Below are 57,671 nucleotides of genomic sequence, written 5' to 3' on the forward strand. Positions count from 1 at the left end.
ATAAAGAAAAAAACCAAGAAGATACAGCTCTAGAAGTCAACATGATCTCAGCTCAAGAAATCGCAAGACAATTACGTTTGCGTGATATGGGTGGCATTATCGTTATCGATTTTATTGATATGGGTAAAGCAGAGAATAGAAAAAAGCTTTATAATTATCTTAGAGATGAGATGAAAGATGATAAAGCAAAGCACAAAATATTACCGCCGAGTAAGTTTGGATTAGTGCAAATAACCAGACAACGCGTTAGGCCAGAACGTAATATTAAAACGAAAGAAGAAAATCCTAATGTATTAGGCGATGAAATCGAAGCACCGATTAAAGTGGTGGAACGAATTAATCAAGACCTACAACGTATTTTCAAAAAAGACTTTAAAAAGGTAACACTTAACACACACCCTTTTATAGCAGCCTTTTTAACCAAAGGGTTTCCATCACCACGTTCAAAGTGGTTTTTTGAACACAAAAAATGGGTAAAAGTTTTACCTAGAGATGCTTACACATATCTTGAATATCATTTTTATGACAAAAATGGTAACAAAATCAATTAATATCTATTAAAAAAAACCTTTCATACCGATAGTTCTCGGGAGAAAGGTTTTTTTGTTTTTAATATTCTCGGTATATATTCAATTCTTCAATAAAAAAAAGCTCTGATTTCTCAGAGCCTTTGTATTGTATTAAACTTTAAGGATTAATCTCTTCCTCCAAACACTTGAAGTGCCCAATATAGAAGTGAAGCTAATGCACCTATAGCAGCAACCAAATAGGTTCTTGCCGCCCATTTAAGTGCATCTTCAGAACCTTTATATTCTTCTGGAGTTACCATGTTTTTATTTTTTAACCATGCTAGGGCTCTATTACTCGCATCGTACTCTACTGGTAAAGTTATAAAACTGAATAAGGTTGCAAAACCCATAAAAACTAAGCCAGCTACAGCCACCCAATAACCTATACCAACACCAGCAGCAGCGCCTAAAATTAAACCGCCAATAACTAACCATTGCGACATACCAGAGGTTACACTTACAATTGGGACTAATGCAGAACGCATACCTAATGCACTATATGCTTGTGCGTGTTGTACAGCATGGCCACACTCGTGTGCAGCAACTGCAGCTGAAGCCGCGTTGCGTTGATTGTAAACAGATTCACTTAAGTTTACGGTTTTATTTTTTGGGTTATAATGATCTGTCAATTGTCCTGGGGTAGAAATCACTTCTACATCATAGATACCATTGTCAGCTAACATCTTTTCTGCAATTTCCCTTCCCGATAATCCATTTCGTAACTGTACTTTAGAATACTTAGCGAACTTGCGTTTAAGCTGGTTACTCACTAACCAACTCACTAAAGCAATAGCACCAATTAGTATATAATATCCTATCATTCCACTCATACTTTGAAAATTTTAATTTTGTAAATTTAACTAATGATAAGCAAAAAATAAGCCAAATTTGAGTTAAGAAATTTTGTCAGTAGATTTAATGACAGTGTATTGTCTACATGGCTTCAATAGACCAGTTGAACGCTTCCGCAATTTCTTCATAAACGATTTTTCCATTAACAACATTAAGCCCTTTAGCTAGAGTAGCATCTGCTTCACAAGCTTTTTTCCAACCTTGGTTTGCTAAACGCAATACATAAGGTAAGGTAACATTGGTTAAGGCTAAGGTTGATGTATAAGGTACAGCACCAGGCATATTTGCCACACAGTAATGAACCACATCATCAATAATAAAAGTTGGGTCTTCATGTGTTGTTGCTTTTGTGGTTTCCATGCAACCACCTTGATCTACGGCAACATCGACTAAAACTGTTCCTGGACGCATGTCTTTAAGCATATCTCTAGTGATTAATCTAGGAGCCACAGCACCTCTTACTAAGACACCACCAATAATTAAATCGTGATCTTTAATGCGTTTTCTAATATTATATTCGCTTGAAAATTCAGTAACCACATGGCTTGGCATGACGTCGTTAACATAACGTAATTGCTTCATGTTTATATCCATAATAGTTACATGCGCACCTAAACCCGCAGCCATTTTTGCCGCTTGAATTCCAACAATACCAGCTCCTAAAACTAAAACACGACCTGGAGGAACACCAGGAACACCACCTAAAAGAACGCCACGTCCTTTAATAGGTTTTTCTAAATATTTTGCACCTTGCTGAATGGCCATTCTTCCGGCAACTTCAGACATAGGTGTTAATAATGGTAATGCACCATCTTTGTCTTCTACTGTTTCGTAAGCAATACAAACCGATTTACTTTTTAGCATCGCTTTGGTTAAGGGCTCACTAGAAGCAAAGTGAAAATAGGTAAATACAACATGGTGTGACTGTATTAACGGGTATTCTTCTGCAATAGGCTCTTTTACCTTTACAATCATTTCACTAGAAGCGTAGACGTCTTCAATAGTATCAAGAATTATTGCACCAGCATTAATATAGTCTAAATCAGAAAAGCCACTGCCAAATCCAGCGTCTTTCTGCACATAAACAGTATGTTTATTTTTGGTTAATTCAAAAATTCCTGCAGGTGTCATACCCACTCTATTTTCGTTGTTTTTTATTTCTTTTGGGACGCCGATGTTCATTTTTTTTTGGTTTTTAAATTAAAAGCTGTTGAAAAGTACTATTAAAAATGAAACCAAACCAAACTTGATTATGAATTTGAAATGATTTTTATGGAATTGATATTTTTGTGTTAATATTTTGAAAACTTACAAAAAGAGTGTTGATTTTCAGTGGAATATGATATTTGATGAATATTTACTGCTATTGCCGATGTATAATACTTTTAAAATCAGTAAAATAAATTACTCTTTACTTGGCGTTTTAGAAACCTCTACAACACGCCCATTTTTAAAAACCAGTGTAAGTTGTACAATTTGATTATTTGATAATTTCAGCTCTCTACCTATGTAATAATTGTAGATATCGGATTCTAGTGAATAGGCATTTTTTGGATAACCTAATTGTTGAATGATTTCTTTTTTTGTATTGCTAAGAAATAGTTCTCTATCAAAAATGTCATCTACCATTTCGTAACGTTTCATTGGATTTTCTTTCCAGCGTTCTTCGTCAAAACGACTCTCAAAAAAATAGTGCAAGGACGTACTAATTACAAATGCTAAAAAGAAAATTAATCCTATTTGATTAATCTGATTATTACGAAAATCAAAAAAATCTTTTAATGCTTTGCGTTTCTTTGGGGATGTAGGTTCTTTTAAAGACGGCTTGTCTAATAACATATAGGTACTTTCAATGTTTAGAGTAATTTAATCATTATATGCTTTAAAAGATATTTTTGATGTAGATTTTAAATAAAATACCCCTTATGATTGTCTTAAATCAAAAGGGGTATAATCTGTATTTGTTTTAAATATTAGCCTACAATATTTACAATTTTACCTGGTACTACAATGACCTTTTTAGGTGTTCTACCGTCTAATTGTGCAATAGTTTTTTCGTGAGCCATAACGGTTTTTTCAATATCGTCTTTACTCATGTCCATTGGTAATTCTAGGGTAAAACGCATTTTTCCGTTAAAAGAAATAGGATATTTTTTACTGCTTTCTACTAAATGACTAGCGTCAAATATTGGGAAATATGCCGTTGATATAGAATCGGCATTACCTAATTGCTCCCATAATTCTTCAGCAATATGTGGTGCATAAGGCGAAATTAAAATTAATAACGGTTCTAAAATATCTTTACTAGTACATTTCTGAGCAGTTAACTCATTTACAGCAATCATAAAAGTAGAGACTGACGTATTAAATGAGAAATTCTCAATGTCTTCTTGGACTTTTTTAATGGTTTTGTGTAGTGTTTTTAAGTTGTCTGCGGTTGGCTGAGCATTATTAACTTTTAAGCCAGTGTCAGCAACATATAACTTCCATAGTTTTTTAAGAAAGTTGTGAACGCCTGTAATTCCAGCGGTATTCCAAGGTTTGTATTGCTCTAAGGGTCCTAAGAACATTTCATACAATCTTAGGCTGTCTGCACCATAGTCTTTACATATGCTATCTGGACTCACGACGTTGTATTTGGATTTAGACATTTTTTCAACGTCTCTTCCTACTTTGTAAACATCGTTATTTCCTTCAATAATATCTCCGTTTTCACTAATAAAAATAGCATCTTTATAATCAGCTCCAAATTCAGGGTCCGTTTTTAATGCTTCAATATCTAATTCATCAGAAGCATTTATATATTGTACTTTCACGTGTAGAGGCTGAATAGCGCAAGTAAGCATAAAAGCTGAATTTTGAAAAATTGAAACATCAAATCCATTTTTTTCTAACCAATCGAAATATAATTTTTTCAAGGTTAAATGTTCCTTTGAATTTAATTTCAATCCGAATTTAGAGTCAATTAAGCCTTTCGGAATAAATACTGAATGAGGAAAACTATTGGTTAATTTAATTAAATCTGCTTGATTGTAATCAATTCCTGAAGAATGCGGTGGGTTTGGCTTTACTCTGTAAACAAAAGCACTAGTCCCCAAAATCATCCCTTGGTTAATCAACTTTTTAAAAGGTTCTTCAACAGTTACAAAACCGCGATCTTTTAATAATTTTACCCAAAACCGCGAGTAGAGGAGGTGACCTGTAGCATGTTCGCTACCACCAATATATAAATCGACATTTTCCCAATACTTAAGCGCATCTTCAGTTGCAAAAGCATTATCTCTATTGATTGTGTCTTCCATATAACGGAAGAAATACCAAGAACTTCCTGCCCAACCTGGCATGGTATTCAATTCTAAAGGATGAATGGTTGTATTGTTTATTTTATCATTAGAAACGACAGTATTAGTTTCTGTGTCCCAAGCCCAAACGTCTGCACGTCCTAGAGGTGGTTCGCCTTCTTCGGTTGGTAAATACTTTTCAACTTCAGGAAGTCTAATAGGTAAATGTGCCGCATCAATCATTTGCGGTTTGTCATTTACATAATATACTGGAAAAGGTTCGCCCCAATACCGTTGACGCGAAAAAACAGCATCACGTAATCGGTAATTGGTTTTTCCTTCTCCTTGTCCTAGTTTTTCTAACTCAAAAATAACACGTTTAGATGCTTTTTTGTAGTTCATACCATCTAGAAAATCGCTATTAGTAATTTTCACATTGTCTTTAGAGGCAAAGGCTTCTTCAGAAATATCGGCATTTTCAAATATATTTGGAATGGCAATATCAAAATATTTTGCAAAATCATAATCACGTTGGTCTCCACAAGGAACGGCCATTACGGCACCTGTTCCATAGCTTGATAAAACGTAATCGCCAATCCATATAGGAATTGGTTCTTTAGAAAACGGATGTTTTGCATAAGCACCTGTAAATACACCTGAAATAGTTTTTACATCGGCCATACGATCGCGTTCGCTTCGTTTAGCTGTTTTTTCAATATATGCTTCAACGGCTTCTTTTTGTTCTGCTGTTGTAATTTTTGATACTAATTCGTGTTCTGGTGCTAAGGTCATAAAAGACACACCAAAAATGGTATCTGGTCTTGTGGTGAAGACATCGATAATATCATCATAACCATTAACATTGAAAGAAACAGACGCTCCAACAGATTTACCAATCCAGTTACGTTGACTTTCTTTTAAAGAATCGGTCCAATCAATAGTATCTAAACCTTGTAGCAAACGTTCGGCATAGGCAGAAATTCGCATACTCCATTGGGTCATTTTTTTACGTACTACCGAATGACCACCACGTTCTGAAACACCATTTACGATTTCATCGTTCGCTAAAACAGTACCTAATGCTGGGCACCAATTTACTTCGGTTTCAGCTAAATAAGTTAATCTATATTTTAAAAGAATGCTTTGTTGTTCTTCTGAGGAATAGTTATTCCATTCTTCAGCAGTAAAAGGATCTATATTTTCATCACAAGCAGAATTTACTTTAGCATTTCCTTCAACTTCAAATTTTGAAATTAAAGTTTTTATGTCTTCAGCTTTATTTGAATCGTAATTGTACCAAGATTCAAACAATTGAATAAAAATCCACTGTGTCCATTTGTAATATTCGGGATTAGAGGTACGCACTTCACGACTCCAATCGAAAGAAAACCCGATTTGATCCAACTGACGACGATAGGTTTTTATATTCGCTTCTGTGGTTACTGCAGGATGCTGACCCGTTTGAATCGCGTACTGTTCTGCAGGTAAACCAAAACTATCGTAACCTTGTGGATGTAATACATTAAAACCTTTATGACGTTTATAACGCGCGTAGATATCACTAGCAATATAACCTAGTGGATGGCCAACATGTAAACCTGCTCCTGAAGGATAAGGGAACATATCTAAAACATAATATTTTGGTTTGTCACTTATATTTGAGGCTTTAAACGTTTGGTTTTTTGCCCAATGGTATTGCCACTTTTCTTCTATGCTGTTAAAATCGTATGTCATTGTCTTGTTTTCCTTGTAATAGTGGCGCAAATTTAAACCTATTACAACAGAATTAAAAACTAAACGTTGTATTGTTTTACGCTATCAAATACTTATAATTACAATGCTAAAGATCTCTATGTCGTTCTGTTTCAAAATAAAATAAAACTTAGCTAAGGCTATGCTTTAATTTTAGGTTGTAACTCTATAATTTGAATCAACAAATTCATGAATCTTCGATTTCTTTTTCGCACAAAGAAAAAATCATCTTTTTCTCTTCTTGCAATTTCAAATATTAAATAGTGTGGAAGCAATTTCTTTATTATTTTTACAACTTAAATCTGCATTTATTTATGGCATCATCTTTTGATAAATATCAAAAACGTAAACTAATATCTTCCTACGTATCTGTAGTAATTAGTATCGCTTTGGTTTTGTTTCTTTTAGGTTGTTTAGGGCTTTTGGTGATTAATTCTAAAAAAGTTGCTGACCACTTTAAAGAGCAGGTGGTGATGACTATTTATTTGAATGATACCGCAAAGGATGTTGAGGTTAATCAACTTAAAAAGAGTTTGGCTATGGCAGATTATACTAAAGATGCGCTTTATGTGTCTAAAGAGGAAGCTGCTGAGTTTATGAAAGCTGAAACAGGTGAAGACTTTATGGATTTTGTAGGGTATAATCCACTTAAGAACTCTATTGATGTCCATTTAAAAGCAGACTTTGTTACTACAGAACAGTTGTCGGAGATTACCGATGGCTTATCTAATAAAGCATTTATAGAAGAGATTAGATATGATAATGATTTGGTAGAATTAATGAACGATAATGTTAAGAAAATCACGTTTTGGGTGCTAATCATTAGCGGATTATTCACTTTAATTGCTGTGTTGTTAATTAACAGTTCTATTCGTTTAGCCGTGTATTCAAAACGATTTATAATTAAGACCATGCAAATGGTTGGAGCCACAAAACGTTTTATACGTCGCCCTTTTGTATGGAAAAGTGTACAGCTTGGTATTATTGGAGCTTTAGTTGCTTTAGCTGGTATGGCTGTAGTGTTGTATTATTTAGACTTAACCTTCCCAGAGTTAGAATTATTAAAGAACACCGTATTAATAGCAGGTTTGTTTATTGGTATTTTTCTTTTAGGTATAGTAATTACTTGGATTAGTACGTTTATTGCGACACAGCGTTTCTTAAATTTAAAGACCGATCAGTTGTATTATTAGTCCTTAAATAATCAATTTATGAAAGCTTCTTTTGCCTTTCTTTTTTTTATTTGTTTATTAACTTCTTGTGATGATTTACAGCAAACCAATACTAAACGTATTTCTATTGAAATCATAGGTGACAAACAACCTGATAGTATTAAGTTGGTGAGTTATAATAAATCTAACGGTATTGTTTCCAAAAATCAAAACCCTTATATTTTTAATTTAGAAGATAGCATTAATGATGCTTATGCCATAGATGTTTTTAAGGATGGCGAATTAACTTCAAAGAAAATATTCTTAGGTGGTGAAGCTATTACCATTAAAGCTAAATTTAAGCCAGGCACTTTTAGTATTGATACCGTTATAGGTTCTGAAATCTATTATAAATCACTTGGTTTTTATAAAACTTTAAGCCAGTTAGATAAGAAACAAGCTAGTGACTCTGTAATAAATAGTTTTTTATTGAGTTTTACGGAAGCGAATCTAAATCATCCTTTGTCTTTTGAAATAAGTAACTATTATATAGAAAAAAATCAAAATTACACCTCTAAATTAGTGGATTTGAAGTCTGTATTAGAGAAACAATCAGAAGCTTTAAAAAACCATACGCTCAGTGTTCATCGAAATTTAGAAGACTTAGTAAAAAAAGAATATATCAATCTTTCCACCTTTCAATTTTATAACCGCGAAGGAACAATCACAAAATTAGATTTGTCTCATAAAGGGGATTACCTTTTAGATTTTTGGTTTGTTCATTGCCCACCTTGTGTGCGCGATCATAAAAAAATAGGAGCCAATTTAAATATGTTTAGCAATAATGCTGTGGAATTAGTTGGGATTTCTATAGATACTGAAAGTGATAAGTGGTTAGATTATTTAGAAAGTCATGGGTATAATTGGCAAAATTATAGAGAACTTAGAAAAGGGAATGATTTAATTGATGCATTAGATGTATGGGAATTTCCAACCTATATATTGATTAATAATAATGGCGAGATTAAAACAAAGTTCTATTCTTTTGAAGCGTTAGAAAACTATTATAGAGCATCTTAAGGTTGTAATGACAAATTTAATAAATTCACAAAGTGTTAACGCTGCAATTACAAATAAAACCGTTATTTTGCAGCACTAAAGTATAGATGAAATAGGTCATGGGAGAACAAAAACGCAAGGAAGAAGCAAAATCTGAATTTATTTTCGGGAAGAAAAACTATAAATTTTTATTTATCGGTTTAGCATTTATCGTTATTGGGTTTATTCTTATGTCTGGTGGTGGAAGTGAAGACCCTAATGTGTTTGATGAATCTATTTACAGTTGGAGACGTATTCGTTTAGCACCAACATTAGTTTTGATAGGTTTTGGTATTCAAGTCTATGCCATTCTTTTAAACCCAAACAAGGGTAGCAAAAAATAAATAGCCTTTTTATTCACTTTTAATTTGTGTCTTTCTCAGAATTGATACTTTTACGCCATGGAAATTATAGATGCTATTATTTTAGGAATTATTCAAGGTCTTACAGAATTCTTACCGGTTTCTTCTAGTGGACATTTAGAGCTTGGTAAAGCGATTCTCGGTGACAATTCGGTCCCAAAAGAAAGTTTATTATTTACCGTAGTCCTTCATTTTGCAACAGCTTTAAGTACCATTGTAATTTTTAGAAAAGATATTTTATTAATTCTAAAAGGTGTTTTAAAGTTTGAATGGAATGAAGACTTACAATTCGTTTCAAAAATTGCACTATCCATGCTACCAGCAGTTATTGTTGGTGTCTTTTTTGAAGAAGAATTAGAACAACTTTTTAACGGTAATATATTATTAGTTGGTTGTATGCTAATTGTTACCGCAATTTTACTTTATATGGCAGATAAGGCAAAGGATACCCAAAAGAAAGTCTCGTTTTCTAATGCTTTTGTTATCGGTGTCTCTCAAGCTATTGCCATGCTTCCCGGAATTTCACGTTCTGGAGCTACAATTTCAACCTCTGTATTATTAGGAAATGATAAAACTAAAGCTGCACGATTTTCATTTTTAATGGTGGTGCCTCTAATCTTTGGTAAAATTGCAAAAGACCTATTAGGAGGTGAATTAACCTATGATAGTTCTAATTTTACAGCATTAAGTGTAGGATTTATTGCAGCATTCGTAGCCGGATTATTTGCTTGTACTTGGATGATTGCTTTGGTGAAAAAGAGTAAATTATCCTACTTCGCCATCTATTGTTTAATTGTTGGTATCGTTGCCATAATATGGTCTTTAAGCTAATGCAAACTAAAGAAGATTTTTTAGCCGGGCAAATTTTACTAGTTGATAAACCACTGACTTGGACCTCTTTTCAAGTCGTTAACAAATTGCGTTGGTCAATACGTCAAGCCTTTAGTATTAAAAAAATTAAAGTAGGTCATGCAGGGACTTTAGACCCTTTAGCGACAGGCTTACTAGTGATTTGTACAGGAAAAATGACGAAGCAAATCAACACCTTTCAAGGTCAAGAAAAAGAATATATAGGGACGTTTACTTTAGGTAGTACAACGCCGTCTTTTGATTTAGAAACCGAAATTGATCACACCTTTCCGACATCACATATCACAGATGAATTAATCCATACTACAACACAACAATTCACAGGGAAAATAGAACAATTTCCACCTGTATTTTCTGCGATAAAAAAAGATGGCAAACGTTTATACGAATTTGCTAGAGCAGGAGAGAAGGTCGAAATAAAATCGCGTCAGGTAGAAATTACCGAATTTGAAATCACCGAAATTAACGGTTTAGAACTAAAATTTAGAGTCGTTTGTAGCAAAGGTACTTACATAAGATCCTTGGCACACGATTTTGGAAAAGCCTTGAATTCAGGTGCGCACTTATCAGAATTACGTCGAACAAGAATTGGTGATTTTAGAGTTGAAGACGCTCTTACCCCCGAAGCTTTTATTGAAAGTTTACCACCTATAGATTAATCTAACAAAGATTTAGTATTGGTGATTAAACTTTTTCTGCGTTATATTCGTATATAGAATTACCTGAATATTTCTTTATATTGAATTTTATTGAACAACATAAAGCTTTGATTATCACATTCCTTTTCGCAGGAATTGTAGTTTTTGGTATGTTTAGTATTCAAATAAAACAACACAAAGATTTAATTACTGAGAGTTACTATCTGCTTGAACCAGAACCAGAACTACCAGAAGAAGAACTTCAGAATACAGAAGCTTTAAATGCAGAATCTACTAATAAAGCATTTAATGAAGACGAGGAATATAAAGAGATGATGCGTAATTTTAAGGCAGTAGATGACAATGATTTTGAACGGACCACAAAAGCAATGGAGGCAGCTAAAGCCACTGAAGCTGAACAAGAAGAAACACGTATTTCTAAATCGTACACGAACAGTAATGCCTATGCGCTAAATTCTGGCGAAACGGAATCGTATAAAAAACTTCAAGAAGAACTTCAGCAACGCCTTAAAAATAAAAAACAAGCAGACGAACATGCCAAAACTAAAGGGACACTTACTTATTCTTTAAAAGGTAGAACGTTAACACATTATAAAATTCCACGTTATTTATGTGAAATAGGCGGGAAAATTGTGGTTAATATTAAAGTTAACGCTTCTGGTAATGTGTATGATGCTTATGTGAATAGTTCTTCTAACTCTAATAATAAATGTTTAATTGATCATGCTATTGCTTATGCAGAATCAGTTCAATTTAATAGTGCTACACGAACCGACCAATTAGGAACAATTACCTTTTTATTTAAAGGGAAATAGTGGTTTTACATTTTTAAGTAAAACTAAAAACCTATATAAAATAACTAAAGGCACTCAGGATTTTTACCACAATGCCTTTAGAAATTATATATAGGGTGAAGATAAAAAGCCTTAAGCTTCTAAAAGCTTTACTAAATCCTCTATTAAAGATTGACCTTTATCTAAATTATACCAACGTTGTAAATCCTCTTTAAATTCTGGAGTTATAACACCATGTTCTGCTTTATAAGCTTGCACCATAGCTGTTGCAACGGTAGGCCGTGGTCCAAAAGTGTTTAAAACGTCATTGGTTTCAGAATCAATCATAATAAGCTTTGGTATCGATTTGCCGCCATTGGTTAAAAACTGATTCATAAGAGCATCGTTGTCATCTCTAAGCACTATTTTATAAGTAATGTTATTATTAAGCTCGGCGACTTTATTAATAATTGGCATAATATGAGCAGCATCACCACACCAACTTTCAGAAATTACTAACCAAGTTATTTTTTTGTCAAAATTCTGAATCTTGGTTTTCATCCCTTCAGATACTTTTCCCGTTTTATCCCAACGCCTCATACGCCTATCATTTAGTTGTGTATAGCCAACTAAACTTTCAGTTATCTCGTTTCCAGTCGTTGATTTGTCTTCAACTAATTTTATAACTAGGGCTCTGTATTCAGCATAAGTCATACTCTTTTTTAGACTTTCTGAAATGATATCGTTTAATGTGATTGTATCTGTATTCATATTACAAAAATAAGATTCTATGGTCATTTTTTGTGCAACAGTTGTTACTTTAGTGCTTAATTAATTAAAACTTTTTTGCTTAAACATAAGCAGTGGAAATAAGTTCGTTATAAATTAAATTCCTTACAAGATGAATAAAAACAGATGTGGTTGGTGTGCAGGTAGTGACATCTATGAAGCTTATCATGATAACGAATGGGGCGTTCCTGTTTATGATGATAAAACGTTATTTGAATTTTTAATTTTAGAAACTTTTCAAGCGGGTTTAAGTTGGATTACCATTTTAAGAAAGCGGGATAATTTTAGAAAAGCATTTGATAGTTTTGATTACCATAAAATTGCCAAATACGATGCTTCTAAAGTTGAGGCGCTATTGCAAGATGCTGGTATTGTTAGAAATAAATTAAAAATAAATGCGACTATAAGTAATGCCCAGGCGTTTATAAAAATTCAAGAAGAGTTTGGTTCGTTTTCAAAGTTTATTTGGGATTTTGTGGATGGAAAACCTATAAAGAATAAGGTTGATCATTTTAAAAATTCACCAGCAAATACACCTTTAAGTGATGGGATTAGTAAAGCCCTAAAAAAGCGTGGTTTTAAATTTGTAGGATCAACCGTAATTTATGCACATATGCAAGCTACGGGTATGGTGAATGATCATGAAGTATCTTGCTATAGATATAATGAGGTGTAAAACTGAACTCGAATCTGAATTTGAAGCTTATAAATAGTTTAAAAAATCATTACGCGATATATGTTTTGCGCCCAAACTCTCTAAATGTTTAGTATGTAATTGGCAGTCGATTAGTTGGTAATTAGAATTTTGAATTAAGCTTATAAAGCCTACTTTGCTAGCATTGCTCACTTTGGTAAACATACTTTCGCCACAAAAAACATTATTTATTTCAATGCCGTATAATCCACCAACTAAAGCATCGTCTTGCCAAACTTCTACAGATTTAGCAATGCCCAATTCGTGTAATTTTACATAAGCGTTAATCATACCGTCAGTGATCCAAGTACCATATTGATCATGGCGTTTTATTTGCGCACAATTTTCTAAAACAGTTCTAAAAGCTGTATTTGTAGACACTTTAAAATTATCTTTTTTAAGAACTTGTCTCATGCTTTTAGAGACTTTTAAATCTTCAGGAAATAAAACAAAGCGCGGATCTGGTGACCACCAAAGTATAGGTTCGTCATCTTGAAACCATGGAAATATACCTTTTGAGTAGGCATGGATAAGTCGTTCTGCGGTTAAATCACCACCGATAGCTAAAAGCCCATCGGCAGAAGCTTCAGTGACATCTGGAAATTCTATTTTTCGAGTTAAAAAGTGCATGAGTCAAAACTTCAATGATAATCTTTTGCCGTTAATTTAAGGGTTTCATTTTGATAGTAAAAGATTTTTAATGATATTTGAGATGACTTTTATAAATTAAATTTTTGTTCATCATTGCTTTTTTTTAATTTATTTATAGAGGTCAAACCTAAAACCATAATATGAAGTCCTGACTAACCATCAGGACTTTTTTTGTTTTTACTAAAAAAATAAAATTTTATAATTGTATAATAAACAGGTGAATAAGTTCACTATTGTAAAATAAAAAAGACCTGTTTTTTTACAAAAACAAGTCTTTAATATCATTTACAATTGACGTTCTACTTAGAAAGGTAGATCGTCATTGTCATCGTCTTTTACATCACTAGCAGGTTCAAAAGCTTCTGTTGGTGGTACAGGAGGCATACCGCCACCACTTGCAGCATCTGCTTGTACAGCTTCAATTCTCCAACCTTGTATTGAGTTAAAATATTTTGTTTCGCCTTGTGGGTTTACCCATTCTCTTCCTCTTAGGTTAATGTTAATTTTAACCTGTTGTCCAACTTTATAACTGTTTAGTAAATCTGTTTTATCTTGAACAAATTCTACCATGATATGTTGTGGGTATTGTTCTTCTGTCGTCACTACAACTTCTCTTTTTCTAAACCCATTACTACCAAAAGTTTGAGTCTCTCCTACCATTTTAATACGTCCTTGTACTTCCATTTTTGCTTAATCTATAATTTATACTTATTTTTTTCAGGCTACGAAAGTAATAACTTCCAAGCACTTTTTACGTCTCCATAGCTCAAATAATTTTGAGCGAGTTTATGTTTTTCTCTATGAGATGCAGTTTTAATATCTGGGTAACGCTCGGCAATATCCTTAACAAATATCGCTACGTCATCTTCGTTGGGTAAAGCTTCAACGTTAGCTAACATACCTAGATTGTTTCCTGTTAAAATCATGCTGTTTTTTACATGTTCAGGCATATTATCTACTCCAATCCCCATATTTCTTAGTGGTTTTGGGATTTCAAAAAAACCATTTTTAGCTCTACTGTAATAACTTCCACCAGCTCTAGCAACCAGGTCTAATGCTTCTTGGTTTATGGTTCGGTCGGCATTTAATACATCTTCAGAAATATGAAGTTTTACCACTTCGCAAATCACTAAATTTCCTGCGCCGCCCTCCGTACCTAGATGTACAATTTCATTCACTTTACATTCTAATTGTATCGGTGATTCTGCAACTCTAAATGGTTTTACTTTATCTGAAGGTAGCATGGTTAGACCTGCTTTTTCAAACTCGTTAGTGCCTTCGGGATAATCTGTACTTGTTAAAGAGGCTTGATGCACTAAATCGTAATTTACGACATTAATCACAACCTCTTTAATTACTTCAACATTTTCTAGGGTATGTTTTGTGGTATTCCCTCTGACACGTCTCGCTGGCGAAAAAATTAAAATCGGAGGATTAGCACTAAATACATTAAAAAAGCTAAATGGCGATAAATTGGCGTTGCCATCTGCATCAATGGTACTTGCAAAAGCAATTGGTCTTGGTGCAACAGCGTTTAATAAATAACCGTGTAATTCGCCAGTACTAAGATCTTTAGGGTTGAGTGAGAGCATGTATTTTGCTGATTTTCAACAAATATAATTATATTGAGTTGTCAACGAAAGTATTTTATAAACAATAGCATACAATATTATTAACAGTTTTACATTATATTTAAAATTGAAACCGTAGCCATAAAACGAACGAATGACTTTCAGCTTAAATCGAAATATAATCCGCTGGATTATTATTGCATCTTCTTTTATTATAATCTCTCTAATTCTTTGGAATACTTATACCTTTTTTCAAAATTTTAAAGCTGAAGAACGTTCAAAAATGAAAACATGGTCTGTTGCTCAGATTGATTTAAATAGTATCGATAATTTAGATTCTGATGTCAATGCAGTTACATCACATGTGGTTACTGAGACTATAATTAGTACACCTGTTATTGTACTCGATGAAAATGGAGAGGTTAATTTTTCTACCAATATTGATAGTACAGCGCTGTCTGATCCTAAAAAGTTAAAAGCACTTATCCGGACTTACGAAAGTGAAAATCAACCGATACCTGTAAAGATTAGTGATACGTTAATGCAAACCATGTATTATGGTAATTCACCGCTGTTAAATCGACTAAAATATTATCCTTTAGCTTTACTGCTCATCATTTTATTGTTCGCTGCTGTGGTGTATTTCTTTTATCGTAGCTCTAAAATTGCAGAACAAAACAAACTCTGGACAGGTATGGCGAAAGAAACGGCACACCAAATAGGAACGCCTTTATCATCCCTTGTAGGTTGGGCAGAAATCCTAAAGACCGAAAATGTTAATCCAGATTATATTATCGAAATTGAAAAAGATATTGATCGACTTCAAACTATAACCGAGCGTTTTAGTAAAATAGGTTCCGTGCCCACACTTAAAACGTTAGATATCGTAGCAGAGACCCAATCTTCTTTTGATTATTTAAAATCACGTTCTTCTAAGTTAATTAATTTTGAAATTCTAATTCCTAATAGTGAAATATTAGTCAATTTAAATGCGCAACTTTTTAGTTGGACGATTGAAAACTTAGTGAAAAATGCCATTGATGCCATGAAGGGCAAAGGCGATTTAAAACTAGAATTACATCAGCTCGAAAATCAAGTTTTTATTAATATCTCTGATACTGGTAAAGGTATTTCAAAATCCTCTTTCTCTAAAATTTTTGAACCTGGATACACCACAAAAAAACGAGGTTGGGGTCTTGGTTTATCTTTAGCCAAGCGCATTATAGAAGATTATCACGATGGAAAAATAAAAGTGTTGACTTCTGAAATTGGTAAAGGAACAACCATTCAAATTATGTTGAAGCAAGTTTAATGGGGTAAATAAATACCAAGCGTCTGTTAAGTTTACTATTATAGAATCAAAATTTTAGTTTAAATTTGGGCATGAATTCGTCAAGACTTTTTACTCTAAAAGAGGCTAGGATAGGTAATAACTGTCCTGTCTGTTATTCTAACGATAGTTTAGAACTTACGTTTAAACAAAAATTAACTGAATCTAAATTTTATAAAGCCATTACAGATGAGATTGTAAGTGAATTGCGTTGTTTAAATTGTGAAGAGCAAATTTTCCCTATACAATGGACTGATGATATTGAGCGTGTTGTGGATTATCACAAAAGAGGTCTTAATATGAAGGCGAAATCTATGAAACTGAAGCCTGTATCAGGTGTTTTAATCGCTCTAGGTATCGTGGTTGTAATTTTAGTAATCTTATTAGTTACAGGCGTCTTTTCTATTTAATTAAAAATACGATGAAATCTTAGCTGCTATAGCTTTAAACTCTTCAGGCTCTAGCTGTTGTTTATTGGTGAATTGTGCATCATTCATTGTGTGTAATGGAATTAAATGTACATGAGCATGTGGTACTTCTAGTCCAATGACCGTCATACCTACACGTTCGCATGGTACTGCTTTTTCTATTGCTAAAGCGACACGACGAGAAAATTGCATCAAAGCCATATAAGTTGCTTCATCCAAATCAAAAATTTTATCAACTTCTTTTTTAGGAATACAAAGCGTGTGTCCTTTAGAGTTAGGGTTAATATCTAAAAACGCAAAGAAATCTTCGGTTTCAGCGACTTTGTAAGATGGTATTTCGCCTGTAATTATTTTTGTGAAGAGTGTTGCCATATCGTAATAGTACTGTTGTAATGATTTGTTATAAGATTCTACTGCTTTTAAGCTCGGAGATTACTATAAATATAAAAAGATTCCTGTAATAAGGAATCTTTTTATACTATAACTGTAAGAATACTGGCTTTTTAGTAAGTTGTTACCTAGAAATTTCTAAAATATCAAATTTCATAATACCACTTGGCACTTTAATTTCGGCTGTATCACCAACAGATTTTCCTAATAAGCCTTTACCTATAGGCGAGTTTACAGAAATTTTACCAGAAGCTAAATCAGCTTCACTCTCGGCTACTAAAGTATAGTTCATTTCCATACCATTAGTTTGATTCTTAATTTTAACTTTAGATAAAGCTAAAACTTTAGTCAAATCTAATTGCGATTCATCAATGACTCTTGCTCCAGAAAGTGTTTCTTCCATTTTAGAAATTTTCATTTCTAACATACCTTGGGCTTCTTTAGCGGCATCATATTCTGCATTTTCACTTAAATCCCCTTTATCTCTAGCTTCTGCAATAGCTTGCGATGCTTTAGGACGCTCTACGTCTTTAAGATAGTTTAGTTCTTCTCGTAACTTTTTTAAACCTTCAGCTGTGTAATAAGATACTTTACTCATAATTTGTTCGTTAATAAATATAATCTGGTGCGTTTTTATCCAAAAGATCCCGAAACAAGTTCGGGATTAAAGAAAAAATCTCGCGCTGACGAGATTACCCTACAAATATATGAAATATTTACGGTATAGTTGAATTAATTGTAAATTTGCGCTTCGAAAATTAAGCATTTTAAAGTGTAAATGAATATAATACTAATGACAAGGATTGTGTTTTTAATCTGTTTATTTTCAAAATAATAATAAAAATTAGGCTTGTGAAAAAGATGTTTATAATACTTAGTAGTGTTATGATTTTTGGTTGTACCAATGATGATACGATATATAATTGTAACTATTTACTAGATGTAGGGCTTAACCTTACCGTTAATCTTAATTTTCCACAATATAATCAACTTAATTTTATAGGTAATTCTGTTAGAGTAGAAGGCGTTGGTAATGAAGGTATAATTCTGGTTAGAGCGAATACAAGTTCTATTTTAGCTTGGGATGGTGCCGATCCAAACCATACGCCATCAGCATGCTCAGCTATGGATATCAGTGGATTAAATGCTGTTTGTGGCTGTGAGGATGGTAATGAATATAGTTTAATTACAGGTGTGGCGCTTAACGATAATTCTCAACCCTGTACGTTAAAACCATACAGAGTTGAGCTTATCGGAAATAATACGTATTTGGTTAGTAATTAAAATTTCATGGTAACACCAGCTAAAAAGTTAGTGGTGGCTTGAGGATAAAAACCAGCACCCTCTTGGGTTGCAATAGTTCCTGGGTTAGACCAAGTATCATCGTATGTGTAATAATAACCGTTAGAAAGGTACTTCACATTAAAAATATTATTGACTAAAGCAGAAATTACAATAGAGTCAAAAATAGATGTTGTTTCTATGGTATAATTAATGTTGAAATCATTGATAAAGTAACTCTCTAGTTTAGATAATTCAGCTTCAGTATTACCCATATATTGCTCACCAACAAACTTGCTTAATAGAGCCATTTGAAGGTTTTTAATAGGTTGAAATACCACGGCATTTGAAGCCACTAATTCTGGTGAAAAAGAAATATCAGTTTTTCCTAAGTTTACTAATTCGCCATCAAAATTAATAATGGTTTCCTTGTTTTTATTACTACTGAGTGTAACGTTAGGTTGTAAGGTTAGTTTTGGTGTTACAGGAATTATAGCTTCTAGTTCTAATCCTAAACGGTGACTTTCGCCACTGTTAGTTCTTATAGGATTACCAACATCATCCATTTGTCCTGATAATACTAATTGCTGATTGTATTGCATATAATAGGCATTAGCATTAAAGCTAAAGTTACCTTTGTTATGTCTCCAGCCTAATTCAAAATCATTAAGTTGCTCTGGTTTTATATCATTATTGCTTTCAAAATCCGTACGGTTAGGTTCTCTGTTGGCTCTAGCATATGAAAAATAAAGGTTGTTGTCGTTATTTAATTCATAGGTGATTCCAGCTTTTGGATTAAAGAACGTAAACGACTTATCTACTGCAAATTCTACAACATCAGAAGTTGTTCCTGTGGTTTTATAGGTGACGTTTCTGACTTGTAAATCACCAAAAAGACTTATGTTTTCGTTTAATTTATAATTTGCTTTTGTAAATATTGATAAGTCATTCTTCTTACTGTTACCTTCATAATAGCGGTCTCTAATAGTTCCGTTATCCGTAAATTCTTTTGCCCAAATAACTTCTCCAAAGTGATCACCATCATAGTGGCTAAACGATCCACCAAAAATCATATCTAGCGTATTAGTTTTATAATTAGCCGAAGCATTAATCACATAAAAGTTATTGTCTAACCAGCGACGACGAATTAAATCTGTTATAGGTATTTCAACGGTGTTTCCATCTTCATCTTCGTATGATATAATATCTGTAGGTGAGACAATACCTTCATAAAGATCTAATTCATCAGTGTCATCTTCATATTGTTCAAAATAACCTTGACCTTTAGTGTAGTTTAACCCAATATTAGTAGACCATTGGTTGTTGTAACGTTGATTCCAATGTAACTGATAATGATCTTGACTGTAATTATCAACTTCATTGTCGTAAAACTGCGTGTCGCCATTAGCATCGGTATATTCTCCAGCGGTATTATAGGTACGGTCATTTTCTAATTTATCTAAATCTTCAAGACCATTCCAAGCCTGATAAGTGACTTCCTTACCGCCAAAAGTGATGGCTTTAATTAAGGTGTTATCATCCACATAACTACCTTGTAAGAAATACGATTTTAAATCTGAAGTAGCACGATCTATATACCCATCAGATGCTATATTAGATAAACGACCAGCAATTTCAATATGGTCGTTCATAAGTCCGGTACTGAATTTTACAGTGTGTTTTCTAGTATTATAACTTCCGAATGAATTCGAAATTTCGCCAGAGGCTTCTTTAGAAACCGCGTCTGTTAAGACGTTAATACTAGCACCAAAAGCACCAGAGCCATTTGTTGAAGTTCCAACACCTCGTTGCAGTTGTAAACTTTCCGTTGAAGAGGCAAAATCGCCTAAGTTGACCCAAAATGTACCTAAAGATTCCGCATCGTTATACGGAATACCATTAATAGTAATATTGGTAGATTGCGAACTTACACCACGGACTCTAATACCTGTGTAACCAACCCCTGCACCAGCATCTGTTGTGGTTACTACCGATGGTAAAAAGTTAAGTAACACAGGAATGTCTTGTCCTAAATTACGTTTTTCTAAATCTTCTTTAGTCACGTTGCTGTGCGTAATTGGAGATTTGGCATCCACACGGACGGCTTTAACTAAAACTTCATCTAGTTTTTCTACTTTGGTAGAGTCTTGTGGTTTTTCGTTTTGTTGTTCTTGTGCGTAAGTGGCACTAAGACTTAATAAAAAAATGGAAATCGTTAATCTCTGTCGTTTTGTTTTTGAGAGATTGTTGAATAGATTTTTCATACGACTATAGTATTATAATCGAATAAAAAGAGGTCATTATTCTTGGTTAATAATTGATGTTAATTTTATTTTCCTGAAAGACCTTTAGACTACGCTCAAGGTGACATAGGTAAATAAAATAATGGCGATTATCGCCTTCCTAAACAGCATTACCTGTTCTAGGTTCAATGGGTATGATCTCAGCCAAATGGATTTCAGATTTCAAATTTCAGATTTTGGATGTTTTGAACAGTACTATTCAGCAATCGTTAATCATTAATTGGTAATCGTCAATCAATCGAGCACCCCTTTTTTGAGAACGCGGCAAAGATATAATAGATTTTAGAATTACGAATTACGATTCTAAATTTTTTTTGATTGGAAAGTGATGCTTAAAAGTTTTAGCCTACTAAGTCGCAAAGGCACAAAACTATATCGTTGTTTTTGTGACGCTGTACTTTTGCGATGATATATTCAGCATTTAATCTAGTGTTGGTGGCTTACGATTTGCCTTTTTCTCAGCGTTAATCCTTTTGTTTTTTAGACGTTTCTTTTTAGCTTTTCTAGGAACTCTGGTTGCTATGCGTTTTTTTTCTTCTTTTAAACCTTCATCTATAAGTTCTAAAAAGCGTTGTGTAACCAAAGCTTTGTTTCTAAATTGACTTCGACTTTCGTCACAAGCTAAAATTAAAACGCCTTCTTTGGTGAGTCTGTTGTTAAAAAATGCAACAAGCCGTTGTTTTTCGTCTGCATCAAAAACAGCTGAGTTTTCAATATCAAAATACAATTCAGCTTTAGAAGAGACTTTATTTACATGTTGACCTCCACTGCCAGAACTTCGAACATATTTATAAGATAATTCAGATTTTAGGATGTTATTGGCCACTACTCTTTAATTTGATGTGGTGATTTTAATAAATCGTTGACCGTTTTTACCGGGTTAAAAGTGATGATTGGCACTTCAACAAAAATCGTATTCCAATGCGCCATACTTCCATTCCAAAGCCCTGGTAATTCTAAGGCTTTTAGGTCTTTACCATTTTTTGTTTTGTTAGTGATAAATGCAGCATTAGGATTGACGTAATTTTCTAAGTCAAATTTTTCGCCTTTATAATTTTTAACACCACATACTAAATCTACAGGGTTAAAATGTGTGGCGTTTTTTAGAATGTTTTCTTGTTTTTGGTCTTCTAAATTTATTTGTGCCGACTCTACAATTTGAAGCGATTGGTTAGACTTTTTGTCTTCTACCCAAAACGGACCACCACCAGGTTCGCCTTCATTTTTCACCATACCGCATATTCGGATAGGACGGTTTAGTTTTTCTTGTAAATACTCCACCTTATAACGATGAGAATATTTTTTATACTCATCAGAAATTTTAATGCTTAATTTATGTGTTAGAAAGTTTTCAATAGCAGCTATATTGCCTTCTGTTACTTCTTCTGAATCTAAATCGTGTAAATACTCATAGGTTTTAGATTGTAATTCTATAAGTATACCAGCCAATACTTTCTTGTACTTTGCTACCTCTTCTTTGTATTTATAAACAACAACATTATCTATGTTTTTAACAAAGATAATATCAGCATCTAGTGTATTTAGGTTCTTTAATAAAGCACCATGACCAGAAGGTCTAAAGAGTATAGAACCATCAGTTTCTCTAAACGGTTTATTGTTTAAGGTTACCGCAATAGTATCTGTAGATTGCTGTTGGTACGAAAATGAAATTTGAAAAGTTACACCTGTATTTTGCTCTATGTTTTCTTTGATGCTTTGAAACTCTTCAATAAATTTTGTTTCATGAACTTCTGAAACCGTAAAGTGAAGTTTAGCTAATCCGTTGCTAGAAGCATATAAGGCTGCTTCATATAAATGCTCTTCAAATGCTGTTGAGATATGGTTTTTTTTATATTCGTGAAAAGGTAATAATCCTTTAGGTTGATTTCCAAAATCTAATTGGTTGTCGTCTAGCATTGCTTTTGCAAAATGCCATACTTTTTCTTGCGTAGACAGGGTCTCAAAATCAATACCTTTAGAATTAAGCACCTCCAAAACCGCTCTGTAAAACGGAAATTTTTCCATGCCCACCATAAACAGTGATAAATCTTTTAATTTGTTTTTATTAATGTATGAATTAAGCGATTGTTCTTCTGAATTATATTGATTAATAAACTGAAATAAAAATTTGAACATTCTGGTTGCCGCTCCAGAAGCAGGAACAAACTTTAATAAGGACATGTCGTCTTTTTTAGCTTCAAATAATGCGACATATTTATTTATTACATCAGTATTTAACGGCATTATACCATTATCTATAGTCGCCGCTTCAGAAATGTGTGTAAATGGAATTCCATTTTTAAAAAGCTTGATTTGCTTTTTAACGCTGTCTAAATTTAAATCTTTGGCTTCTATTTGCTGAATATCTTCTTCTTTAAATTTCATGTGTTGTTGTTTATTGTTTTATTCTGAGCTGCTGTTGTTGCTTTTAGTCATCTTAATTAAGGTCGAAACCTTGATAATCATGCCTTATGTTTTGTTAGTTAACAATTTGTCAATATGTTTAATAGCCAAGCTTAACCGCTCTTTATTGGTTCCTTTTAGAAGGAGGTATGGTTTTTTATGCGTTATCAATGCCGTTTCAAAAGCTTTGAACATCCGTTCGCGTTCATCAGGCTTGTCTCTTAAGTCATCTGCTTCCCAAGGCGTGTCAATATAAGTTAAAAAGTAAAGATCATACGAATTTTTTAGAGCATATGTTTCTAAAATCGGGTCACAAGTGCCTTTGTAATACGTTTCGCTATAGACTTTAGTTTCAAGTAAATTGGTGTCACATATTAAAATGGAATCGGTTTTTTGTGCCAATTCATTTTCAAGTTTCATCTGTCCGATGGCTATTGGGAGTAAGTCTTTAGGTTCACAAGTTTTGCGTTCGTTATTCCATTTGTCTTGTAAATATTCGCGTGCATATTCTGGCACCCATACAGAATTGTAATGTCTTGCTAATTGACGTGATATGGTTGTTTTTCCTGTAGATTCAGGCCCAAATAAAACTACTTTTATGCAGTTTGAGGGTTCTTGTTTAAACTTTTCTTCCATGCATTATAGCCTTGAATGGCTAAGATTAAAAATATTATAAATTGAACGCCAGTAAAGCCTAACCCTTTCACAAAATATAAAGGGATAGATATGAGGTCTGCAACAATCCATAAAATCCAATTCTCTATTTTTTTATTGGCCATTAACCACATTCCGGCAAAGAAAATTCCTGTAGTTAAGGTATCTATATAATCTGTGATTCTATCAAAACGATTAAAATAGAGATAGACACAAATTACAAAAATCACGGTTGTTAAGAAAATTAATCCTGCTTTTGTCCAATCTTTTAGTGATGATTTAGAGATGGCTAATTGGTTGACATCGTCTGAATATCTCCACATGTACCAACCATAGATACTCATTAAGGTATAATATATATTAATGGTTAAATCGCCGTAAAGAGTAAAAATATAGCACAAATACACAAACAGAATAGTACTAATAATTCCTGTGGGAAATACTAGTATATTTTCTTTTTGCGCGTACCAAACACTAGCTATACCAAAAATAACAGCAATAATTTCAATGCTAATATTAAGAGCTGTTGCAGTACGATAAGGTTCTAAGAAAAAATCAAAAATGGGGTTCATAGTCGCTTCGATCTGTTTTTACAATTTTCATTTGTAATACGGCAATATCAATACCCGAGAATGACCGTTTTATTTCTTGCGTTAAAAAAGGCATAAGTGTATCAAAATCGCCATAAATCTGTGTGCTTAAAGGGTTTTCTAGAACCTTAAATTCTGAAGCTCGTAAATGTTTAATAAAGTCAATAATGTGTGGTTCCCAATCGTCTTTTAATGGTGATAATTGTAATTCTATTGATATGTTCATGGTTGTAACCGCAAAAGCGGGGCGTTTAATATTAAATATTTGTTTGTAATTTTTGTTTTTTTAAATCATCAAAAAAAGTGTCATCATCTTCAAAGGCGGTGCCTATAACCACCAAGTCTGCACCTGCAATATAAGCAGATTCTAATTCGCTTTTGGTTCTAATACCACCACCTACTATTAAAGGAATATTGATATTTTGTTTTACTTCTGAAATGATATGCGGCGCAATAGCTTGTATGGCTCCGCTACCCGCTTCAAGATAAATCAGTTTCATGCCTAATAATTCACCTGCTTTTGCGGTGTCTTTAATCGTTTGAAGCGCTTGTTGAGGTATTGGTTTGGTTTCACTAACACGCTGAACAGCGGTTTCCTTTCCGTTTTCTATTAAAATATAGCCCGTGGGAATAATTTCTAAATTAGAGGTACTTAACTTCGATACCGCTTTAACTTGTTTTCCTATTAAATAATCGGGATTCCGCCCAGAAATTAAAGATAAAAACAAAATACCATCGGCTTTATCTGTAATTTGAATGATGTCTCCAGGAAATAATACAACAGGAAGTTCAGTGTATTTTTTTATTTCTACAACTAAAGATTCGGTTAAGCCTTCATCAACCTCACTACCTCCAACAAAAATATGTGTAGCGATAGACTGATTGGCTTTTTTTATAAAACGAGGCACTGAAGTAAGCTTCATTTTATCAGGGTCAATTAAAACAGCAAGGCACTTCTGTGCTTTTGTTATGCGACTTAATATATCCGTTCTTTTTTTGTTCATTCTTTTCTTTAGCGTATCACTATTAAACAATAATAGACTTCATTTTTTTATTTTATAACCTCAAACCTCATCTTACTAACCACTAACCACTAACCACTATTTAAGGAACCACATAGGCACAAGTAAAACCTTCAAATTCTAAAAAGGCCGTATTGTATCGGTGTTTTTTATTTTTATAGTCTATCCAAGCCACTGTTTTACCATCTTTAAGCATAAAAGGTATCACTAAAAAGTGTTCTTTAAATAGCATGCCTGGTGTTGCAAAAAGTTTATAAAGCGATTCTTTAATGCCCCAAATTACGGTAAGCCTATTGATATAATCTTCATCTGTAGATTTTAAATAATCGAATTCATAATCTACAAATTTGTGTGCAATAACACTTATTTTTTCGCGTTGCTTTTCGATATCAATCCCCACTTCTTTGTCACTAACAATTACACCAGAAAATGTAAATGAGTGGGTAATAGAAATATGCTTTCCATCTTTAAGGTGTGGTTTTCCGTATTCGTCGTAATATAAATCTTGATCTGTATAACCAAACTCGTGGAGTAAATGACGAACGCTCAAAAAACCCCGTTGGTGCAGTTCGCTTTTCATGCCTAAAACACGTTTTAAACTGCTGGCTTTTAAATCTAAAGGCTTCATTAAATTATCGTAAGATTCTTCAATCTTCCAGATTTTAACAGTAGTTTGTGAGTTAACACTAATGGTTTTATATAGTGGCATTTAAAATTCTGAATGTTATTGATTATCTTTGCACTGCCTAAGGCAGATTTGGCATTTTTTCAATAGCGAATTTAACTATTTAAGTGCTAACCCCAAAGGTGTTTCATAATATAAAAAATAACGAGAATAAGAATATGAGTACAAAAACAGTTGCTTACGTACCTAACAAGGTAAAAGACATGTCGCTTGCGGCTTGGGGAAGAAAAGAAATTGAATTAGCCGAAGCAGAAATGCCAGGTTTAATGAGTATTAGAGAAGAATATAAAAACGAGCAGCCTTTAAAAGGAGCACGTATTGCAGGTTGTTTGCATATGACGATTCAAACAGCTGTTTTAATTGAAACCTTACAAGCTTTAGGTGCAGAAGTTACTTGGAGTTCTTGTAATATTTTCTCTACACAAGATCAAGCTGCTGCTGCTATTGCAGACGCAGGAACAGCGGTTTACGCTTGGAAAGGACTCACCGAAGAAGAGTTTGATTGGTGTATAGAACAAACCCTTTTCTTTGGAGAAGACCGTAAGCCATTAAACATGATTTTAGATGATGGTGGTGATTTAACGAATATGGTTTTAGATAAATATCCAGAATTAGCGGAAGGTATTAAAGGGCTTTCTGAAGAAACAACCACTGGAGTTCACAGACTTTATGAGCGTGTTAAAAATGGGACTTTACCAATGCCCGCGATTAACGTTAACGATTCGGTTACTAAATCTAAGTTTGATAATAAATACGGTTGTAGAGAATCTGCTGTAGATGCAATTCGTAGAGCAACAGATGTTATGTTAGCTGGTAAACGTGTGACGGTTTGTGGTTATGGTGATGTTGGTAAAGGGACAGCGGCTTCTTTTAAAGGTGCTGGATCTATTGTAACCATTACTGAAATTGACCCAATCTGTGCTTTACAAGCAGCAATGGATGGTTTTGAAGTTAAAAAATTAGAAACCGTTGTTGGCAATTCAGATATTATTATCACCACTACAGGAAACAAAGATATCGTAAGAGCTGAGCATTTTGAAGCGATGAAAGACAAGACCATTGTTTGTAATATTGGTCACTTTGATAACGAAATTCAAATGGGTTGGTTAAATGAGAAATACGGAAGCACAAAAGATACTATTAAGCCTCAGGTTGATAAATATTCTATCGACGGAAAAGACATTATTGTTTTAGCAGAAGGCCGTTTAGTAAACTTAGGTTGTGCAACTGGTCACCCAAGTTTTGTAATGAGCAATTCATTTACCAACCAAACGTTGGCACAAATAGAGCTTTGGAAAAATAGTTTTAGTTACGAAAATGATGTTTATATGCTACCTAAGCACTTAGACGAAAAAGTAGCTAAATTACACCTTGAAAAAATTGGTGTTGAGCTTACAGAATTAAAAGAAGACCAAGCTAGTTATATTGGTGTAAAGGTTGAAGGACCATATAAACCTGAACATTACCGTTACTAATGTCATTCTGAGCGAAAGCTAAGAATCTCAAATATAAATTAACCCTTGCAGAAATGTGAGGGTTTTTTAATGCGGTTCTCAATATAAAATTGCAAAAAAGGCAATTTCACTCGAACAGACGAATCTGCTCCAATTGAAAATTTACATTTATCATGAAACTACAACGTCACTTCGAGTGATTCCGAAGAATGAGGAATTGTATCGAGAAGTTTCTATATTTAGAACATGAAACAATCTTATGTCTATATTTTAAAATGTTCTGATGACAGTTACTATACAGGAATAACCTCGAATTTAACGCAACGGTTAAATGAACACCAAACAGGAAAACATAAAGACAGTTACATGTATAATCGTAGACCATTAGAATTAGTATTTTATGCAGAATTTACAGATATTAATTTAGCAATTCAGACTGAAAAACAAATTAAGAAATGGTCGAGGGCAAAAAAAGAAGCTTTAATTAATGAAGAATTTGATAAGCTTCCAAATCTAGCAAAAAAGAAATTTTAGAGGTTCTCGATACAAAATTGCAGAAAAAGCAACTTCACTCGAACAGACGAATCTGCTCCAATTGAAAATTTACATTTATCATGAAACTACAACGTCACTTCGAGTGATTCCGAAGAATGAGGAATTGTATCGAGAAGTTTCTATATTTAGAACATGAAACAATCTTATGTCTATATTTTAAAATGTTCTGATGACAGTTACTATACAGGAATAACCTCGAATTTAACGCAACGGTTAAATGAACACCAAACAGGAAAACATAAAGACAGTTACATGTATAATCGTAGACCATTAGAATTAGTATTTTATGCAGAATTTACAGATATTAATTTAGCAATTCAGACTGAAAAACAAATTAAGAAATGGTCGAGGGCAAAAAAAGAAGCTTTAATTAATGAAGAATTTGATAAGCTTCCAAATCTAGCAAAAAAGAAATTTTAGAGGTTCTCGATACAAAATTGCAGAAAAAGCAATTTCACTCGAACTGACGAATCTGCTCAAATTGAAAATTTATCTTTATCATGAAACTACAACGTCACTTCGAGTGATTTGTGAGGAACGAGGAAATTGTATCGAGAAGCTCATATAATCAACTAAATCTTATAGCTCCAGTTTTGTTCTCGATATAAAATTGCAAAAAAAGCAATTTCTCTCGAACAGACGAATCTGCTCCAATTGAAAATTTACATTTATCATGAAACTACAACGTCACTTCGAGTGATTTGTGAGGAACGAGGAAATTGTATCGAGAAGCCCATATAATCAGTTAAACCTTATAGTTCCAGTTTAGTTCTCGATACAAAATTGCAAAAAAAGCAATTTCACTCGAACTGACGAATCTGCTCCAGTTGAAAATTTATATTTATCATGAAACTACAACGTCACTTCGAGTGATTTGTGAGGAACGAGGAAATTGTATCGAGAAGCTCATATAATCAGTTAAACCTTATAGTTCCAGTTTAGTTCTCGATACAAAATTGCAGAAAAAGCAACTTCATTCGAACTGACGATTCTACTTCAATTGAAATTCTAAATCTAAGATGAATCTATTACGTCACTTCGAGTGATTCCGAAGAATGAGGAATTGTATCGAGAAGCGAAAATGTCAAACACAAAAAAACCTCACCGTTATAAACGATGAGGTCTAATAAATTTGTTTATTATATATCAGCTATCAACTGCTAACTAACTACGTTTCTTACGTTTTTTCTTCTTATTTTTCTTAGATGTAGAATCCTTTTTTTTAGGGTGCACCAATGTCATTTCGTCAATTAAATGTTGTGCACCAGCATATTTGTCAATAATAAAAAGGACATAACGTAAATCGACCATGATGTTACGGCAAATTTCTGGATCGTAATTCATATCACTCATAGTTCCTTCCCAAACACGGTCAAAGTTTAAGCCTACTAAGTTTCCGTGTGCATCAATGGCTGGACTTCCAGAATTACCACCTGTGGTATGATTTGTGCCTAAAAAACAAACCGGTACTTTGCCGTTGCTGTCTGCATATTGACCGTAATCTTTAGATTCGTATAGCTCAATCAATTTTTGTGGTACATCAAACTCGTAATCACCAGGAACGTATTTTTCAATAACGCCATCTAAGTAACTCACCGGACTGTAATATACCGCATCTCTAGGTGAATAGCCTCTAACTTGTCCGTAGGTAACACGCAGTGTGCTGTTAGCATCTGGAAAGTAACGTTCTTCAGGTAATGCTTCCATTAAGGCCGTCATGTATTCGGTTTGTAAAGCGGTAATTGGTGTGTTTTTTTCTTCGTATTCTGGATTAATCGTTTCAAAAAACTCAGCGATAATAGGTTTAGCATAGGCATAAGCCGCATCGTTGTTAAGATTTTTTATCACGGTTTCCGCATCCCCTTCAAGCAATTCTAATGCTGATTCTAAATTGGTAAATGCTGTTTTTTCATAAATAGAAGCATCTATATTATCCGTGTAAAATGGCATTACATTTTCATAGACACCTTTATCTAAATCTGCATCATAATTTTTATGAATACCTTTTAATTGGCCTGTTAAAACTTCTTTTCCTCTTTCAAGAATTGCGGGGTTTTCAATTAAAGCTTGTTCTACTTGATAAGCTCTAAAAGTCATTTGCATTAACTCATTGGTGGTTAAAAAGACTTCTATAAAGTTTCTGCGTTTAATATTTATAGCAGCAAAATCTTTATATAACTTATCAAATTCTGGTAGAATATGACCGTATTTATCTTCTAACCCTTTTTCTTTTAAAGCTTTAGTGAACGTAGCTTCAAAAGCTTTACGCTGTTCTACCGCATTACTTTTTTCGATACCTAAATTAACGCCAATCCATCGTTTCCAAGAGTTAGCAATTCGGGCTTGTTTGGACGCATATTTGATTCGTATTTCGTCACTTGATTTCATTTTTTCATCAATGACTTCTAAAGCAGCTTCTCTAATAGCAATATTGGTTGGGTTAAATTCTTTAGTAATATGCTCAATCGCAACCGCCGGAAGATATTCTTCTGTAGTCCCTGGAAAACCAAAAACCATAGTGAAATCGCCTTCTTCTACACCATCTAATGATACTGGAAGGTAGTGTTTTGGTGTGTAAGGTTTATTATCTTTACTGTACTTTGCTGGGCGGTTATTTTCATCGGCGTATATTCTAAACAATGAAAAATCACCAGTATGACGTGGAAATACCCAGTTATCAGTGTCACTTCCAAATTTTCCAATGCTAGTTGGAGGAGCACCAACCAAACGGATATCTTCAAAACGTTCCGTGACAAAAAGGAAGTATTGATTGCCTTCATAAAAGGCTTTTGTTTTTACATCTTGCCACGATTCTCTTGGCCAAGTTTTCATGGCAGCATTACTATTTTTAGCAATTTGAGATTGCTTTTCTTTTTCAGTCATAGTATCCGTTATGTCCTTTAAGACTACATCAGATACATCGTGAATACTCACAATAAATTCGATAAATAAACCTTCATTAGGTAATTCTTCTTCTTTATTCATGGCCCAAAATCCATCTTTTAAATAATCGTTTTCTAGAGACGAATGGGATTGAATCTGACTGTAACCACAGTGGTGATTGGTGAGGATCAAACCTTGGTCCGAAATGACTTCACTCGTACAACCGCCATTAAAATGACCAATGGCATCTTTTAAGCTAGAATTGTTAACATCATATATGTCTTGAGCCGTTAATTTACTACCCAAACTTTGCATTTCATCTTCATTCATCCCTTCTAAAAGTGAAGGAATCCACATGCCCCCTTGCTGGGCAGAAACTTGAAAAGCAACAAAAAGAAAAAGAATTTTTAATAAGCGCATCATTAATATTTTATTAGTTTTTGTAAAGATAGAAAAGCTTGTTTTATATCTTTAATGTTTTAGCATATAAAGCATATAATTTTAATGAATTTTAAATCTAAATTACCCAATATAAGCACGACTATTTTTACGGAAATGAGTGCTTTGGCAAAAACGCATAATGCCTTAAATCTTTCGCAAGGCTTTCCAGATTATCCAAGTTCTCAAAAGTTGAATAATTTGGTGAGTACCGCTATGGATAATGGGTATAATCAGTATGCGCCTATGGCAGGCAATTTAGAACTGCGTTTGGCGATTACTAAAAAGTATAATTTACTTTATAAAAGTACTTACCATCCCGATAAAGAAATTACAATTACGGCAGGTGCAACCCAAGCTATTTTTACCATCATTTCTGCATTTATACATAAAAATGATGAGGTCATTATTTTTAAACCTGCTTATGATTGTTATGAGCCAGCCGTTCAAATTAATGGAGGAATAACAATTGCTGTTCAATTATCTGCACCAAATTATCAGGTAGATTGGGCTGAGGTGGCTTCAAAAATATCGTCTAAAACAAGGGTGATTATTATTAATACGCCACATAATCCAAGTGGGACTATTTGGTCTAAAGGCGATATGCTTCAACTCCAAAAGTTAACCGCAAATACGGATATTATTGTATTGAGTGATGAGGTGTATGAGCATGTTGTTTTCGACAATCAGGAGCACCAAAGTGTGTGCTTATATCCCGACTTAAAACAGCGTAGTTTTATAACGGCTTCTTTCGGAAAAATATTTCATAATACCGGCTGGAAAATTGGCTATTGTTGTGCCCCCGAAGCTTTAATGGCAGAGTTTAGAAAAGTGCATCAGTTTAATGTGTTTTCGGTGCATCATCCTTCTCAAAAAGGGATAGCAGATTATATGAAAGATGCAGCAACCTTTTTAGAATTACATAATTTTTTTCAACGCAAACGCGATTTGTTTTTGAATTTAATATCAGAGTCGCGATTTAAGTTTCAACCTGCTCAAGGTACCTATTTTCAAGTCTTAGATTATTCTGAAATTACCGACGAATACGATGTGGATTTTGCTAAACGACTGACTGCAGAATTTAAGATAGCCTCTATTCCACTTTCGGTTTTTAACACTAATAACCACGATGACAAGGTGTTGCGATTTTGCTTTGCTAAAACTGATGAAACATTAGTACGAGCGGCTGAAATTTTGAATATGATTTAATGTTAAAACTTTCGTAATATGGTGACTCAAGATGTCTTTTTGGGTCTTATCTATAGAACCAAAACATAAAATATGAAATTTCAAAATATAGTAGCATGTTTTCTATTAAGTTTGATGTTATCTTGTGGGAGCTCAGAACAAGTTATTACTTCAGATGGTGAAGTTTATGAGGTAAAAGGAAGTACTATTGAAAGCAATGGTAATGATGTTACGGAAACTTTATCTGAAGACCGTAAGTCTGAAATTAAAGCTACATTAAAGGCGAATAAAAAAGCGGAATCGGAAGCTGAGGAATTGCAAGAGCAACTTAAAGAAAAGCAAAAAGAGTTGAAAAAGGCACAAGAAGAAGCCGAAGAAAAGCAAGAAAAATTAGCAGAGAAGCAAGACGCTTTAGAAGAGCGGTTAGAAGCGCAAGACGATGCTCGTAAAGATTTTTTAAAGGCAAATAAACGTTTAGAAAGTAAACAAAAGCGCTTTGAAAAGCTTAAAGAAAAAGGAAAGCTATCTCCTAGAGATGAAGAAGAATGTGCTGAAGAATTAGAAGAACTAAAGGAAGCACTCAAGGCCGCAAAAGAAAAAATGAATAACGTAAATAAATAAAAATTATGAAATATATATTAACTTGTGTAAGCTTATTATTTGTGGTGTTTTTACATGCCCAAGAAGTGACAAAAGAAGGAAAAATCTATGAAGTAAAAGAGCAGAAAATCTTTTTAGAAGGAAAGGATGTTACGGAATCTTTAAGTTTAGAAGATAAAGCGATTATTTTTAAAGAAGCTGCAGCAATTACAGAAAAAACAAAATTAGAAGCAGCTGCAAAATTACAAGAAGCAGAAGCTAAAGCTAAATTAGCAGCAGAAGAAAAAGCAAAAGCAGAAAAGACAGAACAGTTAGCTAAGGTGAAAGCAAAAGAAGAAAAGGCAGCAAAAAAGCTTGAGAAAGAAGAAGCCAAAGCCTTAAAAGAAAAAGAAGCAGCCGCAAAAGCATTAGAAAAAGAAAAGAAAGCCGCTGAAAAAGCTCAGAAAAAAGCAGATAAGGCTGAGAAGAAAGCAGAAAAGGCCTTAAAAAAAGAAGAAAAGCTACAATCTAATTTAATAAAAGCAGAGGAAAAACTAGATAAGGCACAGAAGAAATTCGATAAGTTAAAAAGAAAAGGTAAATTGTCTCCTGTAGATGAGAATAAGTGGATTGATAAAATAGAAAAGCTTACTGAAAAAGTAGAAAAAGCGAAAGAAAAAATATAACTATGTCTAACGTTTTAAACGTAGCCTTAATACAAACGCCTTTAGTTTGGGAAAACCCAGATGAAAATCGACGTTTACTAAACGATAAGATCAATGCTATAAGTAATAGTGTTGATCTTGTTGTTTTACCAGAAATGTTCACCTCTGGTTTTACCATGAATCCTGCTGCAGTGGCTGAAACCATGAATGGTAAGACTATAGCTTGGTTGAAGAATAAAGCGAAAGAAAAACAAGTCCTTATCTTAGGAAGTCTTGTTATTACTGAGGATAATAATTTTTATAATCGCATGGTTTGTGTAGAACCTTCTGGGACTATAACCAAATATGATAAACGTCACACCTTTACATTGGCAGGCGAACATAAAATTTATACAGCAGGTTCAGAAAAAGTCATATTAAACTATAAGGGCTGGAAAATTTGTCCATTAGTCTGTTACGATTTACGTTTTCCAGTTTGGTCTAGAAATGTAGAGAATTATGACCTCTTAATTTATGTAGCCAATTGGCCAAAAGTTCGTATTAAAGCTTGGGATGCCTTATTAGAAGCTAGAGCCATCGAAAACATGTGTTATTGTGTTGGTGTAAATAGAGTTGGCTTAGACGGTAATAATTATGAACACTCTGGTCATTCTGTAGCCTACGATGTTTTAGGGAATAGAATAGATACCTTATCTGAAAACGAAGAAGCAACCAAAATTGTAAGCTTAGATAAAGATTGTATTAAAAAATACCGAGAAAAATTAAACTTTTTAAATGATCGTGATGAATTTAATCTAATAAAATAAATTCTGTAGGATAATCCCATCCAGCACGCACTTCAACTTCTTCAGGGAAATAAGCAACACGCTCCGGTTGTATACCTAATAGGTAGTTTCCAGTATCGTATTTTCCATTTTCATTGGTGTCAAAAATAGCACGTAAACTATATAGTCTTGGCGTTAAGTTTATAAAATCTACTACAGGAGAATCCTTAGCATAGTGCTCATATAAAACCTCTCCTTTGTTGTTTATTAATTGAACAATCAATGGAAGTTTAGCATTTTTTAGGCTGACTCTAATACTACCATATTCAGATTTTAGTTTTGTACGCACCGTGTAATTCAAAGTATCCAGGTTGGTGTTGTCGTAAAAATCTGTAAAAGTTCCTGGAAGTAAAGTAAAATTGTACTGCTGTTTTTCTTGTTTCTCAATAGGGAATTTATACACATTATAAATGGAATCATACTTCACTTTATAAGGTACAGGAAGTGAATCTTTATCTATGACTTTAATTTTTGTGGTATCTATTTTAGTTAATGGAATATTAGCTTCCATTGTAAAATCCTCTTCGTAGTTTATAGTTCCTTGTATTGGGGCAGACATTTTTAAAGAATCTGCTTTTATACTTCTAAAACGGTGTTTAAACGTGTCTATATATTTTTCGTTAGTAACGACAAAAAAGGTGGTGTCCACTTCAAATTTAGGGCGGTACCAATAGTAAAGTGTATCTGTTTCTTTGTCTTTAATAATTCGGGTTTTATAATCTTCTGGTGTGCTATCTAAAACTTTAATACGCATAGACTCATAATCACCTTCATACGGAAAGATAATTTTGGTGTCTCCTTCTTGTTTCGGCTTTATAGCTTTAAAATTAGTCGTTTCCTTAAATAAAGTAAGTTTATGAGAGGTAGAAGAGTCTGAAGGCAAGGTAATAAAACCTTCATTAAATCCTATTTTATCATTTTTTTGATCGAACATATAATTCGAATTTTGATCCTTTATAGCGACTAATTTATAGGTTCCAGATTTAATATTTTCAATCTTATATGTTGTAAGACTGTCTAGTGTGTTGGTAATATATCTTGGCTTTTGCTTGTAAACAATAGAATCGGTATAGGTAGAATCTACTTCGTACAACATTACAGAAACAAAGGTGTCTGGTTCTTGGAGTAAGGCATCTTCTACATGACCGTTTACAGACAATGAATCGATGTGATTTCCTGTAGAAAAGACATAACGATAATAAGGATAAGGATTTTCTTCGTTGTAATCTACAATGCTTTCTCCAAAATTAAAAGCATAAGTTGTATTGTCTTTTAAAGTATCTTGAATTGTAATGGAAATATATTTACTCGCGCCACTCATTGGTGTTACAATGGGAGCCGTGTCCATAGGTGGAGAGATAATAAGCTGTTTCGTAAGGTCTTTAATTTTAATGTATTCGTTAAAATTGATAATAATCTCTTTACCTTTAAAATTAGTAGAATAATTTTCTGGTTTAGACGATGTTATTACCGGTGGATCAACATCTATATCTCCTCCAGATGGATTCCCACGATTAGCACAACTTGCAATACTAATTGCAATTAAAATAAGGCTTAAAACTCGTATTAAATTTATACGCATTTATTCAAAATAATTTAGCACAAAGAAACAATATAAAAAGCGATACTCAAAACATATCATTTTTAGGTTTTTTAGAAAAAACGATTAAGATTAATCTGCAATTGCCAAGGTAGCAAGACTTAACTTAATATCGTCTATTTTTAACAAAACACTAGCACATGCTTCAACCGTTGCACCAGTGGTAACAATATCATCAACCAATAAAATGTGTTTTCCTGTTAAGGATTTATTTTCAGAAATATTAAATAGTGCGCCATCGTCATTCCAACGTTTCATACGTCCTTTAAAAACTTGTGTTTTTGTGGCTTTTGTTTTTATTAAAACGGTATCATTATATTCGGCATTTAAGGCTTTTGCAATTTCTTTTCCAAATTTAGCAACTTGGTTATAGCCACGTTTTCGTAATTTGGTTTTGTACAAAGGTACAGGCACAACCACATCAATTTGTTTGTAAGCTTCAATGGTTGCTAATTCTGCACCAAGCCACTTGCCAAAAAATTCTCCTATGGCTTCGTGACCTCTATATTTTAAATTATGAAGTATTTGCTGTACAATTCCTTTTTTAGAAAAATGTAATAATGCCGTTGCTTGTTCTAATTTTATACGACCATAAACTACTTTTTTTACGGCTTCTATATCATCAAAATGATAATTTGTTACCGGTAAATGGTGTCTACAACTGGTACATAATAGTAGCTCATTATCGGTCAAAACGGTGTTGCAGGCTTCGCAAACCTTAGGAAATAATAAGTTTAACAAGTTTTTCATCACTTAATCGAATAAAATAATCCTATGTATAGAATAAATCTAATTTCGTATGAAATTAAGAAAATTAATAATGATAGTTAACCCTCAACTATTTAACTACAGATTAATTATAAGTTCTTTATTGGTTGTTTTAACTGTTTTAGGAATATATAGCTTTACTAAATATAAATCCATTGAATCCTACGAAGAATTCCTAGAACAAGAAAAAGTTTTGATAGAAACGGAACTATCAGATCTATTGTTAGGTTACGACGAACAAAACCAAGACTATAATCTTACGGCTTCTCAGCTCCAAGAAGCAAAAATAGAAACTAAATTAGCTTTAGATTCTTTGAGATTATTAAATAGTGATTTATCCATAATTACTGAGTTTAAAGATCAACTTATAGTTTTAAAATCTAAAAGCAAAGTGTTACTAAGCACTATTGACTCCTTAAATTCTGCAAATAAAAAATTGCAGAAAAAGCACCGCTATGCTTTAAATGCTATAAAAGAGAATACAACAACTATTAATGATTTAGAAGATACTAATGATGCTTTACATAAATCTATTGATAATGCAGCAGTATTAAAAGCCAATAATATTAAAGTGGAACCTTATAAGTTAAAGTCAGATAAAAAACGTTTAACTAAACGTGCTAAACGTGTCAATGCTATTGACGTATGCCTAACACTTACTGAGAACCCATTAACTTTAGAGGGCGATAAAGATATTTATATTCAAATTGTGAGTCCTAGTGGAAATGTGATTTCTGACCAAGGTGAGGAAGTTTTTGGAGACTTATCTTTAGTCTACAGCAAAAAAGAAGTCGTTGACTATAAAAATGAAAATTTAGAAATTTGTACGGCTATAGTTGCTGATAGTAATGATAAACCATTAATAAAAGGCTATTACTTTGTTCATGTTTTTCATGAAAACATAAAATTGGGAAGCACCAGTTTTGAATTAATTTAATTTAAGTTCACAATTAACGATATAATTTTTTAAAAACCGTTCTGTTAATCAGAGCGGTTTTCTATTTTTGCAGTATTATGGCAAACGACGATCAATTTAAAAAAGTAATCTCTCACGCAAAGGAGTATGGTTACGTGTTTCAGAGTAGTGAAATCTATGATGGACTTAGTGCAGTGTACGATTATGCTCAAAATGGAGTAGAATTAAAGAAAAATATTAGAGACTATTGGTGGAAAGCCATGGTTCAGATGAATGACAATATCGTTGGTATTGATGCTTCAATATTTATGCATCCTACCACATGGAAAGCGTCTGGTCACGTAGATGCTTTCAGTGATCCTTTAATTGATAATAAGGATTCTAAAAAACGTTATAGAGCTGATGTTTTAGTAGAAGACTATTGTGCTAAAATTGAAGCTAAAATTGAAAAGGAAGTCAAAAAGGCAGCTAAACGTTTTGGTGATGCCTTTAATAAAGAAGAATTTGTTTCTACTAACGGACGTGTTGTTGGTTACCAAGAAAAAATCGATTCTATTCTAAAACGTCTAGGTCAATCTTTAGAAAAAGAAGATTTAGCTGATGTAAAAGCATTAATTGAAGAATTGGAAATTGCTTGCCCTGTTGCAGGAAGTCGTAATTGGACCGATGTTAAGCAGTTCAACCTCATGTTTGGGACTAAGTTAGGGGCTTCTGCCGAAACCGCAATGGACTTATATTTAAGACCAGAAACGGCACAAGGTATTTTTGTAAATTTCTTAAACGTTCAGAAAACCGGACGTATGAAGATTCCTTTTGGAATAGCACAAACCGGAAAAGCCTTTAGAAATGAAATTGTTGCAAGACAGTTTATCTTTAGAATGCGTGAGTTTGAACAAATGGAAATGCAATTTTTTATTAAGCCAGGCACTCAAAAAGAATGGTTTGAGTATTGGAAAGAAACCCGATTAAAATGGCATAAATCTCTTGGTTTAGGAGATGAAAATTACCGTTTTCACGATCACGAAAAATTAGCACATTATGCAGATGCGGCTACGGATATTGAATTTAAATTTCCATTTGGATTTAAAGAATTGGAAGGGATTCACTCGCGTACCGATTTCGATTTAAAACAGCACGAAGAATTTTCAGGTAAAAAACTTCAGTATTTCGATCATGAAGATAAAGCGAATTATACGCCATACGTTTTAGAAACCTCTATTGGTTTAGATCGTATGTTTTTAGCTGTATTTTCTAATGCTTTAGTAGAAGAAGAATTAGAAAATAATACTACAAGAACCGTTTTAAAATTACCAGCTGTTTTAGCGCCTAATAAAGCAGCGATTTTACCATTAGTTAAAAAGGATGGTTTACCAGAAATCGCAAAACAAATTGTTGAAGACTTAAAATGGGATTTCAACGTGACTTACGATGAAAAAGATGCTGTTGGAAGACGTTACAGAAGACAAGATGCTAACGGAACACCATTTTGTATTACCGTAGATCACGATACTTTGGAAGATAACTCCGTTACGATTCGTCATAGAGATACGATGGAACAAAAACGTGTAAAGATTGAAGATTTAAAAGAGATTATAAAAGCTGAGGTTGATGTAAAGCATTGGCTGAAGAAAATGAAATAATAATTTCCTACGAACCTCGAAACTATCGGGAAGGAATCTCAAAGACTAAAAATGTCCAAATTCTAATCATTTGGACATTTTGTTTTTATAAATATACTATCTGTTAAAAACGATAACCAAAGTTGACACCAAATCGTAATTCAACATTACTTAAATAATCGGTATCAAAATTCCCTAAGTTTCTCGCTACATCACCCTTAAGTGTTAAGGTGAATTTATTACTAAACATCCATTTATGGCCTATCCCAAATCCGGCAGAAATACCTGAAACATCATAAGTGTATTTATCTTCAACATAAGATTCAGAAAAACCATCATTATAATAATAGTAACCGTCATCCACCGAAATTTCCCCAGTTCTTACTTTAAGTTGTGGAAAAAAGAAAAAACCGGCATGGTCTTTATGCTTTGAGAAATAAACAAGATATGCCGCATTTAGACTGATAGCTGTGGTTTTATCAATATAACCAACATCATAATATGCATAACTATCGAAGAAGTTAGCACCAATAAATAACGATTGATTGTTGTTGTATAAACGCTCATAATTCACATTTAAAGTTCCTGCAATGACCAAATCTAACAGATTGGTTGAAATTTCTGATTCTTTAGAGGTCTCTTCAATTTGTGTTTGGGCATTAATGGTTAAGACAGAAAATAGCAGAAATAGGGCAAAAAGTGATGATTTCATAAGTTGATTTTGATAGATTGATGATTTTGATTTGTTTTAAGAATTTATATTCTATAGATACCAAATAGAACAAAAGGTTGCGTTAAAAACACTCATTTAATTTTCTAGTGACTATGACCTCCTTCGCTTTCATTCAGCAACATACCTGTGCCTTTAATTAAAATTTGTTGGTTGTTAAAAGCATCTGTATTTAAAACTTCAACAGCATCTTCTGTTTGTTTTCCTATTTCTAATTTTACTTTTTCAAGATGGAATTCACTATCGTTTTTCTCTTCTAAAATTAAAACATAGGTGCCGTCTTCTAAGGGTATTAAAGCTTCTTTGGGTACACCCATTTTTTGGGTGCTTTCGGTAATAATTTCTGCTTCTACAAACATACCTACAATAAAATTATGCGCTTCATTATGCACATGTCCATGTACTTGTACACGTCTGCTGGTTGGATCAATAGTGGTACCTACCAAATGAATTTCTGCGTCAAAAATTTCGTTTGAGGCTTCTGGAATTTGAAAACGGATGCTTTGGCCTTTTTTGATTTTCATAACGTCTTTTTCAAAAACTTCCAATTCTAAATGAATGTGGTCCGTATCCACAATTTCTAAAATTACATCGCTTGGTGCTACGTAAGCACCATTACTTACGTTAACCTTACTTACAGCGCCAGATATTGGGGAATACAACGTGATATGAGATGAAATTCGTCCTGCTTCTACTTGTTTTGGACTAATATTCATCATTTGCAGTTTTTTGCGTAAGCCATTATAATGGGCCAAATTGCTTTTGTATAAACTCTCCGCTTTGAGATAATTTTTCTCTGAGGTTATTTGCTCATCAAACAAGGTTTTTTGTCTATTGAATTCCGATTTTAAATACTTCAATTGCTCTGCGACTTCCAGGTAGTTTTGTTGAATTTCTACATATTCAGGGTTTTCAAGTGTAACTAAGGCTTGTCCTTTAGTAACGCTATCGCCAATTAATAACGGTGTTTTGGTAATGTAACCACCTATAAACGTAGAAATGCTCGATTTGCTTTGTGGTGGAACATCTATCATGCCGTTGACTTTTATGCCATTACTAAAATCGAATTCACTTAAGCTTCCAAACACCATGTTTTCACTTTCAAATTGGGCTTTAGTAACGGTAATATGGTCATGGTCTGCTTTTGTCGGTGCGAGTTCGACTTCATTGTTTTTATCGTTTCCGCAGGCTGTAAATAGCATGGCGAATAAGAGTATATATAAATATTTCATCTTTAAAATTGATTTAAAATAAGGTGATTAATACTAATAACAGTTTGGTTGTACGCATTTAGATTATCGAGATACGTGAGCTCAATGTCTGTAGCGGTTTCTAAACTTTGGATGTATTGAAAAAAGTCAATTTCACCTTCTTTAAAGGTTCTATTGGCTGTTTTAATAATTTCATTTTTTAAGCGTTTGCCTTGGGTATTGTAATAATGAATAGCTTCTTCAAATTTATGTAGTGTGGTAAGCAACGATTTATATTCTGAATTTAATTGGACTTCATAATCTTGTTTTTGCTCTACAATGATGTCTTTGGCAATTTTAGAGGCTTTGATTTTGGAAGAATTTCCAAAGAATAACAAGGGGATTTTTAGCCCGAATTGATAGCCTCTAATATTATCATTTAATTGGTCGTTGGTTCCTTGGAAATAATCGAAACTAAGGTCAGGTAGAAGACTTTGCTTTTCGGATTTATAAAGAGCATTCTGGTAATTTTCGGCATTTTCGAAATATCGTAAACCAGAATTATCTTGAAGCGAAGGACTGTTTAATTCTAATTGGTCTAAGTCCTGGTCTATTATAACAATAGTGTCGACTTGCACAATTGCTTTTAATTGCTCTTTTGAATATGCAACATCTTGCAGTGCTTGCTTATACAAGGTTCGCAATTGTTTTTGCTTAGATTCGGCCGTAATAGTTTCTAAATAATTGGTCTCACCAAGTTCAAAACGTCGTGCGGATTTCTGTGCAAAATCATGATACAAACTATCTAAAAATCGATAGGTTTCTGCCTTTTGTTTCGCATAACCTAATTGATAATAACTAGAATAAACTTGTTTTTTAAGCTGTTGTAATTGAATGTTGTATCTAGAGGTTTCTAAATCTACTCTGGCTTTGTTAGCTTTTTTATCTGCAAAATATGCCGTTGGAAATTTAAAATCTTGAGCAATTCCAAATACTTTTAAAGGTTCGTTGTTCACGGCTAAATTGCTCTGGTCATAATTATAATACAACGCCGTTTTATTAAAATTAAAAGCACTTCCAACCAAAGCATCGCTCTTTTCAATTTCTAAATGTGAAGCTTTTAAATGGGCATTATTCGCTAAAGCGACATCTAAAGTTTGCTCTACCGTCAGTGGTGTTTGGGCATTGCCTTGCCACATAAATAGAAAACCGAGGATAGTGACTACTGTTGTTTTATTCATCTTATGTGCTGTTTTATTTTTATACCATGCATAAAGAACGGGTAACACCACTAAGGTTAAAATAGTGGCAGTAAACAGGCCGCCAATCACTACCGTGGCCAAAGGACGCTGTACTTCTGCACCTGCACTAGTAGAAATGGCCATAGGTAAAAATCCTAAGGCAGCGGCCGAAGCTGTTAATAATACAGGTCTTAAACGTTCCGTTGTACCTCGCTTTACAAGCGCTTCAATGTCATTCATGCCTTCCTCGTCGTGTAACGCCTTAAAATGTTCTATAAGCACAATACCGTTAAGTACGGCAATACCAAATAGAGCAATAAAACCAACCCCTGCAGAAATACTAAAGGGTAAGTCGCGCAACCACAATAACAACACACCACCAACAGCAGCTAGCGGAATGGCAGAATACACTATTAATGCTTCTTTTACGGAATGAAATGCAAAATATAGGAGTACAAAAATTAGAATCAATGCTATGGGAACTACTATGAGTAAGCGTTCTTTAGCACTTTGAAGATTTTCAAATTGGCCACCATATGTAATGTTGTAACCCACCGGAAGTTGTAATTGCGTATCGAGAATAGTTCTAACCTCTGTCACTACCGATTCTAAATCTCTATTTCTAACATTTACGCCGACAACGATTCTACGTTTGGTATCATCTCTCGAAATTTTTGCAGGACCTTCCGTGTAAGTAATCGTGGCTAATTCACGCAAAGGAATCTTGCTACCATTGGGCACATCGACATATAAATTTTGAAGACTTTCAAGATTTTTTCTGCTGTTTTCATCTAATCTAACTACGAAATCAAATCGTTTTTCACCTTCAAAGACATTCCCAACGGTTTTACCAGCAAATCCCATAGAAATAAGCTTATTAATATCGGAAATGTTAAGGCCATAACGGGCTATTTTATGTCTATTGTACTCCACGCTCATTTGTGGTAAACCTTCAACTTTTTCTACCACAATGTCAGATGCACCTTCTACATGTTCAATTAAGGTTTTAACTTCATTGGCTTTTTTGGCTAAAACCGATAAGTCTTCACCAAAAATTTTAATAGCGACATCAGCTCTTACGCCTGTTATAAGTTCGTTAAATCGCATTTCGATAGGTTGGGTGAATTCTACTTCCATTCCAGGGATTACTGTTAAAGCATCTTTAAATTTAGTGGCTAGTTCGTCTTTGCTATTTGCTGAAACCCATTCCTTTTTAGGTTTTAGTTTAATGATAACATCACTCTCTTCCATAGACATCGGGTCGGTAGGGACTTCCGCTGCACCAATTCGGGAAACGACTTGTTCGACTTCAGGAAAATTATCGAGTAAAATCTGTTCTATTTTTGTGGTGATTTCTATGGTTTTTCCGAGGGAGGTTCCTGTTTTAAGAACGGGTTGAATTACAAAATCACCTTCATCTAGAGTCGGTATAAATTCGCCACCCATTTTGTTGAATAAAAATGCACTTAACAATAATAGTATTGCAGAAAGACTCAGAACTATTTTTTTGTGAGCTAAAGAAAAGTCAATAAGAGGTTCGTACCCTTTTTTGATAAAATTCATTAAGCGTACCGAAACATTTTTTGAAGACGGTTGACTAGGTTTTAAAAATAAGGAAGCCACTACGGGCACATAGGTTAAACACAGAAGCATAGCACCAACGAGCGCAAAGCTAAAGGTAAGTGCCATGGGTCTAAACATTTTGCCTTCCACACCACTTAGTGTTAAGATAGGAATAAAAACAATGAGGATGATTAATTGTCCAAAAATGGCCGAATTCATCATTTTTGAAGCACTTTTTAGGGTAATATTGTCAATTTCGGTCTGTTTTTCGTGTTTGTTGATTGCTTTTAGTTGGTCACTTTTTCTAATTATTTGAAAGGCAATAAACTCTACAATAATAACAGCACCATCAATAATAATTCCGAAATCAATAGCGCCAAGACTCATTAAATTGGCATCTACGCCAAATACATTCATCATAGAAATGGCAAACAATAAACTCAAAGGAATAACTGAAGCGACGACCAAGCCAGAACGTAAATTTCCTAACAATAAGACCACTACAAAAATGACAATAAGTGAACCGAGGATTAAATTTTCAGATACTGTAAATGTGGTTTTGTTTATCAATTCGCTTCGTTCTAAAAAACCATTGATATAAACGCCTTCTGGTAAGGTGTGCTGAATAGAAGTCACACGTTCGTTTACGGCATTGATTACGGCTTTAGAATTACCATCTTTAATCATCATAATTTGTCCTAAAACCTTTTCACCTTCTCCATTTCCTGTAATGGCTCCAAAGCGTGTGGCACTTCCCAAACCAACCTTAGCGACATCTTTGATGTAAATTGGTGTGCTTGTGTTTTTAACGACAATATTTTCTATGTCTGCAAGAGATTTTACTAAACCTTCGCCACGTATAAAAAAGGCTTCATCATTTTTTTCAATATAACCACCACCGGCAACGGAATTGTTTTTTTCGAGTGCTTCATAGATTTCAGAAATTGAAATATCCATGGCGTTTAATTGCTTCGGGTTTATAGCCACTTCATATTGTTTTAAAAATCCACCCCAAGTATTCACTTCAACCACACCAGGAATTCCGGAGAGTTGCCGCTTTACAATCCAATCTTGAATGGTTCTTAAGTCGGTTGCTGAGTATTGGTCTTCATAGCCCGGTTTTACATCTAAAATGTATTGATAGATTTCACCTAAACCGGTGGTAATCGGTCCCATTTCTGGGCTGCCAAAACCTTCAGGGATTTTTTCGGAGGCTGACTTTATTTTTTCGGCGATTAATTGTCTGGGTAAGTAGGTTCCCATAGCGTCTTCAAAAACAATGGTGACGACGGATAAGCCAAATTTAGATACTGAACGAATTTCTTCTACACCAGGTAAATTCGCCATTTCTAATTCTACAGGGTAGGTGATAAATTGCTCAACATCTTGCGTTGATAAATTTCGCGAGGTGGTAATAACCTGTACTTGGTTGTTGGTAATATCTGGTACAGCTCCAATAGGAATTTGCGTTATAGAAAGGATTCCAAAACCAACAATAAAAGCTGTAAATAGGAAAATAATCAGCTTGTTTTTTAAGCTGAATTTGATAATGTATTCTAACATAATTCATAAAAATTAAGAAATAACGGATGCCTGTTTTGTAAAAAAAACAGGATTAAATCTAAAATGAATTAGGCGTGTTTAGGCGGTTGAAAAACAGAAGATTTCTCAAAGTTGGTATGAGAGTCTGTATAATAAAAGTTGAAAGGGATTTTTATAAAATCTCGTTGCGTAAAATCATAAGTAATAGTCGTGTTTATAAAAACCGAACTGATATGTGAACAAAAGTGGTGTGTGCCTTTAAAAGGTAAATCTTTGTGCTCTTTATGGTTGTTATCGTGGGTGATTTTAGCATTACCATAATGTTCTGCTAAAAATTCAAAAAAAGTGTCCCCGTACATTTCTTTATGATAGTCCGCATGCTCCAATAAAACACCAAACTTAGAAAAATCTTCTAAGCTGATATTGAAACTTTGGAACAGTATCAATAGTGAATATGTAAATGCCACCAATTTAGTCATAACATTTACGAAGGTACAAATTTTAGCTAATAATTATGTCATAAATGTTACATGGCTAATAAATAAGTGGTTATTTTAAATGGTTCTATTGTAGTTAGTTAAAGGATTTTATTGGCTAAATATTTGGCGTCTTTTTTTATACCACCTAATGTTGCAGAGCCTCTAGTGTGTAGCCAAGGTAAACCAATAAAGTAAAGGCCTTTTGTAGTGCTTATGCCTCTTTGGTGTTTAGGATAGCCGTCTGCTGCGAGTTCTAGGTTTTCAATCCATTTAAAATTGGGTTTATAACCTGTTGCCCAAATTATATTTTTAACGTTAGTGAGCTTTTTTGTTGCCGTTTTTATTGTGTTTTCTTCAGCATTAACGGTGTGTCCAACAACCTCTACATTATTACGATTTATAATAGTTTTTACATCAGTTCCGATAATAGGTTGCTTAGATTGGCTTATCTTTTTCCCTATCCATGAATTTTTACTAAAACTTAAAAACCCAGTAATGGAGAACCACCACCATAAGGTTTTTCCTAAAATTTCTTGTGGCAATGTTTTAATATCCGTGCTTCCAGAAAAATAGGTGGTTTCAGAAGTGTTTTTTGAAATTTCATCTAAAATTTGAAAACCACTATCACCTCCACCAACGACTAATGTTGGTCCTTTTTGTAATTGCTTAGGGCTTTTATAATAATTACTATGCACTTGGTATATGCTGTCGGAAAGTTTAGTGTGACAAGCGGGTGTAAAAGGAATATGAAATGGTCCTGTAGCAATAATAACCTGTTTGCAGCTAATGTCTTGTTGGTTGGTTTTTATAATGAAATGGTCGTTCTTTTTTTCAATACGTTCCGCTAAGGTGTTAAGCTGAATGGGGAACTGAAAGGTGTCAACGTATTGTTTAAAATACGCTGCGACTTCAAATTTATCTGGATAATGACTTTTAGGTGCCGGAAAGGGCATGCCTACTAAATGATTAAACTCTGTTGGTGTAAATAATTGTAAAGAATCCCAACGGTTAAGCCAAGAGGCGCCAATTTGGTCTTCGCGGTCTATAATTAAAAAATCTTTTTGTTTCTGTTTTAGAAAATAAGCCATAGAAAGTCCGGCTTGTGCGGCACCTATGATTACAAAGTCTTTCATTAATTTGTTTTGTTGGTATCTGGACATAATACCATTTTTAAAGGGTTTATACAAATAGATTATCGTTAAATATCGTTGCCGTTAGATAAAGAACTTAGACCGTTCCTATAGTTATCGTGATTGCTAGATGTTATAACTTAGGCATGTTTTTTCGTTGCAATCTCTTTGGTTCTAAGAGCCTTGTCTAATATCTATTTTCTTAAAGCGAAGCGGTCTATAATCTATAATATTTAAAAATACGCTTTCAACTGAATAGTTCCTGTATGTATCATTTTTGAAGTTTCCGATTTTCTTCCGAAATAATTCAAATTCAAATCTAAATATTTGGTCAGTTTTTTTTGTGCTAATAAACTCCAAGTGAAGTTTTTTCCAGGTTGTAAGCCTTCGAGCATTTGGTAGGCAACAGGCGAATTTGCATCGCCGTCAAATTTATTTTCAAAAAAGTTAAACTCACCTGTTAGTGCTATTTTTTGAGCGTTGTTATAGGTGAAAGATAAACCGTAATTATTCTGTGCTAAGGATTCTAAACTTCCTATGGTATTTTCTTTAGAAGCGTATTGGTAAAATACATCGAACTGTGCATTTTCACTAAATAAATAACTCAGTTTTGGTTTTAATTGGTAATTGTCAATGGTGTAATTTCTATTTGTGAAATTCTCGCTTTTACTGTCGTCTTTTCCGATGCTTGCCAAGGTGTTTACCAGCCAATTTACATTAAACTTATGATTGAAATTGAGCTGATGACTGTTAGTTTTGTTTTGCTGAAAACCTGTGGATAATAAGTTTCGACTTTTATTGGTTAAAAAGGTGTATGATGTGGTATAGTGTTGTTTCCCACGGTTGAAAAATAGCACATTTCTAATGCTGTAATTTAAGGACACAAAATCTTCCGTATCTAAATCGTCTTTTAAGGCTTCAAAAGGATTGAGGTTAAAAGAACTTTCATCTTTAAACTTTTTACTATCCACAATAAAAGAGGCTTGGTCGTAGAAATGGGACCAAAATTGTTTCGATTTTTGTTCTGAAACACTCCAGCTTTGTGGGTTTATAGTTATGGTTTGTCCAAATCGATTTTGATGGGTTTGTACAAAAACCTGGTTGGGCAATAGGACTCTAATATAGCTGCCTTGGTCTGCAAATTGCGCAATTTCAAACTCATCTAATTCTTGAATGCCATTGTCGTTATAATCAATCCACGTGTAAGCACCTTGGCCTGCTTCAACTTCAACATACGTAAAATCTTGTTGTGCCAAAGTACCCGAATTGGTTTCAAAACTGGTATTTAAGACGATGAGGTTATTGAATAATTTCTGATTAAAATTCAATCTACTATTCAAACTCTGTTCATCTTCAACGCTACTATCTTCCGATTTTAATTCTCTATAATTTAAGAAGACTTGAAGGTTTGTATTTTGATTTTGAATCAATCGCGATTTCAAATAATAAGTGTTAGAGCTGTTAACGCGCTTTAAAGAATTGTTTCGTAAACTGTCGTTATACCGTTTTACATATCCCACTTCGGCGTAAACTTTTGTGCTATCACCTATACCAACAAAAGCTTCATAGGCCTTGAATTTCTGACTTAAAGGCGTTAAGGAATCTGTTGCAAGTACGCGTTGCTCGTTGTCTTCTGTTGAAAATTTAGCACCAGCCCATTTATTGTTTTTACCATAAATTACACGGTTAAACGAGCGTAAAAATGTTGACTGGTTAATGCTACTTTCGTTGTTTAAAAGACTTGAGTTTGAAAACACCTGAAAATCACCCAAACGTAAATTGGCAGTAACATTATGGCGGTTTCCATTGAAGTTTTCAGCATAGTTTAAATGTTCAAAATTATACGTCGCAACCCCCTTTTTAGCATGCGATAATCGCAGTCCAGAAGTGAATAACAGTTGGTTGCCATAATCGATAATTTCTTCGGTATTATCTGAAGTGTTTAAATTCCAATCCCGATTAAATTCGGCTCTGTATAACCGTTGAATGGTATTAAAGTTTTTTTGAATAAAATCAGCATCAACAAGCGCGGAAACATTCCAAAGGCTATCCGATTGTATAAGATTTTGCTTTAAGGTAAATTTTCCGGCATAGCCATCATTGTTGTTGTCATCTAGGTCAGAAAATAGATTGTCATCCTTTTTACTGGCTGCCAATTCAAAAAAGACATCCGTGTTTTTGCTTGGATTGTATTGGCCGTTCACAGTGGCAATTTGCAAGCGTTCTGGCGCTACGAGTTGTGTAATAGGTTCATAATTTCCTTGAGGAACACCAGCAATTGGCGCGATATATTCATAAATGTTGTTGATAGCATTGCTATTACTTAAGATGTAATTACCTTCATTTTCACCGACTAAAGTAAAACTAAGACTGTACAATTCATCTTCAGCATTATTAGAAAACACATAGATTTCCTCTGTGCCAATGACTTCTTTTCGGTATAAAATACGATTTTCAGAATAGGTGGCAGGCGAAGCTGAAGGCGCTGTCATTAAATCTAAATCATCACCTGCATTTGCTAATATTTCCGTTTGTTCTGTAGAAAGATTTTGTTGTAACGGTTGATTTTTAGCATCACTTTCAGAATAGACGGCGACATTTAATTTTAAAGTTTCGGTTTCATAATTAGCACCACCAAAAACGGTAAATCTTGAATAATTACGTTCACTAAATTGATAATCGACTGTAATTCGCATTTCGGACGTTATCGGAAAAGTGGAATTAAAAATAATTTCACCAGCATTATAATCAATAACGTAATCGTTGTTTTCACCACGTTGTAACGGCACACCATTAACATACACCGTTTCGCTGCCAGAAACGACAAGCACATACAATTCATTATTAGAACCCGTTAATTTATAAGGGCCTTGGTTACCTTCTTGTGCGGTAAATTGAGTGGTAGTAAATTGACCTCTAACCAAAGCGCCTGAAGCAAAAACAGAAGTCTTATCACTTAAGTTGGCATTGACCAACAACCCTTGTACACGCTTTGAAAAATTAGCAAAATAGCTTTTTGTGTTTTCCAGGTCAATATCACCTGCACGTATATTCCATTCGTCACTAAATAATTCAATAAATACTTGGTCAAATTCATCTAAACGTTGCGAATAGCCACTTTCTTGCAGCGGAATATTGGCATCTTGAATAGAGGCTCTCAACGATACTTTATCGCTCAGTTTTCCTGAAATCTGTAAGTCGAGTTCACTATTTAATACCGAATTTTGATTGTTTCCTATAGTGACACCTCTAGAAATACTTCCGGAAGTCGTTAAGCCATCAAAAGGTGTAAATGTGTCCTTGTTAGTTGAGTTTTGTAAGGTATATAATTGCTGGTATTCTGAAGGCCGCTCTATCACCACCGCATCATCTAATTGTTTGTAAACTTTGGTTAAGAAATCGGGATAACGCAAGTAGTCAATTTTGATGCTATCGATTTCAGTAGGCATTTTAAAACGCAATAAAGCCTTTGGAAAATCGATAGTATATAAGGTAGAATCGATAAGCGTATTGTCTAATGTTTTCACCGTAAAACGTGAAGGATTAATACTAACAGAATCAATTTGAATAGAGTCTTTAACAGCTACTTTCTTCTGAACGTAATTACTATTCTGCTCTTGGGAAAACCCCAAAAAAGCACATAGCATTAGTAGAAAGGAAATAGCAATTTTCATGTAGAATAATAACTTCTTAAAACAAGAATTATTTTATCGTTAAAAGCAGTATAAAATAATAGGGTAAAAGTACAGTATTATTTAATTTAGCAATTCATCTATTGTTTAACTTAAAATGAAATTCCCGTTTTCACGGGAAATGCGTATGAAAATAGTGTCTTATAACGTCAATGGTATTAGAGCAGCCTTAAAAAAAGGCTTTATAGAATGGTTAACAGCGACAGGTCCAGATGTTATTTGTTTGCAAGAAATTAAAGCGATGGAAGACCAACTCGATTTAGAGGTGTTCACCGAAGCAGGCTATAAATTTAATTACTGGTTTAGTGCACAAAAAAAAGGCTATAGTGGTGTGGCTATTTTATGCAAAACGGAACCTAAACATATTGAATTTGGCACCGGAATAGAATCTATGGATTTTGAAGGTCGAAATATCAGAGTAGATTACGATGGTGTTTCTGTAATGAGTATGTATTTACCTTCAGGAACTAATGATGCTCGATTATCGCATAAGTTTGAATATATGAACCTTATTCAAGAGTACTTAACCGAACTTCAAACAGAAAAACCAAATTTGGTGGTTTGTGGCGATTATAATATTTGTCATGAAGAAATTGATATTCACAATCCTAAAATGAAAGGTGTTTCAGGATTTTTACCTGAAGAACGCGAGTGGTTAGGGGCGTTTATAGATAGTGGATTTATAGATAGTTTTAGGTATTTAAACCCTGAGCGTCAGGAGTATTCATGGTGGAGTTACCGTGCAAATTCTAGAGCCAATAATAAAGGCTGGCGATTAGATTATGCCATGGTGAGCAAACCTTTACAAGAAAAAATAAAACGCAGCGTTATACTAACAGAAGCGGTTCATAGTGACCATTGTCCAATTTTATTGGAGCTAGACTTATAATTACTAACAAAGAGATTTTTACCCTCAAAGTTCCCAATTTAGATTGTCCCCTTGAGGGGACTTTAGGGGTGTTAAAACGTATATAAAATAAATTAACATGATTAAAAAACTTTCAATCTTAGCCTTAACCATTACATTATTTACCTCTTGTGTGTCTAAAAAAATCTATACAGACCTTGAAGATAAATATGCCGATTTAAAACAGGAAAACAGAGGTTTATCGGATGAATTAGAAACCTTATCAAGTGATAATACAAAATTGACTAATGATTTAAATCAATTACAAGCATCCTACGACCAAGCGGTTGCGGAGCGAGATAAACTTCAAGCAGATTATGCCGCAGCGAAATCTAATTTAGAAACTTTAAAAGCCTCTTACCAAGCTTTAGAAGAAAACAGTTCGGCTGCGATTGCTAAAAACTCACAGAAAAACAGAGAATTGTTAGCGCAATTAGAAGCAAAAGAACAAGCTTTAGCAGCAGAAAATGAACGCTTAAATACTTTAAAACAAGAGTTAGAAAGTCGTTCGCAACGTGTTGCTGAATTAGAAAATGTTATTGCTAGTAAAGATGCTGCCATGCATAAATTAAAAGATGCCATTTCTAAGGCCTTAACTAATTTTGAAGGCAAAGGCTTAACAGTAGAACAACGCAATGGAAAAGTGTATATTTCTATGGAAAATAAGTTGTTGTTTGAATCTGGAAGCTGGTATGTTGGAGCACAAGGAAAGCAAGCGGTAAAACAATTAGGCAGTGTTCTGGCTGAAAATCCTGAAATCTCAGTGCTGATTGAAGGTCATACCGATAATGTACCTTATAAAGGAAATGCACAATTAAGTGGTAACTGGGACCTGTCGGCAAAACGTGCCACAGCAATTGTAAATATTCTCAGAGAAAATGCCGCTATTAATCCTGAAAACTTAACCGCAGCAGGTCGTGGTGAATTTGCACCAATTGCAACGAATGATACAGCTGACGGTAAAGCTAAAAACAGAAGAATAGAAGTGATTTTAACCCCTAAGTTAGATGAGATTTCTAAGTTGTTAAATGAAATTTAATTAATTCCTGCGAGAGCAGGAATCTCTATGGTTTAAAACCTTAATATATATTTAGACCTCAAAAAGTTTTTAATCTTGGCAAAGGCTTCGATTAATGAAAATTTTTTGAGGTCTTTTTATGTTTATGATGTTTTTTAATATTAGGTTTCACATTGCATATTAAAAAGTAACAACATGCTTTTTGTTTCGGAGGTATAGAAGTGCAGTTTGCCAAAATGTTTACAAAACTAACTTAACTCAAATGAGATTCCTGCTTTCGCAGGAATTGTTTAAATCTTAATCTGACGATTAATCTGTTCCTGTAATGAGATGAATGTTTCTGTACGAGAAACCCCTTTTATACTTTGTATTTCAGAATTAAGCACATGCATTAAATGCTCATTATCTTTTGAAAGAATCTTTATAAAAATCGACCAGTTTCCTGTGGTGTAATGACATTCAATAACCTCAGGGATTTTTTGTAATTGCTTTACCGCTTCAGGATTACTAATAGCTTTATCGAGATATACACCAACAAAAGCCATAGTGGTATAACCTAAAGCTTTTGGGTTGATCATAAATTTTGAACCAGCTAAAAGGCCTGATTTTTCAAGCTTTTTTATACGTTGATGAATCGCAGCACCAGAAATTCCGACATTACGAGCAATTTCAAGAATTGGTGTTCTGGCATCTTCCATTAATGCGCGGAGTATTTTTTTATCTATGCCATCGATATAAATACCGTTATCGTTAATTTTCATAGGTGTAGCTAATAAATTGAAAGTGAAAGATAAAAAAAGCGTTTCAATACGAAACGCTTTTAAAGATTATTATATAAATATATTCAATTTATACATTTAAAGGATTATAACCTAAATAAGGCATTTCATATTCTTTAAAGATAACATCATGAGATTCCATTGCTTTTAGGATAGGTTCATAGACCTCTTTTGTAATAGGAATTTGTACACCAGGTGTTTTTATTTCACCATTCAATATCGCTAAGGTTGCAATGGCAACGGGTAAGCCTACAGTTTTAGACATCGCGGTATAGGTCTGGTCTTTCCCTAAGGTTACCATAGTAGCATCAATTTGATGCTTTTCACCATTGAGTTCGTATCCAAATTTATGGTACATCACAATCATATCTTTATCATCTTCACTAAGCGTCCAACTATCCATTAAGATTTTCTGAAGAATTTGAGCAGGTGTTGCTTTATCAAGCCCTACCATTTTTTCAGAATTAAAGATATCAAGCTCTAAAAACTTATCCCAAATCATATCATCTTGGTCTATTTTTAAGGCGTGTCTAAACTTAAGCTCAACCGAATCCGTTGGACTGTAAGGTAAGAACGAATTTACAAAATCGCGATAGCTCATATTTATACTGTCGTCAATGGTGTAACTATCATCCGTCATTCCTAGTTGTACAAAAACATTCCATGCGCGACTGAAACCAACGCGTCTCATAGTTCCACGGTATAATGTTTTTACATGCTCTAAACCATAAACATCTTGATATTTTAAAGAATCTCTATTGGCATAACCTTCAAAACGGCCGTAACCTTCTACATCTAAAAATTCGGTACGTCTAAATAAACGGTTGTAGGGGATGTATTTGAATTTGTCTTCTTGTAAAAATTTTGCAGCACCACCTTGTCCGGCAACCACCACGTTTCTTGGATTCCAAGTAAATTTATAGTTCCAGAGGTTATTATCACTTTCAGGGGCGACCAATCCACCTGTAAATGATTCGAATAAAATAATTTTTCCACCCTTGGCTCTAATGCGGTCAATAACGTTCATAGCACTCATATGGTCAATACCTGGGTCTACACCAATTTCATTCATAAAGATGAGCTTGTTGGCTTTAGCATCTTCATCTAAAGCTTGCATTTCAGGACTCACATAAGAAGCTGTAACCATATTCTTTTTATAAGTAATACAGTCTTTAGCAACTTCAATATGAAAACGTGCAGGAAGCATAGATATAACAATATCTGCAGCTTTAATGGCAGGGATTCTAGAGTCAGCATTAAATACATCTAAGTGTATGACGTTTGTATTTGGATGATTCCCAATTAACTTTTTAGCATTATCAACATTGACGTCGCCAATGGTAATATGAAGTTTTTCGGATTGAGATTTGTCTAGTAAATACTTTATGAGGTAGGATGCAGATTTACCGGCACCAACGATTAAAATGTTTCGCATAATTAGGTTTTATGACTAAATTTGTATCTCACGAATGTAAGAAATCCTATAGGCAATTGAAACTGAATCCCATTTTATTATGAATAAAACACTATTAACTACGGGCGCTATTTTAGGAATTTTAGGCATTATTTTGGGCGCTTTTGCAGCTCATGGATTACAAAAATTAGTTGATGCAGATGCTATTGCAACCTTTGAAACGGGCGTTCGTTATCAAATTTATCATGCCTTTTTTCTATTAATCTTGGGAGGGACTTCTTTTTTGAATAGTAAACTAAAAAAGGTCATATTTTATTTAGTCGTGATAGGTGTGCTTTTCTTTTCGGGTTCTATATATGGCTTAGCAACAAACTCATTATCTAGTTTTGATTTTAAAACTATTGCAATGCTAACACCACTTGGCGGCTTATTACTTATTTCAGCTTGGGTGGTGATGCTATTAGGTATAATTAAACGTAAAATGGATTAATTCAATTCATTACCTTCTTTTTAAAATAAAATTATAATTTTGTAAGACTAAAACAACACAATTATTATGGCAAACCATTCCCAATTAACGAAAACGATTTCGTTAGATCAATATGGAATTAAAAATGCAACAATTAATTATCAACTATCTTCAGAAGCGCTTCATGCTGAAACCATTTCAAAAGATCAAGGTGTAACATCCTCTTCTGGTGCTTTGGCGGTTAACACAGGTGAGTTTACTGGGCGTTCTCCAATGGATCGATTTATTGTAAAGGATGATATAACCAAAGACAAAATTTGGTGGGGCGATATTAATATTCCTTTCGAAAGCGATAAATTTCAGAAACTTTACGATAAAGTTGTCGAGTATTTATCTGAAAAAGAAATTTATGTTCGTGATAGTTATGCTTGTGCAGATGAAAACTACAAGCTTAATATTAGAGTGATTAATGAATATCCTTGGAGCAATATGTTTGCTTATAACATGTTTTTGCGTCCTACGGAAGATGAATTAAAAGAGTTTTCACCAGAATGGACCGTTGTTAATGCGCCAGGTTTTATGGCAGATCCCGATGTGGATGGCACACGTCAGCATAACTTTGCTATATTAGATTTTACACGTAAGATAGCTTTAATTGGTGGTACAGGATATACTGGTGAAATTAAAAAGGGCATTTTTTCTGCGCTTAACTTTATATTACCCGTTTTTAAAGATACGTTACCAATGCACTGTAGTGCTAATGTTGGTAAAGAAGGCGATACAGCAATTTTCTTTGGTTTATCAGGAACAGGAAAAACAACACTTTCTACTGACCCAAACCGAAGTTTAATTGGTGATGATGAACATGGTTGGACAAAAGAAAACACGGTGTTTAATTTTGAAGGCGGATGCTATGCTAAAGTGATTAACTTATCTCAAGAGCAAGAGCCAGAGATTTTTGCTGCTATTAAAAAAGGAGCCATTCTTGAAAATGTAATTATGGATGCTAATGGTGAGGTAGATTTTGCTGATACTTCTATTACGCAAAACACCCGAGTAAGTTATCCAATTTACCATATAGATAATATTAGACAGCCATCTATTGGCGAAAACCCTAAAAATATCTTTTTCTTAACGGCAGATGCTTTTGGTGTATTACCTCCAATTTCAAAATTAACGCCAAGTCAAGCAGCTTACCACTTTATTTCTGGTTACACCGCTAAAGTGGCCGGTACAGAAGCAGGTGTTGTAGAGCCAGTACCAAGTTTTTCAGCGTGCTTTGGTGCGCCTTTCATGCCATTGCATCCAACAGAATATGGGGCTATGCTTAGTAAAAAAATGAAAGATGCAGGAGTTAATGTATGGTTGGTAAATACAGGTTGGACAGGTGGTCCTTACGGTGTAGGTACACGAATGAAATTAAAATATACTCGTGCTATGATTAATGCGGCTTTAAATGGCGATTTACATGATTATACCTACGAAGATTACCACATTCATTCTGTATTTGGCGTGGCGCAACCAAGAACTTGCCCAGGAGTACCAACAGAAGTATTAAGTCCAAGAACCACATGGAATAATGATGAAGCCTATTACAAAATGGCGTTTAAACTTTCTAATGCCTTTAGAGAGAACTTTAAAAAGTTTGAATCGTATGCATCTGAAGAAGTAAGGCGAGGCGGTCCGCAACGTTATTCGTTCTAGATATAATAATTTCTATAAATCAAAAAAGCGATTCTGAATTCAGAATCGCTTTTTTTTATATAATAAATAAGGTGTTATTTTCCTTTGTTTACGGCATCAATATACTTTTGTAATGCCATAGTCATAGAAGGTGTTTCTGGCGTAGGTGCTGAAATATCGACACGCA

General features: G+C 33.8%; 54 protein-coding genes (2 of these 54 only partly in view). 24 read left to right on the forward strand and 30 right to left on the reverse strand.

Annotated elements, in window-relative coordinates; genetic code table 11:
* Positions 1–551, forward strand: the 3' end of a protein-coding gene (locus tag HM982_RS09840) for an Rne/Rng family ribonuclease (protein ID WP_179352989.1). Its footprint begins 991 nt before the window's first position; only the last 551 of its 1,542 coding nucleotides appear in the window; its start codon lies off the left edge, out of view; its stop codon occupies positions 549–551.
* 143 nt (positions 552–694) lie between these two features.
* On the opposite strand, the gene HM982_RS09845 is transcribed toward HM982_RS09840, so the two are convergent.
* From HM982_RS09845 to HM982_RS09860, 4 genes are all read right to left on the reverse strand, one after another.
* A complete protein-coding gene (locus HM982_RS09845; protein WP_179353116.1) occupies positions 695–1,390 on the reverse strand; it encodes a zinc metallopeptidase in 696 nt (231 codons plus the stop codon).
* 112 nt (positions 1,391–1,502) lie between these two features.
* Positions 1,503–2,603, reverse strand: coding sequence for an alanine dehydrogenase (gene ald / locus HM982_RS09850; protein WP_179352990.1), 1,101 nt, complete (start codon positions 2,601–2,603; stop codon positions 1,503–1,505).
* A 222-nt stretch (positions 2,604–2,825) separates the two neighbouring features.
* A complete protein-coding gene (locus HM982_RS09855; RefSeq protein WP_179352991.1) occupies positions 2,826–3,260 on the reverse strand; it encodes a ubiquitin family protein in 435 nt (144 codons plus the stop codon).
* Between the two features lie 134 nt (positions 3,261–3,394).
* Positions 3,395–6,436 (reverse strand): leucine--tRNA ligase, encoded by a 3,042-nt coding sequence (locus HM982_RS09860; protein WP_179352992.1) that lies wholly within the window; start codon positions 6,434–6,436, stop codon positions 3,395–3,397.
* A 332-nt stretch (positions 6,437–6,768) separates the two neighbouring features.
* Here HM982_RS09860 and HM982_RS09865 point away from each other — a divergent pair, with 332 nt between their 5' ends.
* The 6 genes from HM982_RS09865 (at position 6,769) to HM982_RS09890 (ending at position 11,409) form a co-directional block, all read left to right on the forward strand.
* Positions 6,769–7,647: a cell division protein FtsX gene (locus HM982_RS09865; protein WP_179352993.1), complete on the forward strand. Its 879-nt coding sequence runs from the start codon at positions 6,769–6,771 to the stop codon at positions 7,645–7,647.
* 18 nt (positions 7,648–7,665) lie between these two features.
* On the forward strand, positions 7,666–8,685 hold the full coding sequence (locus tag HM982_RS09870; RefSeq protein WP_179352994.1) for a TlpA family protein disulfide reductase: 1,020 nt from the start codon (positions 7,666–7,668) through the stop codon (positions 8,683–8,685).
* Between the two features lie 98 nt (positions 8,686–8,783).
* A complete protein-coding gene (locus tag HM982_RS09875; RefSeq protein ID WP_179352995.1) occupies positions 8,784–9,047 on the forward strand; it encodes a DUF3098 domain-containing protein in 264 nt (87 codons plus the stop codon).
* A 57-nt stretch (positions 9,048–9,104) separates the two neighbouring features.
* Entirely contained in the window at positions 9,105–9,896 is a 792-nt protein-coding gene (locus HM982_RS09880; protein ID WP_179352996.1) for an undecaprenyl-diphosphate phosphatase, read from the forward strand.
* Positions 9,896–10,594 (forward strand): tRNA pseudouridine(55) synthase TruB, encoded by a 699-nt coding sequence (truB, locus tag HM982_RS09885; protein ID WP_179352997.1) that lies wholly within the window; start codon positions 9,896–9,898, stop codon positions 10,592–10,594. The genes HM982_RS09880 and truB overlap by 1 nt, the downstream gene beginning before the upstream one ends.
* A gap of 107 nt (positions 10,595–10,701) precedes the next feature.
* On the forward strand, positions 10,702–11,409 hold the full coding sequence (locus HM982_RS09890) for a TonB family protein (protein WP_179352998.1): 708 nt from the start codon (positions 10,702–10,704) through the stop codon (positions 11,407–11,409).
* Positions 11,410–11,520: 111 nt separating this feature from the next.
* Here the strand turns inward: HM982_RS09890 and HM982_RS09895 are convergent, their stop codons facing one another.
* Positions 11,521–12,165 (reverse strand): thioredoxin family protein, encoded by a 645-nt coding sequence (locus HM982_RS09895; protein WP_246296706.1) that lies wholly within the window; start codon positions 12,163–12,165, stop codon positions 11,521–11,523.
* Between the two features lie 103 nt (positions 12,166–12,268).
* Here HM982_RS09895 and HM982_RS09900 point away from each other — a divergent pair, with 103 nt between their 5' ends.
* A complete protein-coding gene (locus HM982_RS09900) occupies positions 12,269–12,832 on the forward strand; it encodes a DNA-3-methyladenine glycosylase I (RefSeq protein ID WP_179352999.1) in 564 nt (187 codons plus the stop codon).
* A gap of 27 nt (positions 12,833–12,859) precedes the next feature.
* Here the strand turns inward: HM982_RS09900 and aat are convergent, their stop codons facing one another.
* The 3 genes from aat to HM982_RS09915 form a co-directional block, all read right to left on the reverse strand.
* Complete coding sequence (aat, locus tag HM982_RS09905) at positions 12,860–13,480, reverse strand: leucyl/phenylalanyl-tRNA--protein transferase (RefSeq protein ID WP_179353000.1); 621 nt, start codon at positions 13,478–13,480, stop codon at positions 12,860–12,862.
* A 324-nt stretch (positions 13,481–13,804) separates the two neighbouring features.
* On the reverse strand, positions 13,805–14,185 hold the full coding sequence (locus HM982_RS09910) for a DUF3127 domain-containing protein (protein WP_179353001.1): 381 nt from the start codon (positions 14,183–14,185) through the stop codon (positions 13,805–13,807).
* A 38-nt stretch (positions 14,186–14,223) separates the two neighbouring features.
* Positions 14,224–15,093, reverse strand: coding sequence for a flavin reductase family protein (locus HM982_RS09915; protein WP_179353002.1), 870 nt, complete (start codon positions 15,091–15,093; stop codon positions 14,224–14,226).
* A 133-nt stretch (positions 15,094–15,226) separates the two neighbouring features.
* Here HM982_RS09915 and HM982_RS09920 point away from each other — a divergent pair, with 133 nt between their 5' ends.
* A complete protein-coding gene (locus HM982_RS09920; RefSeq protein ID WP_179353003.1) occupies positions 15,227–16,384 on the forward strand; it encodes a sensor histidine kinase in 1,158 nt (385 codons plus the stop codon).
* A 71-nt stretch (positions 16,385–16,455) separates the two neighbouring features.
* On the forward strand, positions 16,456–16,812 hold the full coding sequence (locus HM982_RS09925) for a hypothetical protein (protein ID WP_179353004.1): 357 nt from the start codon (positions 16,456–16,458) through the stop codon (positions 16,810–16,812).
* On the opposite strand, the gene HM982_RS09930 is transcribed toward HM982_RS09925, so the two are convergent.
* On the reverse strand, positions 16,813–17,202 hold the full coding sequence (locus HM982_RS09930; protein WP_179353005.1) for an HIT family protein: 390 nt from the start codon (positions 17,200–17,202) through the stop codon (positions 16,813–16,815).
* 142 nt (positions 17,203–17,344) lie between these two features.
* Positions 17,345–17,818 (reverse strand): transcription elongation factor GreA, encoded by a 474-nt coding sequence (greA, locus tag HM982_RS09935; RefSeq protein ID WP_179353006.1) that lies wholly within the window; start codon positions 17,816–17,818, stop codon positions 17,345–17,347.
* A 263-nt stretch (positions 17,819–18,081) separates the two neighbouring features.
* Between greA and HM982_RS09940 the strand changes: the two genes are divergently transcribed.
* On the forward strand, positions 18,082–18,504 hold the full coding sequence (locus tag HM982_RS09940; RefSeq protein WP_179353007.1) for a hypothetical protein: 423 nt from the start codon (positions 18,082–18,084) through the stop codon (positions 18,502–18,504).
* Here HM982_RS09940 and HM982_RS09945 read toward each other — a convergent pair.
* From HM982_RS09945 to HM982_RS09980, 8 genes are all read right to left on the reverse strand, one after another.
* Positions 18,501–20,765: a TonB-dependent receptor gene (locus HM982_RS09945; RefSeq protein ID WP_179353008.1), complete on the reverse strand. Its 2,265-nt coding sequence runs from the start codon at positions 20,763–20,765 to the stop codon at positions 18,501–18,503. The two genes, HM982_RS09940 and HM982_RS09945, sit on opposite strands and share 4 nt — an antisense overlap.
* 460 nt (positions 20,766–21,225) lie before the next feature.
* On the reverse strand, positions 21,226–21,630 hold the full coding sequence (gene arfB / locus HM982_RS09950) for an alternative ribosome rescue aminoacyl-tRNA hydrolase ArfB (protein WP_179353009.1): 405 nt from the start codon (positions 21,628–21,630) through the stop codon (positions 21,226–21,228).
* The gene (locus HM982_RS09955) at positions 21,630–23,189 is read right to left on the reverse strand and encodes a DUF4301 family protein (RefSeq protein WP_179353010.1); all 1,560 of its coding nucleotides are present in this window, start codon (positions 23,187–23,189) and stop codon (positions 21,630–21,632) included. The genes arfB and HM982_RS09955 overlap by 1 nt, the downstream gene beginning before the upstream one ends.
* 84 nt (positions 23,190–23,273) lie before the next feature.
* Positions 23,274–23,843 (reverse strand): AAA family ATPase, encoded by a 570-nt coding sequence (locus tag HM982_RS09960; protein WP_179353011.1) that lies wholly within the window; start codon positions 23,841–23,843, stop codon positions 23,274–23,276.
* Complete coding sequence (gene pnuC, locus HM982_RS09965) at positions 23,804–24,433, reverse strand: nicotinamide riboside transporter PnuC (protein WP_179353012.1); 630 nt, start codon at positions 24,431–24,433, stop codon at positions 23,804–23,806. Before pnuC ends, HM982_RS09960 begins: the two co-directional genes overlap by 40 nt.
* On the reverse strand, positions 24,417–24,677 hold the full coding sequence (locus tag HM982_RS09970; RefSeq protein WP_179353013.1) for a hypothetical protein: 261 nt from the start codon (positions 24,675–24,677) through the stop codon (positions 24,417–24,419). Before HM982_RS09970 ends, pnuC begins: the two co-directional genes overlap by 17 nt.
* Before the next feature lie 31 nt (positions 24,678–24,708).
* Entirely contained in the window at positions 24,709–25,455 is a 747-nt protein-coding gene (locus tag HM982_RS09975) for a geranylgeranylglyceryl/heptaprenylglyceryl phosphate synthase (protein ID WP_179353014.1), read from the reverse strand.
* A 100-nt stretch (positions 25,456–25,555) separates the two neighbouring features.
* The gene (locus tag HM982_RS09980; protein ID WP_179353015.1) at positions 25,556–26,182 is read right to left on the reverse strand and encodes a 4'-phosphopantetheinyl transferase family protein; all 627 of its coding nucleotides are present in this window, start codon (positions 26,180–26,182) and stop codon (positions 25,556–25,558) included.
* Between the two features lie 134 nt (positions 26,183–26,316).
* On the opposite strand from HM982_RS09980, the gene ahcY reads away from it, so the two are divergent.
* The 3 genes from ahcY to HM982_RS09995 all read left to right on the forward strand — a co-directional run bounded on the left by ahcY (position 26,317) and on the right by HM982_RS09995 (position 28,587).
* Positions 26,317–27,633, forward strand: coding sequence for an adenosylhomocysteinase (gene ahcY / locus HM982_RS09985; RefSeq protein WP_179353016.1), 1,317 nt, complete (start codon positions 26,317–26,319; stop codon positions 27,631–27,633).
* Between the two features lie 225 nt (positions 27,634–27,858).
* Positions 27,859–28,146 carry a GIY-YIG nuclease family protein gene (locus HM982_RS09990; protein ID WP_179353017.1) on the forward strand — a complete coding sequence of 96 codons (288 nt, stop codon included), beginning with the start codon at positions 27,859–27,861 and terminating at the stop codon, positions 28,144–28,146.
* Positions 28,147–28,299: 153 nt separating this feature from the next.
* Complete coding sequence (locus tag HM982_RS09995) at positions 28,300–28,587, forward strand: GIY-YIG nuclease family protein (RefSeq protein WP_179353017.1); 288 nt, start codon at positions 28,300–28,302, stop codon at positions 28,585–28,587.
* Positions 28,588–29,331: 744 nt separating this feature from the next.
* Here the strand turns inward: HM982_RS09995 and HM982_RS10000 are convergent.
* Positions 29,332–31,470, reverse strand: coding sequence for a S46 family peptidase (locus HM982_RS10000; protein ID WP_179353118.1), 2,139 nt, complete (start codon positions 31,468–31,470; stop codon positions 29,332–29,334).
* Between the two features lie 84 nt (positions 31,471–31,554).
* Here HM982_RS10000 and HM982_RS10005 point away from each other — a divergent pair, with 84 nt between their 5' ends.
* The 4 genes from HM982_RS10005 to HM982_RS10020 all read left to right on the forward strand — a co-directional run bounded on the left by HM982_RS10005 (position 31,555) and on the right by HM982_RS10020 (position 34,726).
* The gene (locus tag HM982_RS10005; RefSeq protein WP_179353018.1) at positions 31,555–32,697 is read left to right on the forward strand and encodes a methionine aminotransferase; all 1,143 of its coding nucleotides are present in this window, start codon (positions 31,555–31,557) and stop codon (positions 32,695–32,697) included.
* A gap of 72 nt (positions 32,698–32,769) precedes the next feature.
* Complete coding sequence (locus HM982_RS10010; RefSeq protein WP_179353019.1) at positions 32,770–33,297, forward strand: hypothetical protein; 528 nt, start codon at positions 32,770–32,772, stop codon at positions 33,295–33,297.
* Positions 33,298–33,302: 5 nt separating this feature from the next.
* The gene (locus tag HM982_RS10015) at positions 33,303–33,941 is read left to right on the forward strand and encodes a hypothetical protein (protein ID WP_179353020.1); all 639 of its coding nucleotides are present in this window, start codon (positions 33,303–33,305) and stop codon (positions 33,939–33,941) included.
* A 2-nt stretch (positions 33,942–33,943) separates the two neighbouring features.
* Positions 33,944–34,726, forward strand: a complete 783-nt coding sequence (locus HM982_RS10020) for an amidohydrolase (protein ID WP_179353021.1) — start codon at positions 33,944–33,946, stop codon at positions 34,724–34,726.
* Here HM982_RS10020 and HM982_RS10025 read toward each other — a convergent pair.
* Both HM982_RS10025 and HM982_RS10030 read right to left on the reverse strand, forming a co-directional pair.
* Complete coding sequence (locus HM982_RS10025; protein WP_179353022.1) at positions 34,710–36,326, reverse strand: Ig-like domain-containing protein; 1,617 nt, start codon at positions 36,324–36,326, stop codon at positions 34,710–34,712. The two genes, HM982_RS10020 and HM982_RS10025, sit on opposite strands and share 17 nt — an antisense overlap.
* 90 nt (positions 36,327–36,416) lie before the next feature.
* On the reverse strand, positions 36,417–37,094 hold the full coding sequence (locus HM982_RS10030) for a ComF family protein (RefSeq protein WP_179353023.1): 678 nt from the start codon (positions 37,092–37,094) through the stop codon (positions 36,417–36,419).
* A gap of 49 nt (positions 37,095–37,143) precedes the next feature.
* Between HM982_RS10030 and HM982_RS10035 the strand changes: the two genes are divergently transcribed.
* Both HM982_RS10035 and HM982_RS10040 read left to right on the forward strand, forming a co-directional pair.
* Positions 37,144–38,049 (forward strand): hypothetical protein, encoded by a 906-nt coding sequence (locus HM982_RS10035; protein WP_179353024.1) that lies wholly within the window; start codon positions 37,144–37,146, stop codon positions 38,047–38,049.
* Positions 38,050–38,126: 77 nt separating this feature from the next.
* Complete coding sequence (locus HM982_RS10040) at positions 38,127–39,668, forward strand: glycine--tRNA ligase (RefSeq protein ID WP_179353025.1); 1,542 nt, start codon at positions 38,127–38,129, stop codon at positions 39,666–39,668.
* 103 nt (positions 39,669–39,771) lie between these two features.
* On the opposite strand, the gene HM982_RS10045 is transcribed toward HM982_RS10040, so the two are convergent.
* From HM982_RS10045 to HM982_RS10070, 6 genes are all read right to left on the reverse strand, one after another.
* Positions 39,772–40,359, reverse strand: coding sequence for a DUF3575 domain-containing protein (locus tag HM982_RS10045; RefSeq protein ID WP_179353026.1), 588 nt, complete (start codon positions 40,357–40,359; stop codon positions 39,772–39,774).
* Between the two features lie 104 nt (positions 40,360–40,463).
* Positions 40,464–41,609 carry an efflux RND transporter periplasmic adaptor subunit gene (locus HM982_RS10050; RefSeq protein ID WP_179353027.1) on the reverse strand — a complete coding sequence of 382 codons (1,146 nt, stop codon included), beginning with the start codon at positions 41,607–41,609 and terminating at the stop codon, positions 40,464–40,466.
* A 2-nt stretch (positions 41,610–41,611) separates the two neighbouring features.
* Positions 41,612–45,934 (reverse strand): CusA/CzcA family heavy metal efflux RND transporter, encoded by a 4,323-nt coding sequence (locus HM982_RS10055; protein WP_179353028.1) that lies wholly within the window; start codon positions 45,932–45,934, stop codon positions 41,612–41,614.
* Between the two features lie 68 nt (positions 45,935–46,002).
* Positions 46,003–46,392 (reverse strand): hypothetical protein, encoded by a 390-nt coding sequence (locus HM982_RS10060; RefSeq protein WP_179353029.1) that lies wholly within the window; start codon positions 46,390–46,392, stop codon positions 46,003–46,005.
* Between the two features lie 98 nt (positions 46,393–46,490).
* On the reverse strand, positions 46,491–47,525 hold the full coding sequence (locus HM982_RS10065; RefSeq protein ID WP_179353030.1) for a flavin-containing monooxygenase: 1,035 nt from the start codon (positions 47,523–47,525) through the stop codon (positions 46,491–46,493).
* Positions 47,526–47,755: 230 nt separating this feature from the next.
* Complete coding sequence (locus HM982_RS10070) at positions 47,756–51,196, reverse strand: hypothetical protein (RefSeq protein ID WP_179353031.1); 3,441 nt, start codon at positions 51,194–51,196, stop codon at positions 47,756–47,758.
* 145 nt (positions 51,197–51,341) lie between these two features.
* Between HM982_RS10070 and HM982_RS10075 the strand changes: the two genes are divergently transcribed.
* Together HM982_RS10075 and HM982_RS10080 are read left to right on the forward strand one after the other, a co-directional pair.
* Complete coding sequence (locus HM982_RS10075; protein ID WP_179353119.1) at positions 51,342–52,103, forward strand: exodeoxyribonuclease III; 762 nt, start codon at positions 51,342–51,344, stop codon at positions 52,101–52,103.
* A gap of 97 nt (positions 52,104–52,200) precedes the next feature.
* Positions 52,201–53,160, forward strand: coding sequence for an OmpA/MotB family protein (locus HM982_RS10080; RefSeq protein WP_179353032.1), 960 nt, complete (start codon positions 52,201–52,203; stop codon positions 53,158–53,160).
* Positions 53,161–53,429: 269 nt separating this feature from the next.
* Here the strand turns inward: HM982_RS10080 and HM982_RS10085 are convergent, their stop codons facing one another.
* Together HM982_RS10085 and HM982_RS10090 are read right to left on the reverse strand one after the other, a co-directional pair.
* Positions 53,430–53,900: an Lrp/AsnC ligand binding domain-containing protein gene (locus HM982_RS10085; protein WP_179353033.1), complete on the reverse strand. Its 471-nt coding sequence runs from the start codon at positions 53,898–53,900 to the stop codon at positions 53,430–53,432.
* An 88-nt stretch (positions 53,901–53,988) separates the two neighbouring features.
* The gene (locus HM982_RS10090; RefSeq protein ID WP_179353034.1) at positions 53,989–55,353 is read right to left on the reverse strand and encodes a saccharopine dehydrogenase family protein; all 1,365 of its coding nucleotides are present in this window, start codon (positions 55,351–55,353) and stop codon (positions 53,989–53,991) included.
* 79 nt (positions 55,354–55,432) lie between these two features.
* Here HM982_RS10090 and HM982_RS10095 point away from each other — a divergent pair, with 79 nt between their 5' ends.
* Both HM982_RS10095 and pckA read left to right on the forward strand, forming a co-directional pair.
* Positions 55,433–55,822 (forward strand): DUF423 domain-containing protein, encoded by a 390-nt coding sequence (locus tag HM982_RS10095; protein WP_179353035.1) that lies wholly within the window; start codon positions 55,433–55,435, stop codon positions 55,820–55,822.
* A 66-nt stretch (positions 55,823–55,888) separates the two neighbouring features.
* Positions 55,889–57,505 carry a phosphoenolpyruvate carboxykinase (ATP) gene (pckA, locus tag HM982_RS10100; protein WP_179353036.1) on the forward strand — a complete coding sequence of 539 codons (1,617 nt, stop codon included), beginning with the start codon at positions 55,889–55,891 and terminating at the stop codon, positions 57,503–57,505.
* Between the two features lie 74 nt (positions 57,506–57,579).
* Here pckA and HM982_RS10105 read toward each other — a convergent pair whose 3' ends face one another.
* Positions 57,580–57,671, reverse strand: partial view of a uroporphyrinogen-III synthase gene (locus tag HM982_RS10105; RefSeq protein WP_179353037.1) — the final stretch only. Its footprint extends 658 nt past the window's final position; only the last 92 of its 750 coding nucleotides appear in the window; its start codon lies beyond the right edge, outside the window; its stop codon occupies positions 57,580–57,582.

The organism is Winogradskyella vidalii, assembly GCF_013403955.1.
In the GTDB taxonomy this organism is placed as follows: Bacteria; Bacteroidota; Bacteroidia; order Flavobacteriales; family Flavobacteriaceae; genus Winogradskyella; species Winogradskyella vidalii.

Coding starts and splice junctions, on each gene's coding strand:
- HM982_RS09845 (WP_179353116.1), bottom strand. CDS start 1,390: ATGATAGGATATTATATACTAATTGGTGCTATTGCTTTAGTGAGTTGG.
- ald (WP_179352990.1), bottom strand. CDS start 2,603: ATGAACATCGGCGTCCCAAAAGAAATAAAAAACAACGAAAATAGAGTG.
- HM982_RS09855 (WP_179352991.1), bottom strand. CDS start 3,260: ATGTTATTAGACAAGCCGTCTTTAAAAGAACCTACATCCCCAAAGAAA.
- HM982_RS09860 (WP_179352992.1), bottom strand. CDS start 6,436: ATGACATACGATTTTAACAGCATAGAAGAAAAGTGGCAATACCATTGG.
- HM982_RS09865 (WP_179352993.1), top strand. CDS start 6,769: ATGGCATCATCTTTTGATAAATATCAAAAACGTAAACTAATATCTTCC.
- HM982_RS09870 (WP_179352994.1), top strand. CDS start 7,666: ATGAAAGCTTCTTTTGCCTTTCTTTTTTTTATTTGTTTATTAACTTCT.
- HM982_RS09875 (WP_179352995.1), top strand. CDS start 8,784: ATGGGAGAACAAAAACGCAAGGAAGAAGCAAAATCTGAATTTATTTTC.
- HM982_RS09880 (WP_179352996.1), top strand. CDS start 9,105: ATGGAAATTATAGATGCTATTATTTTAGGAATTATTCAAGGTCTTACA.
- truB (WP_179352997.1), top strand. CDS start 9,896: ATGCAAACTAAAGAAGATTTTTTAGCCGGGCAAATTTTACTAGTTGAT.
- HM982_RS09895 (WP_246296706.1), bottom strand. CDS start 12,165: ATGACCATAGAATCTTATTTTTGTAATATGAATACAGATACAATCACA.
- HM982_RS09900 (WP_179352999.1), top strand. CDS start 12,269: ATGAATAAAAACAGATGTGGTTGGTGTGCAGGTAGTGACATCTATGAA.
- aat (WP_179353000.1), bottom strand. CDS start 13,480: ATGCACTTTTTAACTCGAAAAATAGAATTTCCAGATGTCACTGAAGCT.
- HM982_RS09910 (WP_179353001.1), bottom strand. CDS start 14,185: ATGGAAGTACAAGGACGTATTAAAATGGTAGGAGAGACTCAAACTTTT.
- HM982_RS09915 (WP_179353002.1), bottom strand. CDS start 15,093: ATGCTCTCACTCAACCCTAAAGATCTTAGTACTGGCGAATTACACGGT.
- HM982_RS09920 (WP_179353003.1), top strand. CDS start 15,227: ATGACTTTCAGCTTAAATCGAAATATAATCCGCTGGATTATTATTGCA.
- HM982_RS09925 (WP_179353004.1), top strand. CDS start 16,456: ATGAATTCGTCAAGACTTTTTACTCTAAAAGAGGCTAGGATAGGTAAT.
- HM982_RS09930 (WP_179353005.1), bottom strand. CDS start 17,202: ATGGCAACACTCTTCACAAAAATAATTACAGGCGAAATACCATCTTAC.
- greA (WP_179353006.1), bottom strand. CDS start 17,818: ATGAGTAAAGTATCTTATTACACAGCTGAAGGTTTAAAAAAGTTACGA.
- HM982_RS09940 (WP_179353007.1), top strand. CDS start 18,082: ATGTTTATAATACTTAGTAGTGTTATGATTTTTGGTTGTACCAATGAT.
- HM982_RS09945 (WP_179353008.1), bottom strand. CDS start 20,765: ATGAAAAATCTATTCAACAATCTCTCAAAAACAAAACGACAGAGATTA.
- HM982_RS09955 (WP_179353010.1), bottom strand. CDS start 23,189: ATGAAATTTAAAGAAGAAGATATTCAGCAAATAGAAGCCAAAGATTTA.
- HM982_RS09960 (WP_179353011.1), bottom strand. CDS start 23,843: ATGGAAGAAAAGTTTAAACAAGAACCCTCAAACTGCATAAAAGTAGTT.
- pnuC (WP_179353012.1), bottom strand. CDS start 24,433: ATGAACCCCATTTTTGATTTTTTCTTAGAACCTTATCGTACTGCAACA.
- HM982_RS09970 (WP_179353013.1), bottom strand. CDS start 24,677: ATGAACATATCAATAGAATTACAATTATCACCATTAAAAGACGATTGG.
- HM982_RS09975 (WP_179353014.1), bottom strand. CDS start 25,455: ATGAACAAAAAAAGAACGGATATATTAAGTCGCATAACAAAAGCACAG.
- HM982_RS09980 (WP_179353015.1), bottom strand. CDS start 26,182: ATGCCACTATATAAAACCATTAGTGTTAACTCACAAACTACTGTTAAA.
- ahcY (WP_179353016.1), top strand. CDS start 26,317: ATGAGTACAAAAACAGTTGCTTACGTACCTAACAAGGTAAAAGACATG.
- HM982_RS09990 (WP_179353017.1), top strand. CDS start 27,859: ATGAAACAATCTTATGTCTATATTTTAAAATGTTCTGATGACAGTTAC.
- HM982_RS09995 (WP_179353017.1), top strand. CDS start 28,300: ATGAAACAATCTTATGTCTATATTTTAAAATGTTCTGATGACAGTTAC.
- HM982_RS10000 (WP_179353118.1), bottom strand. CDS start 31,470: ATGCGCTTATTAAAAATTCTTTTTCTTTTTGTTGCTTTTCAAGTTTCT.
- HM982_RS10005 (WP_179353018.1), top strand. CDS start 31,555: ATGAATTTTAAATCTAAATTACCCAATATAAGCACGACTATTTTTACG.
- HM982_RS10010 (WP_179353019.1), top strand. CDS start 32,770: ATGAAATTTCAAAATATAGTAGCATGTTTTCTATTAAGTTTGATGTTA.
- HM982_RS10015 (WP_179353020.1), top strand. CDS start 33,303: ATGAAATATATATTAACTTGTGTAAGCTTATTATTTGTGGTGTTTTTA.
- HM982_RS10020 (WP_179353021.1), top strand. CDS start 33,944: ATGTCTAACGTTTTAAACGTAGCCTTAATACAAACGCCTTTAGTTTGG.
- HM982_RS10025 (WP_179353022.1), bottom strand. CDS start 36,326: ATGCGTATAAATTTAATACGAGTTTTAAGCCTTATTTTAATTGCAATT.
- HM982_RS10030 (WP_179353023.1), bottom strand. CDS start 37,094: ATGAAAAACTTGTTAAACTTATTATTTCCTAAGGTTTGCGAAGCCTGC.
- HM982_RS10035 (WP_179353024.1), top strand. CDS start 37,144: ATGAAATTAAGAAAATTAATAATGATAGTTAACCCTCAACTATTTAAC.
- HM982_RS10040 (WP_179353025.1), top strand. CDS start 38,127: ATGGCAAACGACGATCAATTTAAAAAAGTAATCTCTCACGCAAAGGAG.
- HM982_RS10045 (WP_179353026.1), bottom strand. CDS start 40,359: ATGAAATCATCACTTTTTGCCCTATTTCTGCTATTTTCTGTCTTAACC.
- HM982_RS10050 (WP_179353027.1), bottom strand. CDS start 41,609: ATGAAATATTTATATATACTCTTATTCGCCATGCTATTTACAGCCTGC.
- HM982_RS10055 (WP_179353028.1), bottom strand. CDS start 45,934: ATGTTAGAATACATTATCAAATTCAGCTTAAAAAACAAGCTGATTATT.
- HM982_RS10060 (WP_179353029.1), bottom strand. CDS start 46,392: ATGACTAAATTGGTGGCATTTACATATTCACTATTGATACTGTTCCAA.
- HM982_RS10065 (WP_179353030.1), bottom strand. CDS start 47,525: ATGAAAGACTTTGTAATCATAGGTGCCGCACAAGCCGGACTTTCTATG.
- HM982_RS10070 (WP_179353031.1), bottom strand. CDS start 51,196: ATGAAAATTGCTATTTCCTTTCTACTAATGCTATGTGCTTTTTTGGGG.
- HM982_RS10075 (WP_179353119.1), top strand. CDS start 51,342: ATGAAAATAGTGTCTTATAACGTCAATGGTATTAGAGCAGCCTTAAAA.
- HM982_RS10080 (WP_179353032.1), top strand. CDS start 52,201: ATGATTAAAAAACTTTCAATCTTAGCCTTAACCATTACATTATTTACC.
- HM982_RS10085 (WP_179353033.1), bottom strand. CDS start 53,900: ATGAAAATTAACGATAACGGTATTTATATCGATGGCATAGATAAAAAA.
- HM982_RS10090 (WP_179353034.1), bottom strand. CDS start 55,353: ATGCGAAACATTTTAATCGTTGGTGCCGGTAAATCTGCATCCTACCTC.
- HM982_RS10095 (WP_179353035.1), top strand. CDS start 55,433: ATGAATAAAACACTATTAACTACGGGCGCTATTTTAGGAATTTTAGGC.
- pckA (WP_179353036.1), top strand. CDS start 55,889: ATGGCAAACCATTCCCAATTAACGAAAACGATTTCGTTAGATCAATAT.